This is a genomic window from Vibrio breoganii (assembly GCF_001677275.1).
Taxonomy (GTDB): Bacteria; Pseudomonadota; Gammaproteobacteria; order Enterobacterales; family Vibrionaceae; genus Vibrio; species Vibrio breoganii.
In genome coordinates, this window is sequence record NZ_CP016177.1 from 2593125 (window position 1) to 2650795 (window position 57671).

A 57671-nucleotide genomic window follows, 5' to 3' on the forward strand; every position below is an offset into this window, starting at 1 on the left:
TGATATGCGGGTCAGCGAAAAGTACCTGAGCAAGAAGCACACGCAGTTTCCAACCTGGAGCAACTTCGCTCATCAGGCCGAAGTGTTGCTCTTCAGGGATGCCTACCGCAAGCAACAATTCACCCGCTTTGGCTTCCGCCATGTAACCGTCCATTTCCGCGAACTCAACCTCTAGGTCGGCCACTTTCATGCCATCTTCTTCGCTCATTTCAGCCAATGAGTAGATGCGGTCACGCTCTTGCTTAACTGCCCACAGTTCTTTGTAGCCCATGATCACTGTATCGATTACAGTAAATTCTTCATAAGCAAACTGGTTCTGATTTAGCTTTGCTACACGCTCGTTCGGATCGTAACTAACGTTACCACCAGAAGGCTCAAGCTCACCGCTTAAGATCTTCATGAACGTGGACTTACCACAACCATTTGCTCCGATCAGACCATAGCGATTACCTTCGCCAAATTTAACCGAGATGTTTTCAAATAGTGGCTTAGCACCAAATTGTTGAGTGATATTAGCTGTGGAAATCAAAGCAGGCCCTTATGCATTAAATATTTAACCGCGCAAAGGTACTCGTTTGCGGGAAAAATAGCCAGTAAAGTTTGACCTAGAGCACACATTTATCAGCTTCAATGCCCTAACTAATGACCAATCGATGACCTTCTGCCTGAGGTTCAAAATCAATGAAGTGCTCAATGGCCTCTAATGCATCTTCAGCATAATGAGTCACATACAATAACTGACTCAGGTTTGTTTTCGCGATTCTGTTCAACACAAACAAAACTAGCTTTCGATTGATGTAGTCGAGGCCTTGATAGGGCTCATCGAGTACTAATAATGCCGGTTGTTTTATCAAGGCTCGACCGATCAAGAGTAAACGTTGTTGCCCATAATCTAGGCTCTTAAAACCGATTTTCTCAAACTCACTCATCTCTAATACTTTGAGCCACTGCTGGGCGACTTGTATCTGCTTTTTACTCGGCTGCTCATACAGGCCAATACTGTCAAAGAAACCAGAAAGCAGAACATCGAGAGCGCTACAATTAACTCGATACTGCAAATGCAGCGCCGACGAGACAATACCGATTTGTTTCTTTATATCCCAAATACTCTCACCTGAGCCTCGCTTCATCCCTAACACAGTGATGTCGTTGCTGTAGCATTGAGGGTGGTCTCCCATGATCAATCCCAGCAAGGTACTCTTTCCGCATCCATTAGGACCCCGTATTTGCCAATGCTGACCTACCTTAGCCTGCCAAGTGAAGTCTTTAAAAATAAGGCCATCAAGGTACTCTACCTTAACGTTTTTCATGTCCACTAATGGATCTGGTAATGACTGCTGCTGGTGATATGACTCCATCAACTCATACACCCCTCCGCTCTTCTGCAGTGAGAGCTTCTTTATGTGCTGTTTTATCGGATGGTTATGCCAATCGTCTAGGGTCATCGTTTGAGTTAGGGATTGGTGATCAAATAGCGCTACATGGGTAATACATTCGGGTAATTCATCTTCACGAGAAGTGATAACAATCAATTGCATCTGCTTCGCACACTCATTGAGTAATTGACTCAACGCGAGCCGATGCTCAATATCCAAACCTGAATAGGGTTCATCCAATATCAGAAGTTGCGGCTTAGTCACTAGCGCTCTTGCGAGCATCACACGTCTGGTTTCACCGGTCGACAACTGACGGAACTGACGTTGACGCAGTGAGCCAAGATCGGTCTTTTGTATAATCTCTTCCAGCTCAGTTTGAGAGCAGCCCATCTCAAGAATAAGCTGTTCTACTGCTGTTCCATAATCGATGCTGTCTTGAAAGTCGGTTTCATCTTTGGCTATCTCTTCTTCAAGCAGGCGTTGCTGATGTAACAAAGAGACGCAGGCAATGGGCTGTGGGACATTGGAAATACTGCCAGAAGTGGGCTGTAGTTCGCCGCTAAGCAGCTGAACAATCAAGGCCGAACACTGACTTTGTGAAGAGAATATCCCCCAGTGTTGCCCCTGCTCTATGTGCCAATCTGATACAGATAGCTCAGCCATGCCATGTTTGTGTTTCAGTTTATCTATGCGCATCATTCGTCCCTAACTGCCTGAATAAAAACAGTGTGCAAGAAAAATAAGCGGATGACTAGCCCACGCTTAGATATAAAAAAAGCGCCACTCAAAAGAGTGACGCTCTACAAGAAAAGCCGATACTTTGCGTTATAGCTGGCTAATCATTACCTTTTTCTGCAAGAAGTCGAACGCGACTTGATAAGAGCCTGTTGCCTCTGGAGTAAATGCAACATTGCCTCCCATCTCAAAGATTGGCAAAGAATCCGCATCAGCAGACACATCGGCAAATCCATGCTCACACTGCCCCCAGTCACCGCAAGTCAATTTGAACTGATAGGCCTCCCCTGCAGTAAGCTCTCCGGTAGTGAACAGCACTAGACCATCTTGCTCACCAAAGGTCATCTTACGTTCCTCTGAATGGTCCCAATCACCAGAGATTGAGCCAGGAATGTACCACTCTTTACCCGCATAAGACTCGACCAGTCTTGCATCGAGAACAACTGGATTCGCCGTATCGTTCGCATCTAGTGCAAACTCATACATACCAATCTCAGTAAAGTTAGATGGACAGTCTTGACCGTCACAGCCCATTGCACTGTTCCAATCTCCAAGAGTGAACTTGTAGCCAGTATCTGCACTCAACCCTAGTTTTACACTGTATACACCAGCTGTCGCATAAGGTGCTTCGATACCAGCAGGATCCCATACCGCTTCGCCAAAGGCACCCGCGATGTAAACGGTTGATGCGCCAAAGGGTGGTAGGTCTTGATCTTTCTCAGCGATGGGTAAGCCCGCACCTTGCGCGCCATACTGAGGCTGAACAAACACAGCGGTTGTCAGTGCAGGTACAGAGAAAGTCCCTTCCGAGAAAGAGGCATCTCGTACGATGTAGTCCGCAGAGTTAGCTTGAACCTCATGCAGCTGGAAGCCAGTGGCATTATCAATCTCGAAGCTTTGTTCTTCCGCTGTCGCATTGATCATCACAACCACTGCATCAAGGTTAGGATCAAGGTCTTTACCCGCATAGAAGCCATCATCAATAGACATAATGATGAGACCTTGTGTTTGTTCTTCACCCACATTGCGGAAATCGACGCGCTTCATGACTTCTTGTTTCGAGTTAAGACGGAACAAGTCACTTGAACTGCGAATCTTCAACAATTCAAGAAATTGCTGTTTGGCCAATTCAATGTCTTGAGTATCAGGTTCGTTAGTTGTGTCTGCAATGATGTCAGAGATTAATGCCCAGTTAGCACCATCTTTGTCTTCACGAGGTAGACCTACATTCCAGTTGTTATCAGAGCCATCAAACTTCACTCGGTTAAACCAATCGCCAGAGTCATAAGAGTCTCGCTGCATTGACTTAGAACGCAGCAGCTCAGAGCCCATATGGATAAATGGAATACCTTGCCCCATCATCACAGTAGAGATACCCACTGTTTGCATACGAGCACGTTCGTCTGAGTTGATTCCCGTCGCCGTTTTATAAGCATTGTTGTCCCAGAAGGTTTGGTTATCATGCTTAGAAACGTACGAGATGTTCTCTGAAGGGTACTCTGTATAGCCTGCAGGTGCGCCGTTGTAATCAATACCTTTGCCGTTCTTGGTAGCGCCAGTGTAATCAACCATAACGTAGTCTGCTAAGTTACCCGCCATCCCCAAGCGCACAAGGTCTTGATTGTGCAGTAGGTTGTTGGTTTCTTCTTCACTCATATCGCGACGCTCATTTGGATAAGCCGCATTGGCAAAGCCTTGGTTCTTACGCAGACCTGTACCATCGCCATCAAATGGGCTACCACCACGTACCGCATCACGCAGGCGATCAGAGAAGGTACCGATTTGTGTCCCCGCCATGTTCAATTGCGTTGCCTGAGTAAAGCGAGCGTTATTGGATACTTCACCAAAGTCCCAGCCCTCGCCGTAGAATAAGATATCAGGACGAACCTTACGTACCTCTTCTAGCGCTTCAACCATAAGCTCTTTTGGCTGATGTCCCATCAAATCAAAACGGAAGCCGTCAACGTTATAGTCTTCAGCCCACGTCACTAATGAGTCAATCATTAGCTTACCCATCATGCGGTTTTCAGTAGCCGTATTGTCACAACAGGTAGAGGTTTCTACGCCACCGGTGTTTACATTTAGACGGTGGTAATATCCAGGAACAATCTTATCCAGCACTGATTTTTCATTGGTTCCTGAAGCATTGGTGTGGTTGTAGACCACATCCATAATAAGCTTAAGGTCCATCTCATGAGTCGCTTTCACCATCTCACGGAACTCAACGATTCGTGCCGTGCCTTCAGCATTAGTTGCGTAGCTACCTTCTGGCACTGTGTAGTGGAATGGGTCATAACCCCAGTTAAAGCTGTCTAGATCACGCAAGTCATTCATTAATAACTGCGCCTGGCCCGTTGTAGGATCATAGCCTTGCAACACGCTTTCAAGGGTTTGAGATGAGTCTTCTGTACCACACACTACTGCGCTCGGTCTTACCGTACAAAGCTCTCCTACCGTATCGTTGATATCTACAGTTTCAGCTTCATTGACCGTAGCAATATCAAAGGCAGGTAAGATATGCAGCGTGGTTAAGCCAGCACCTTGCAGTTCTTTTAGGTGGCTGACTGACTCGCGTTCAGCTTCTGTAAGCGCTAGGTATTTGCCATTAAGTTGCTGACTGCCTTGTGTATCACTAAAGCTAAAGTCTCTTAGGTGTGATTCATACAAGACATGATACTCATCCAAATACTGACCATCCTCTCCAACAGGAGTTTCGGGTCTTTCGTAGTTGTCCCAACCTTTAGGTTTCAGTTTTTTATCTTTCTTAAGGTCAACGACTTGAGAATAAGTAGAATTAGTAGAAACACTCAACGAGTAAGGGTCGGTCACCATCACAGTTTCAATCTGCTTGGTGGTTGGATGGTAAACGGTAACCTCATAGCGGTAGTACTTACCGACAACACCATTCACTCGCTCAGATTCCCAAACACCTGTTTGTGGATTCTCAACCAACTGAACACGCTTAGTCTGCTTTTTGACCTTATTATAGATATGCAAGGTCACGTTTTGCGCCGTAGGAGCCCAAAGCTTGAATTCCGTTCTTGAGCCATTGACGATGGCACCCAGCTCTGCAGAAATGGCATTACCTGCATCTTCGTTTACGAATACGTCATCTAACACACCCGCTTTTTGTACTTCAGTCGCAGCCATGACTTTATCTTGACTATCGTAAGCGACTAATACGATCTGACTTTTAAGGATACGAGCCAACTCTTGATCATCAACATCAATGTCTGTTGCTGTCATGCCACTCAAATGAGGAAAGCGTTGCTGTAGTTCAGAGCTAAGGTCACCGGTAATGGTCAGATCATGAGGTTGCCCACCAGTGATCTCGTTGCTTTCTTCATCTAATTTAATGTCATTGGTAGGAGAAAACCTAAGTTCGACGCGAGAAGCACTTGCGGCATCCTCCCAAGCAATGGTCTCTTTATCTAACCAGTGGGCTTTTTGGCCATCAATGGCAATTGGACGTTCAGCGGTAGGCTCATAGTAAAGCTGGCTAGATCCGTGGAAGCCAAAAATACTGCGGCTATCATCAAGCTGAGTTAACTGTGCTTTGTGGTTTGCGCTGCCAAAGGCTTTCTCATCGCCCTTATGCAAAATGAAGTTCATGCACTCATGAGGATCGCTAGCATTCATGTCGACTTTAAAAATGTAGTAAGCGCCATAAGTTTGGTTAAAGCCGTCTGCTAGATAGGGTTCATCCCAACTGGTCCCCGTTGAGTTAATGCCCATTGCCTCTAAATCAGTGCTGGTACAGCCTTCGCCATTCCAAAGGTGCATACCCCAATCTTGGTACTCTCCCTCATCGGCAGTTCCTCGATTGTAATAGACCACAACCTCGTCTTCAGATGGTACGTACAAGTCTGAAGCAAAAGCGGCGTTAGTTTGCGCATGCCCCATCAAAAGAATTGACGTCACTAACATCGGCATCGTTGCCTTCGCCAGTGTATTTATTTTGAACTCCATAATCCCTTCCACTAGTTAATAAAAACATTAGACCGAAGACGACTCCTTACTACTCTTCGTCATTTGGTCGAACAACATAGTAGAAACAATCGATAACTACAGAGTGTGATCGATACTTTAAAAGTTCTTTATAAACAGATAGATAAGAATAACTGCAGTAAGTATCACGGATTGCATATCTACAAAACCGCGTCAGGATCATGATTTGTACGCTGAGCTTCTACTCCTAAAATTAAACAGTACTACGCCACTAAACTACGCCTTTTCATAAATATTTTGTATGAATCGAAAAGAAATCCTAAATGACCAAAATTAAAGCAAAAAAAAACGAGAGCCGAAGCTCTCGTTTTCTATTTATCGGTGTTTGATGTAATTACATCATGCCAGGCATGCCGCCCATTCCACCCATATCAGGCATTGCCGGAGCATCGCCTTGTGGCTTATCCGTTACCATAGCTTCAGTGGTGATCATCAGACCCGCTACAGAAGCTGCAAACTGAAGTGCGCTACGAGTTACTTTCGTTGGATCAAGAATACCCATCGCTAGCATGTCGCCGTATTCGCCAGTGGCTGCGTTGTAGCCGTAGCTACCTTCGCCTGCTTTAACGTTGTTCGCCACTACAGAGTCTTCGTCACCTGCGTTCTTAGTGATTTGACGAATTGGAGATTCCATCGCACGTAGAGCAACGCGGATACCTACGTTCTGCTCTTCGTTGTCACCAGTAAGCTCAGTTAGCTTAGAGGCTACGCGGATAAGTGCTACACCACCGCCTGCTACAACGCCTTCTTCAACCGCAGCGCGAGTTGCATGAAGTGCATCTTCAACGCGGTCTTTCTTCTCTTTCATTTCAACTTCAGTTGCAGCGCCAACTTTGATTACTGCAACACCGCCTGCTAGCTTAGCAACACGCTCTTGAAGTTTTTCTTTATCGTAGTCAGAAGTTGCATCTTCTACTTGTTGACGAATTTGACCAACGCGAGCGTTGATAGCCACTTCATCACCAGCACCGTCGATGATGGTTGAGTTTTCTTTAGTGATAGTCACGCGCTTAGCTTGACCAAGGTCTTCTAGCGTTACTTTCTCTAGATCTAGGCCGATTTCTTCAGAAATCACAGTACCGCCAGTTAGGATAGCGATGTCTTGAAGCATAGCTTTACGACGGTCACCAAAACCAGGTGCCTTAACTGCGGCTACTTTAACGATGCCACGCATGTTGTTTACAACAAGTGTTGCAAGCGCTTCACCTTCAACATCTTCAGCAATGATAAGTAGAGGACGAGATGCCTTAGCAACTGCTTCTAGTGTTGGAAGTAGCTCACGAATGTTTGATACTTTCTTATCGATAAGAAGAATGAATGGGCTTTCTAGGTCTACGCTACCCGCTTCTTGGTTGTTGATGAAGTAAGGAGATAGGTAACCGCGATCGAACTGCATACCTTCAACTACGTCTAGCTCGTCTTGAAGAGCCTGACCTTCTTCAACAGTGATAACACCATCACGGCCTACTTTTTCCATCGCTTCAGCAATGATGTTACCTACAGTCACATCAGAGTTTGCAGAGATAGTACCTACCTGAGCGATAGCTTTAGTATCAGCACAAGGTTGAGATAGGTTCTTAAGCTCTTCAACTGCAGCAATCACTGCTTTGTCGATACCACGCTTAAGATCCATTGGGTTCATACCAGCAGCGACAGCCTTAAGACCTTCAGTGATGATAGATTGAGCCAGTACTGTTGCAGTGGTTGTACCGTCACCCGCAGCATCGTTTGCTTGAGATGCTACTTCTTTAACCATTTGCGCGCCCATGTTTTGGAACTTGTCTTCAAGTTCAATTTCACGAGCAACAGATACACCATCTTTAGTGATAGTTGGTGCACCAAAAGATTTGTCTAGAACTACGTTACGGCCTTTAGGGCCTAGCGTAACTTTTACTGCGTCAGCTAGAACGTTGACACCTTCTAGCATTTTGATTCGTGCGTCGTTACCAAATTTAACGTCTTTAGCAGCCATTTTTATATTCCTTTCTAAATTCTATTTTTTACTTGTTGATTCAGATAATGGTTACTTATTCAACAATCGCCATGATGTCGTTTTCAGACATGATAAGCACTTCTTTGCCATCAATCTTTTCAGTCTTAGTGCCGTAACCTTCAGCGAAGATCACTGTGTCACCAACTTGAACGTCTAGAGGTTGAACGCTGCCATTCTCTAGGATGCGACCCTTACCGACAGCTAGGATTTTACCGCGAGTAGATTTCTCAGCAGCAGAACCAGTTAGTACGATGCCGCCAGCAGATTTTGATTCAACTTCTTGACGCTCAACGATAACTCGATCATGTAATGGACGAATATTCATCGATTGATTCTCCTAATGTGTTTTTCCAACGAATGATAAAATGCCGTTTCTTGGCTAGTGAAGAATATGTTGGGGGCAATCCCTATGATCCCAAGGGTGGGAGGCGAGTTTTTTACAAAAACTTCATATAAGTGTGCACTTAGTTTGCTTAGGTAGAATCTTGCTTCTCTGGTTGAATGTCTTGTAACAATGTATTCTTAACGCCCAACCAGAACGACAGAGTTTCCATGCAAGATAAACACGGCCTTTTAACTGCTCCTATCAACAAGGTTTTGCGTGAAATGACGCTACCTATGGTGCTGGGTATTGTAGCTATCTTGATGTTTAACCTGGTTGATACCTTCTTTATCTCCCTGCTGGGAACCGAGGCGCTCGCGGCCATCAGCTTCACCTTTCCCGTTACCTTTGCCATGAACTGCATCACTATGGGTATTGGCATGGGATTATCGACTCACGTAGGTCGCTTTTTAGGTCAAAACCAACCTGAGCAAGCTGCTCGCTTTTCCAGTCATGGCATATTGCTCGCTATCGTCCTTGTCAGTATTGCTTCATTTATTGGACTGCAGACTATAGACCCACTATTTACTCTATTAGGTGCAGAGCCTCAACTGCTGCCATTGATAGATCAATACATGTTTGTCTGGTACCTAACAGTGCCACTTTTGGTGATACCAATGAGTGGCAATGCAGCTATTAGGGCCTGTGGTGATACTAAGACTCCTGCCAAGATTATGATTGGCGCTGGCGTGGTCAACGGCATATTAGACCCCTTGCTGATATTTGGTATTGGTCCCTTCCCTGAGTTGGGTATCCAAGGTGCCGCCATTGCCAGTGGCATCAGCTGGCTCGCCGCATTGATAGGCGCTTTTTATTTTCTGGTTGTTCGCGTGAAGTTGCTCGCTAAGCCTAAGCCAACGCAACTACTTAGCGATTGGAAAAGTATTCTTCAAATCGGCACTCCTGCTGCTTTGTCTAACGCACTAAATCCATTAAGTGCCGCTATTTTGATGATGATACTTGCGAGCCATGGCACCGCTGCAGTGGCGGCGTATGGCGCGGCACAACGTATAGAGTCATTGCTGTTGATCGTATTAATGGCTCTTACCTCTGTGCTCATTCCGTTTATGGCGCAAAACCTAGGGGCAAATAATCATGAGCGCAGCTTCAAAGCGCTGTTCATGTGCATGCGCTTTTCAATCCTATTTCAATTGCTCATCTTCATTATGATGGTGCCACTTAGCGTTCCTTTCGCCAGTCTATTTAGCCAAGAAGAGAGTGTGCGTCATTTGTTGTGGCTGTACTTAGTCTGCGTGCCAATTAGCTACGGATTTCAAGGGATCATCATGTTGCTGGTGAGTAGCTTAAATGCGATGCACAAGCCTATGCTAGCGTTTGTTTGGAGTTGCTTACGCTTGTTCGTCTTCACCCTGCCATGTGCTTGGCTGGGCAGCCAATGGCTGGGTATTACAGGGTTATTTGTGGGAGTCGCACTGGGCAATGTGTTAGGGGGGATTTTCGGATATCTGTATGCACTGATGCTTCGTCGTGACACCCTAAACGAAATAAGCTCAACCGTAGGCTGAGCTTATTGTTAACGTATCGCTGTGGTGCTGAAAGCTAGATACCGTCACCACCAATAAAGCTCTGAGAGCGACCATTAAAATTTTGGTCCATATCTTCTGAAGGCTTATCGGATTTAGGCTTACCGGTCACTTTTGCTGGCACGCCCGCCACAGTAGTATGTGGGGCTACAGGTTGCAGTACCACCGAGCACGAGCCAATCTTAGCACCCTCACCCACCTCAATATTACCCAGTACCTTAGCACCCGCGCCAATCATTACCCCTTCACGAATTTTCGGGTGACGATCGCCGCTTTCTTTACCCGTACCGCCTAAGGTGACATCCTGCAAAATTGAGACATCATCATCGACAACTGCCGTCTCGCCTATAACGATGCCCGTTGCGTGATCGAGCATGATGGCTTTACCAATTTTGGCCGCAGGGTGAATATCCACTTGGCAAGCCACCGAGATCTGATTCTGCAAATACGTGGCTAGAGCCTTTCTGCCTTGCTTCCACAGCCAGTTGGCAATGCGATAGCCTTGCAGTGCATGATAACCCTTCAAGTACAGCAGTGGTGCGGAATACATGGCGACAGCAGGGTCGCGGTTTACCGTTGCGCAGATATCGCAAGCCGCTGAATCCGTAATGCTAGGATCGGCGGCAAGCGCCTCCTCAATTACATCTCGAACACCCATGGCAGGCATGGATGCTGTCTTCAGTTTATTGGCGAGAATATAGCTGAGCGCTGCCGCAAAGCTATCGTGATTTATGATGGTAGCGTGATAAAAACTGGCCAACATTGGCTCTTGTTCAGCTTGTTCTCTAGCCTCTTTAACGATGCATTCCCACACCGAATTAGATTCACACTTGTCCATCAAAAAATCCTTTGTAATTAATGTTATCGTTCTGCTTTCTTGTCACGAGCCAGTAGGTCTTGAGCCGCTTCTCTGGCATCTTTATCTTGATAAAGCACCTGATAGATTTGGTCGACAATTGGCATTTCAACCCCTTCACGACCCGCAAGCATCCACACTTCTTTAGTGTTTCGGTAGCCCTCTACAACCTGACCAATCTCTTGTTGAGCGGTATCTACGTCTTGGCCTTTACCTAACGCTAGTCCAAAACGACGATTTCGCGACTGATTATCGGTACATGTCAGAACCAAATCACCCAGTCCCGCCATCCCCATAAAGGTCTCAGGCTTAGCACCAAGAGCGGCACCTAGGCGCGTCATCTCAGCAAGACCACGAGTGATCAATGCAGTGCGAGCATTAGCACCAAAACCAATACCATCAGACATACCCGCGCCGATAGCAATAACGTTTTTCACCGCTCCGCCCAGTTGCATACCAATGAAGTCATCATTGGCGTATACACGGAATGATTTGCTACAGTGGATCTTCTCTTGAAGTTCAGTGGCAAAGCTTGGGTCAGATGAAGCTACCGCAATAGCGGTTGGCATACCCATAGCAAGCTCTTTAGCAAACGTAGGGCCAGACAACACAGCTAATGGATAATCATTGCCTAGCTTATCTTGAGCGACATCTTTTAATAGACGACCCGTTTCTGGCTCTAGGCCTTTGGTTGCCCAGCAAATTCGGCTGTCGGCTTTTAGATACGGTTTTAGGCTATCAAGCACAATACCAAACACATGGCTTGGCACGACCACCAACATATCGCGGCTCGCTGCGACCGCTTTCTCAAGGTCACACTCAACAATCAACGAATCAGGAAAAGGAATGTCTGGCAGGAACTCTTTGTTCATTCTGTCAGATTGAAGCTGCTGCATGTGCTCTTTTTCATGACCCCAGATGACAACCTTAGCGCCATTACGGGCTAGAGAGATCGCAAGTGAGGTGCCATAAGAACCTGCACCAATTACCGTCATTGATACATCTTTTAGGTCACAATTTGATGCTGCCATATTTCAATCCATTCATGCGTTATAGAAGGTCTAGTAGCTTTATCTTGGAAAGGCTACTGATCTTGAAAGATAGTATAAATAAAAAATGCACAGCGCATCAGATAATGAGATGCAGTGTGCACTTTTATTTGCCGATAAATTCAATCAATGAAGATTGAGTTTGTCGCTTGATTAAGCGTCAGCTTGTGGCTGTTGCTCTGCCTGCTGTTGGCTCTGTAGGTAGTTCATGAACAATGCGTCAAAGTTAACTGGCGCAAGGTTCAGTTGAGGGAACGTACCCTTAACTACTAGGCTTGAGATAGTTTCACGAGCGTATGGGAATAGGATGTTAGGGCAGAATGCACCTAGGCAATGCGCTAGTTGGCCTTGCTCCATTTTCTCAGCAGAGAAGATACCCGCTTGTTGAATTTCACATAGGAAAGCTGTTTCGTCAGCATTCTTAACTGTCACAGTAAGACGAAGAACAACTTCGTATACGCCTTCACCTAGTTGAGCACTTTTAGTGTCTAGGTCAAGGTTAACATCCGGTTGCCACTCTTTCTGGAACATAGAAGGAGAGCTTGGTGCTTCGAAAGAAAGGTCTTTCAAGAAGATGCGTTGGATAGTGAAGTTCTGTTGTGGAGCCTGAGTTGCTGCTGCATCAGTCATTATTTTTATTCCTTAAAATTTGTCTATTTCTGTGATGGACACGAATTATCGCATCCAATCATTACATTATTCAGTCAGCGCTTTCTGCTTTTTCTTGCGTGGCTCTTTTTTAGCGCGCACTAGAGGCAGATTTGCATCGCTCCAAGAAGTTAAGCCGTGTTTCAGCACGAAAACTTTTTCAAAGCCAGCTTTCGCTAGCAGGTTTGCATTGTCGACAGCAGTTTGACCTGTCTTACATACAACAATGATTGGGTCGCTTTTCTTGTTTTCAAGCGATCCAAAAGAACCGTCTTTGATCTCTGAAGGCAAAATGTGAACTGAGTCAGTAATATGCCCTTTTTTGAACTCATCCTTGGTACGAACATCCACAACCACGCCGTTTTCACGGTTGATTAGTAGCGTCATAGCCTGAGTATCAACTTCTTTATACCCTGCAGTAGAAGACTTGATGATATTCATCACTAAGGCCACGATAAGACCAGCCCAAACTACAGACAGAATCATGTTCTGCTGAACGAAATCGAAAATTTCTTGCATCGTCGGATACTCTTTTTTAATTCATAAAGCCAAAATTTTAACGCGCAGTATACCATCACAGACGCAGGATGCGAGAAAGAGCCTAAGGTGATCGCTTTTTAAAAAGGAAACCTAGATCACGAATACGGCACTATTCACTCAAAGGTTCTAATATTGAAACCTGAATGCAACCTAAATGATCGTAAATCCAAACCTTTTTTGAAATTTAGTTACTCATATTGTATAAATTTCAATCTTACTGCCCAATTCAAAGCCGAGATCGATAAATTAATTTGATCTTAAACGCCTTCAATTAGGGTATTCTGTAGTAAAATTACGCTAATTAAAGCTACTGAAAATTAAAACGAGGCCAAACTATGTCAGCTAAGAAGCCTATGGCTCTAGTGATCCTTGACGGTTACGGATACCGCGAAGATAAACAAGACAACGCAATCGCAAACGCAAAGACTCCAATCCTTGACGGTCTAATTGCAAACCAACCAAACACTCTAATCTCTGCTTCAGGCATGGATGTTGGTCTACCAGACGGCCAAATGGGTAACTCTGAAGTGGGTCACACCAACATCGGTGCTGGTCGCGTTGTATACCAAGACCTGACTCGTATCACTAAGTCTATTGCAGACAAAGAGTTCCAACAAAACGAAACGCTTGCGAACGCAATGGACAAGGCTATCAAGTCTGGTAACGCTGTTCACATCATGGGTCTTATGTCTCCAGGTGGCGTACACAGCCACGAAGACCATATCTACGCAGCAGTAGAAATGGCAGCTGAGCGCGGCGCAGAAAAAATCTATCTACACTGCTTCCTAGACGGACGCGATACTCCACCTCGCTCTGCTGAAGGTTCTCTACAACGTTTCCAAGAGCTGTTCGCTAAACTTGGTAAAGGCCGCGTAGCCTCTCTAGTAGGTCGCTACTACGCAATGGATCGTGATAACAACTGGGATCGCGTTCAACAAGCTTACGAATTGCTAACTGAAGCTAAGTCAGAATTCACTTTTGACAGCGCTGTAGCAGGTCTAGAAGCGGCTTACGCTCGTGACGAAAACGATGAGTTCGTTAAACCAACTCAACTTAAAACTGACTCTGAAGAATCAGCAGCGATCGTTGATGGCGATGCAGTTATCTTCATGAACTACCGTGCTGACCGTGCGCGCGAAATCACTCGTAGCTTCGTGTCTGACTTTGATGGCTTTGCACGCAACGTATTCCCATCTGTAGACTTTGTTATGCTGACTCAATACGCAGCTGACATCCCTCTACTTTGCGCATTCCCACCAGCGTCTCTAGAGAACACGTACGGAGAGTGGCTATCTAAAGAAGGTAAAACTCAGTTACGTATCTCTGAAACTGAGAAATACGCACACGTTACTTTCTTCTTCAATGGCGGTATTGAAAGCGAGTTTGATGGTGAAGAACGTCAACTAGTGGCTTCTCCTAAAGTAGCCACTTACGACCTACAACCTGAAATGAGCGCACCTGAGCTAACTGACAAGCTAGTTGCTGCTATCAAGTCTGGTAAATACGACGCTATCGTTTGTAACTACCCTAACTGTGACATGGTTGGTCACACTGGCGTATACGATGCAGCAGTTAAAGCAAGTGAAGCACTAGACGAATGCCTAGGTCGCGTTGTTGATGCAATCAACGAAGTTGACGGTCAAATGCTAATCACAGCTGACCACGGTAACGCAGAAATGATGGTGAACCCTGAAACAGGTGGCATCCACACTGCACACACCAACTTACCTGTTCCTCTTATCTACGTTGGCGGTAAAGACCTAGAGTTCAAAGAAAACGGTAAGCTATCTGACTTAGCGCCAACTATGCTTAAGCTATCAGATATGGAAATCCCAGCCGAGATGTCTGGTCAGGTTATCGTAAATCTGAAATAATCTTTGCTATCAAATCTTTGCCACGGTGTATGCTGTGGCAAAGAAAGCCAAGATTAAAGATTTAGGATGAATCTAATTCCTCAAAAGCCAAAGCTATTGAATAGAAAAAACGTCAGTGCCGTGTGTGCTGGCGTTTTGTTATGTCTATCATCTTCGATATTTGTCTCGACTCCTGCCTCAGCTAGCACTGAAGAGCTAAAGGGAGTAAAGGGAGAAATCACTCGCCAGCAGAAAAGCCTTTCTCAGCAACAGAAAGAACTCGATAAGCTACAAAAGCAGCTGAAAAGCGACGAGCTTTCCATTGCCAACGCGAGTAAAAACCTAGCGCAAACTCGTACTTCATTAAAACGCTCCGAAGCCAATCTCAAGGCATATGATCAGCAGCATCAAGAACTGTTAGAAAAGACTCAAGCTCAAGCTGCTGCGTTGCAGAAGCTGGTTAAGTCGTACTATATGATGCACACCAATGCCAAGATCGAGAGCTTCTTGAGTCATGAAAGCACTCAGGATAAAGATCGTATTAGTCAGTATTATCAGCACTTGGCAAAGCAACGTGCCGAAGTCATCACTGAGCTGCAACAAACGAACGCCAAGCTAGAGCAAAAGAATCTTCAGCTGATTGCCGAACAGCAACAAATAGAGACGCTGCTTGCTCAGCAGTCAGATCAGTTAAATAAACAACGCTCTTCACAAACTAGCCGAAAATCAACCGTCGCTAAAATCAAGCGTGGCATTGCTGGAGATAGCGCTTACCTTAATGAACTAAAACGCAATGAAGCGAGGCTGAAAGCTGAGATAGCAAAAGCCGCTAAGCGTAACTCAGTCCCAATGGATGGATTAGCCAAACAGAAAGGTCGTCTTCCTTGGCCAGTTAAGGGCTCGGTATTACACAGCTATGGCAGCAAACAAAGTGGCCAAGTCAATTGGAAGGGCATGGTAATCAATGCTCAGTATGAGCAACCGGTTAAAGCCGTTTATCCTGGCACCGTCGTATTTGCCGACTACTTACGTGGTTATGGCTTAGTGCTATTGTTGGATCATGGTAAGGGCGATATGACCCTATACGGATACAACCAAGTACTGACCAAGAAAGAAGGCGATAAAGTCACCTCCGGTGAAACCATCGCTCTTGCCGGTGATACCGGTGGACAATCTCGCTCTTCCGTCTATTTCGAGTTGAGGCGTAACAGTCAAACTCAGAACCCTCGTTCTTGGTTGACTCGCTAGAAACAAAAAACGCCAGCTAGTTAGCTGGCGTTTTTTGTTAGCAATGGCTTGGTAGGGTTTATTCTACTTCTTCCATTTTGCCTAGCATGCTGCGAATGCGCTCTTGCCACGCATCATGCTCAGCTTGAACTTGATGAGCGCGTTGTTCAGTTTCAACTTTTTCGTTGCGTAACTGCTCGGCTTCATTGGCAAGCTGTTGCTTTTGTTCTTTAAGTTCTTCAACTTCCATTTGTAGCAGAGTGATTGTGTCTACTGCTGTTTGCACTTTGGCTTCTAGTTTTTCTAATACTTCTAAAGACATCTTGGCCTACCTAATTCGTTATCCATATGTAAAGACTGGCTTCCCAACCATTCTACCCACACACATGTATATAAACACACCTAATAATTTAATTCTGGTTCAAGTGAGCAAAAAAAGAGCGATCCTAATCAAATTTTGACACTCTCAAAGCAATCTTTCGCTTTTGCAGCGAGTAAATGCGGGACGAAATCAATAAACCTCTGGGTTGCGGCTTAAAGTTGAGCAAATTAAGCAAACGTTACCGTGAAGGTATGATAGAATCTCGGCGATTTTTTGAACCCTCTTGATTGGAGTCGATATGAAGCGCGATTTGGCGATGGCATTTTCTCGTGTAACAGAAGGCGCAGCCCTAGCTGGTTACAAATGGCTTGGACGCGGAGACAAAAACGCAGCAGATAATGCAGCCGTTGAAGTTATGCGTAGCCTACTGAACAAAACAGAAATTAGCGGTGAGATCGTTATTGGTGAAGGTGAGATCGATGACGCACCTATGCTATACATCGGTGAAAACGTTGGTGTTGGTGGTGACGCAGTAGATATCGCTGTTGACCCTATCGAGGGAACGCGCATGACCGCAATGGGCCAATCAAATGCATTGGCTGTATTAGCGGCGGGCGAAAAAGGTAGCTTCCTAAAAGCACCTGATATGTACATGGAAAAATTGGTTGTTGGCCCTGGCGCCAAAGGTCAAATCGACCTAGCAGTATCGCTAGAAGAGAACCTAAACAAGGTAGCAAAAGCACTGGGTAAATCATTACAGGAATTGACTGTTATTACTCTAGCTAAACCTCGTCACGACCAAGTTATTGCTGATATGCAAGCTATGGGCGTACGTGTATTCGCTGTGCCAGATGGTGATGTTGCGGCATCTATCCTAACCTGTATGCCTGATAGCGAAGTAGACATGATGTACTGCATCGGTGGTGCTCCAGAAGGTGTTGTTTCTGCTGCGGTAATTCGTGCTCTAGATGGTGACATGCATGGTCGCCTACTTCCTCGTCATGAAGTTAAAGGCGATAGCGAAGAGAACCGTATTCACGGTGAAGAAGAGCTTAAACGCTGTGCTGAAATGGGCGTAGAAGCGAACGTTATCCTTAAGATGTCTGATATGGCGCGTAGCGACAACGTTGTGTTCTCGGCCACTGGCATCACTAAAGGCGACCTTCTAGAAGGTATTACTCGCCAAGGTGATATTGCGACAACTGAAACTCTGCTGATCAGAGGCCGTTGCCGTACTATCCGTCGCATCAAGTCGATTCATTACCTTGAGCGCAAAGATGAAGAGATTAAAGGGCACATCCTTTAAGTCTTCCATTGATAAAAAAACGCAGCTTAACGCTGCGTTTTTTTATGCCTTACCGTTTTCAAATGGCGCGCCATAGTCGTTGTCTTTGTCACTGCCTTTCAGCAAGCCACATTCTACAAATATCCAAAGTCCACATACCAAAGCAATCAGCGATAGAACTCGTGAGAAACCTTCCCCTGTTTCCATTTGAGCCGACATAGGAATCAATGAACGACCAATAATCAGTGGCACGTTCAGCAACAGAAACCGATTGGACTTATTGCGATCATGCCAACGCTTTGCCGTTACTGCTAAATCGGGATACAGCAAGATAATCGCCATTACAGGAACGGCATATAAAGCAGTGCCCGGAGACACTTGAGCTATTGCAGTGGCTACCATAGAAAGGAACACGTAATAGCAGATGTTCCAAATCCAAAATTGCTTACGCCCGATACGGCCTTCAAAAGAGAGTAATAAATACTTAAAGTCCATGGGTATTCCTTGGGTCTGTTGACCTAAATAGTGGTGTGCTTAGCAAAGCAATCTCTATCCATATCTCTGATATTTACCGTGACGCTTCCCACCCAATTCGCTTGCTCTGTCAGTATTGCAAATACACTTTGCGATAAGGCTTTTTTCTGCTCAGGCGTTCTTCCTGAAAGCAACTCAACCGTCACATGGATAAAGTCGTGTTGATCCTCGCTGTCACCGATGAGCCATGAATGGCAACGCAGGGTTCTTGATTTAACTGAGTTTAGATCAAATAGGCCACTATCAATCAATGCTTGATGCATATCCTGAAGCAAGCCTTGGGTGTTGAGTCTGTCTTCTAAGGAATCGGTATATTCCATTACTAAATTGGGCATGACACATCCTCCTGGAACATTAAACCATACACTAGACACAAGCTTTTTGAGTGGTCGACCTGCTTTTTTGCCCACCAGATCACTAGTCCCCTAATTAAGCGGCTATCCTTGTTCAAGAAATGATTAGTATCATGATATAAACATTTTTATCTGTTATATTCTTTCACCTACAACGTATATTTTTTACTAATTTAGAAGGGAGTATTTTTATGCGTCATCCTGTAGTTATGGGTAACTGGAAACTAAACGGCACCAAAGAGATGGTTGTTGACTTGCTAACTGGTCTGAATGCAGAGCTAGAAGGCGTAACGGGTGTTGACGTGGCAGTAGCTCCACCAGCACTATTCATCGACCTAGCAGAGCGTACTCTTACTGATGCTGGTAGCGCTATCATCCTAGGTGCTCAAAACACTGACGTGAACAACCAAGGTGCTTTCACTGGCGACATGTCCCCAGCAATGCTTAAAGAATTTGGTGCAACTCACATCATCATTGGTCACTCTGAGCGTCGTGAGTATCACAACGAATCAGACGAGTTTGTTGCTAAGAAATTCGCATTCCTAAAAGAAAACGGCCTAACTCCGGTTCTTTGTATCGGTGAGTCTGATGCTCAAAACGAAGCTGGCGAAACTGAAGCTGTTTGTGCTCGTCAAATCGACGCAGTAATCAACCTACTAGGTGCAGAAGCTCTAAACGGTGCAATCATCGCTTACGAACCAATCTGGGCTATCGGTACTGGTAAAGCAGCAACAGCTGACGATGCACAGCGCATCCACGCTTCTATCCGTGCTCACATTGCACAGAAGAACGAAGAAGTGGCTAAGAACGTTGTTATCCAATACGGCGGTTCTGTTAAGCCAGAAAATGCAGCAGCATACTTCGCACAACCAGACATCGATGGTGCTCTAGTTGGCGGTGCAGCTCTTGACGCGAAAAGCTTTGCAGCTATCGCTAAAGCAGCAGCAGAAGCGAAAGCTTAATTTGTCTTGTTAGACATCTTGATTGAAAGGTCAGCCTAGGCTGGCCTTTTTTATATCTATAGGATTCTAAGCGGCATAAAAAAACCGCTACCTAGGCAGCGGTTCTATCAATTACGACTATAGCCGAGTGAGCTTAGAACAACTCGTCAGCAACAGTGTATAGGTCACTACGAACTGGGCGACGCATGTTTTCAATAGCATCAATAATATCGTGATGGACCAACTCTTCTTTTTGAATACCCACACAGCGACCACCATGACCTTCTAGAAGAAGGTGAACAGCGTAGTTACCCATGCGAGAAGCCAATACACGGTCAAATGCCGTTGGACGACCGCCACGTTGAATGTGACCAAGAACCGTAGCGCGAGTCTCGCGACCTGTCGCAGCTTCAATATCTTTTGCTAGGTCGTTTGCATCAAACATCAATTCAGTCAGAGCAATGATTGCGTGCTTCTTACCTTTTGCGATGCCTTCTTCGATGCTAGTAATTAGCTCTTCCTTGCTCCATTGGCGCTCTGGAGTGATGATGTATTCACAACCACCCGCTATAGCGGACATTAGAGTCAAGTCACCACAGTGGCGACCCATGATCTCAACAATAGAGATACGCTGGTGAGAAGATGAAGTATCACGTAGGCGGTCAATCGCATCGATAACCGTGTTTAGTGCTGTTAGGTAGCCGATTGTGTAATCAGTGCCCGCAATATCGTTATCGATAGTGCCAGGAAGGCCGATACATGGGTAACCCATTTCAGTTAGCTTCTTTGCACCCATGTAAGAACCATCACCACCAACAACTACTAGAGCTTCAATGCCGTGTTTCTTCAGGTTCTCAATCGCTTTCGCACGTACTGCTTCGTCTTTGAATTCAGGGAAACGCGCAGAACCTAGGAAAGTACCGCCTTTGTTGATCACATCAGATACGCTTGAACGATCTAGCTTATGGATGCGATCTTCGTAAAGACCTTGGTAGCCATCATAAATGCCGAATACCTCAACACCTTTTGACAATGCTGTACGTACTACCCCGCGTACTGCAGCATTCATACCAGGTGCGTCTCCACCACTTGTTAGTACACCAATTTTTTTAATCATGTTGACCCTCAATATTTGGGATTGATCTTATTTTTAATTTAAATTGCCTTGTCATCGGCAAGAATTCTTATCACCCCGCTCGAATCACCCTTCTTGATTCTGGTGAGCGAAGCTAACAAAATTTCAACTTGGTAAGAGTATTACAGTTTCCTGTATAGTTAAGATTGATTCAAATCAGAATCATAAAGTTTAACCACTCACCTAACCAAGATAGCTAATTCTACCTAAATTTCCTAAAAAATTCAGTGTTTACACCTTACCACCCTTGTTGCTTCTGGTGCTGCTCTACATTGTTAACAACTGAAACAGGATCTTGATGGATTAAAACATCACACCCTTCAAAATGCTTCATTAACCGTTCTTCTACTTCATCAGCTATCTGATGGGCTTCAATCAAAGGTAATTGATCATCCAACTCTAAGTGCAGTTGAATGAACCGAGTCGGACCCGACAAGCGAGTTCTCAATTGATGAATGCCGTGCACTCTATCCACCGATGTTGCTATTGTCTTTATTTCTACAAGCTCAGATTCTGGAAGCTGTCTATCTAGCAGAGATTGCACCGCCTCTGCGATCATTTTAAACGCGCTATACAAAATGAAGATGCCTATGCCAATTGCAAATACGGCGTCCGCTTGCCCCAAACCATACATACTCAGCACTAACGCCAATAATATGGCGGCATTCATATACAGGTCAGACTGATAATGAAGCGAGTCCGCAGCAATCGCCTGACTGCCCGTTTGTCTTACTACGTGCTTTTGGAAGGTCACTAAGCCAAAGGTTACTACCATAGCGAACAAGCTGACATAGATACCAAGTTCGGGCTGGTTAATCTCATGAGGACGGAAGAAGCGGTCGATGCCATTTAGGACTAAGAAGAGAGCCGAGCCGGAGATAAACATAGATTGTGCCAGCGCCGCAAGAGACTCTGCCTTACCGTGACCAAAGGTGTGTTCTTTATCTGCCGGTTGCAGGGCGTACTTAAGCACCACAAGGTTTATGGAGGAGGCGGCAATATCCAATAATGAGTCCACGACCGACGCCAACAAGCTAACCGAGCCTGTGACCCACCACACCGCTATTTTCACGATAAGTAAAACCGTTGCCACTATTGTGGCTGACCACGCAGCGATGGTGACTAATTTCTTATACTCTTGCTTCATAATCTTTAATGAAAAAGGTTTGCGCGAATTATACACTGAAATAGTAGTGATGGGAGCATTCACAACAAAAGAGGAATCTAGACTAGTAAATGATGAAATGGTTACGAAAAATGCTAAAACGCTACGATGATTGGTGTTTAAATCTAGGTCTTACGCCTGAGAATAAGCGCAGTTGTGTGCCGTATCGCACTGATCCTTCCCAAAGTAAGGCTTCCGATAAAAACAAAAAGCGCGACCAATAACGGCCACGCTTTCTATGCTTAAGTGTTTTGCTGCAGTCAGCCTTGTTTACAGATTATTCACTGTCTTTTTTAGACATTTTCTTCTGCATTTTTTGCTCGCACTTTTCTGCTCGCTCGGCTCTTTTTTCTACCAGCTGTTGCTTCTGGTCGTCAGTCAATACGCTCATCATGCGATGCATAGTGCGCATTTTCTCAACTTGCATAGCCGTACGCTCTTCTACCATAGATGATGCGAGTTTCTGTGCTTCTGCTTCGTTAAAGTCAGCAGCTAGAACCAACTCTTGCTCTTGAGCTTTCATCTCTTTCATCATCTGACGCTTAGAGTCGCCTTTGGCTTTCATTGAAGAGCGAACATCTTCACGAATAGTTTTCAGCTCTGCTTTCTGCTCATCAGTGAGGTCTAAACCGCGGAATGCACTTTTACCATCCATAGGCATCATGCAAGAGTGACCACCTTTCTGGCCTTTCTCACTGCCTTTATGACCATTTGCTAATACTGATGCACTGCCTAGTGTCAGTGGAACCATCATTGCTACTGCTAACCATTTTTTATTCATTGCCATGAGATATACCTCGATAATTTAGACATAGGCTGCTGTTTTCAGCAGATGCATTTAGAATAATAGTAGGCGTGTAAAGTGCGGTATGCGAAACGTAAAGATAAGTAAATCAAATCCAAGCCCTTTACAATCCGCCTTACAATCTAAGTATCAAACACAGCCGCAGAGTGAGAACCCGATGCCACATATTTTATTAGTAGATGACGATACTGAGCTAACGGCTCTACTAGAAGACATTCTCACCTACGAAGGCTTTACTGTTTCTCAAGCTCATAATGGTATTGAGGGGCTCGAAGCCGTCAATGAAGATATTGATCTGATTCTTCTTGATATCATGATGCCCAAAATGAGTGGCATGGAAATGCTAAAACAGCTTAGGGAAAACTGGCAGACGCCGGTTTTGTTCCTTACCGCGAAAGGAGAAGAAGTCGATCGGGTTATAGGGCTTGAACTGGGTGCCGATGATTTTCTGCCAAAACCATTTAGCGATAGAGAGTTGTTGGCGCGAATCCGCGCTATTTTGCGTCGAACACAAAACACGCCGGCGACCCCAGCATCAAACAATACCTTTGATGACATCTCTTTAAACCCTGGCGCTCAAGAAGCCTATTGTGAAGACGTACTTCTCGACCTAACGAGCACAGAGTACGCCCTACTGGAGTACTTTCTGCGCAACCCGGGACAGGCACTCACCAAAGAAAATATCAGCCTTGAAGTGCTAGGTAAGCGCTTGGCGGCATTCGATAGGGCTGTAGATATGCATGTATCAAATCTGCGAAAAAAACTTCCTGAACGTAAAGATGGCAAACCTCGCATTAAAACTCTGCGAGGCAAAGGCTACCTCTTTGTCGAGACAGCATAATGAAACTGCCTAAATTTAATAGCCTCTACGGGCGTATCTTTGCCATATTTTGGCTCACCATTTTGTTGGTGCTACTTGCTGTTATCGGCTTGCAAATGCTCGATCCAAGGAAGTCGCACTCCATCAATAAAGACTCACTAGATAAGATAACTCGCCTAGTCAGCGCAGTAGAGAGTGATCTTAGTAAAAGCACCAATCCGGTACGCACCTTAAGAAAGCTTGAAGAGCGCCGATTTGGTAGTAAAGATTTTCGTCTTTACTTAGTGGATAACGAAGGCACCCTAGTAAGCAGAGAGCATGGCCCTAGACGCCACGCACTTCAGAGCATGGCAGCCCAATACATCAATGCAGCAGAACCGAGCCAACAACTGTTCGGCCGTTTTATGGTAGCGGGTCCCTTCCCAATTCAAATCAGCGGTAATGATTTCGTTATCTATGCGGGCTTTAGCACCAACATGCCACCACCGCTTCTTTATCAATTCTTGGATGCTCCCTTCAAGTTGTTGCTGTTTATCATGATCGTGAGCACCCCATTGCTGTTGTTGTGCGCTTGGAACTTGAGCCTGCCTGCTCGAAGGCTAGAGCTTGCAGCAAAGCGAGTCACCCATGGGCAATTTGAAGTAGACCCTAGCCTTGAGCAAGGCACTAGCGAGTTCAAACAGACCGGTGCAAGCTTTAACCAGATGGTGCTATCCATTAATCAAATGGTTTCGGGTCAGCAAAAGCTCTTATCTGATATTTCGCACGAGCTTCGCTCACCGCTGACTCGCTTGAGAATGGCTAATGCACTTGCCACACGAAAGCAAGGCTCCTCCAAAGAACTTGAGCGTATAGAAACGGAAGCAGAGAGACTGGAGCAGATGATAAAAGAGCTGCTCGGACTGTCACGCATGCAGATAGACAGCCATCACAATCGAACGCAATTGCAAGCTCAGTCGTTATGGGAAGAGATGCTATTAGATGCTCAATTTGAAGCAGAGCAAAGCCAGATAAACTTAAACTTCCAATCTATTCCCGAAGTGACTTTGGTGGGTAACGAAAAACTGCTTTCTAGCGCATTTGAAAACATCGTGCGTAATGCCATTCGCTATGGCCAATCTAAGATAGAGGTACAGTTTTCACTATCTGACCATCAATTAACATTTACCGTTGAAGACGATGGCCCGGGCGTACCAGAAGAGGAGCTTGAAAGCATATTCCGTCCCTTCTATCGAGTTTCAACCGCTCGAGATAGAGAGAGCGGTGGCACAGGGCTAGGTCTCGCCATTACTGAAAGTGCCATTTTACAACACAACGGCACGATCAAAGCTGAGCGTGGCTCCTCATTAGGCGGACTGAAGATGACAGTAAGCTTGCCTATTCAAGCCTAGAGGAATGGCAGGCAGTGCACCTAAAACACGTTTAGGGTTATACTGCCTGCATTATTTATCAATACATGACAGCTTATGTTTGACATCGCTTTATACGAACCAGAAATCGCGCCGAACACCGGCAACATCATCCGACTTTGCGCAAACTGCGGTGCCAACTTGCACCTTATTGAACCACTGGGTTTTGACTTAGAAGAAAAGAAAGTAAGACGTGCTGGCCTTGATTACCACGACCTTGCGCGCGTTAAGCGCCATAAGAACTATCAAGCGTTTATTGATTTCTTAAATGAGCGAGATGGCGATTATCGAATTTTTGCCTGCACCACCAAAACCACAGGTCATCATGTGGATGCCAATTATCAGCAAGGGGATGTATTGTTGTTTGGCCCTGAAACTCGTGGCCTACCCGCAGAACTCATCGAATCAATGCCTATGGAGCAAAGAATTCGCATTCCAATGGTGGCAGACAGTCGTTCTTTGAATTTGTCGAATGCAGTGGCCATTATTGCGTTTGAAGCATGGCGCCAGATGGGATTTGATGGCGCTGTATAATACAGCGCCTGATTAGTTAACTTAGTTGAGACGGTCTTTATCTTGATCGTCTTTTTTCTCAAACTCGCCCTCGAACACATTACCATCATCCTTCTGATGGCTATCAAACGGTCCGCGTTGCTCAAAGTGCGTATGGCTTTGGAAGCCAGAATGCATACTATTTACCTGCACCCTTTTCATTAATTGCTGAGCGATAATAGCTCTTGGTTTAGGCAATAATACCAACATACCCAAAGCATCAGTCATAAAGCCGGGAGTCAACAGAAGCATACCAGCGACTGCCAGCATGACGCCCTCAATAATTTGTTGAGCAGGCATTTCGCCTTGTTGCAGACGGGACTGCACAGAAAGTAGTGTCGCAATACCTTGACTGCGTACCAGTGATGCACCAATCAGCGCCGTCAAGATGACAAGGAATATCGTAGTCCAAACACCGAGAAAACCACCTACTTGAATAAATAGGCCAATCTCAACTATTGGCACCAAGATGAATAACAACAATAAAATAGGAAACACGTATCCTCCTCAAATTCAGATGCTCAGTTTACGCGCAAAAAGGGGGTAAGCTCAATTGATATATAATTTTAGGTGCATAAGCCCGCACAGAGTTTCATTGATAAATAAAATTAGTTAAATGACCTCCGGCAAAGCCGGAGGCTTATTGGGTGACGCCCTCTAAGGGCTTAAGTAAGCGCCCAAGGCGCTAAATTCCGAACTTCAACTGATCTCGGTGCTCATCTTCTTGTTCTTGATTCCGTATATATTCAAGAACTGTCTCCTCGTCTAGACCGACAGTTGAAACAAAATATCCCCTCGCCCAAAAATGCTCACCATTGAAGTTTCTTTGCCTACCTCGAAACTTTTTAGCTATTGATATCGCACTTTTTCCTTTGAGGTAACCAACGACATTAGATACTGAATATTTTGGAGGGACACTGATACACATATGAACATGATCTTTCATCAAATGGCCTTCTTCAATCTTGACGCCTTTACGTTTGGCCAACTCATGAAATGTGGAGCCTAGATGCTTCCTGATTGCACCGTAGATCAATTTTTGCCTTTTCTTCGGGATAAATACCACGTGGTATTTACAATCCCATCTCGTATGAGACAGACTCTTATAGTCTCGCATAGGTTGTTTCCTCTTTACTTTTGGTCGAGCAAAGAAGTTACATATACCGTTGTCACGGTCAAACCTATGCGAGTCACCCCAGCATAGCTGGGGGTTTATCAATGTTTAATTATGCAGATGATAGAAAACTTCTCTATTTTTCCGCTACAAAAGTGATCAAATTATGATTTTTTTTTGTGGATTGCAGTATCATTGAACAACATAAAATCTAGTCTGATTTTAGAACCATAAAAATCTGCTGAATGGACTCATTAAACAGAATTGGTCATTGAACTAATAGGCTCTCACATTCGCCTTTTAGATAAAAACCAAGATGAATAAAGGTCCATGCTATGACAACAACTACTACACTGTCAGCAACTCGTATAGAAGAAGATCTCCTTGGCCAACGCCATGTCCCTGCCGACGCTTATTACGGCATTCATACCCTACGCGCAATCGAAAACTTTAATATCTCAAATGCGACCATCTCTGATGTGCCCGAATTCGTTCGCGGTATGGTCATGACAAAAAAAGCGGCTGCGATTGCCAACAAAGAACTCAGCGTTATTCAACCCGATGTTGCCAAACACATTATCGATGCCTGTGATGTCATTCTAGAAACAGGCCGCTGTATGGACCAATTTCCTTCTGATGTTTTCCAAGGCGGAGCCGGTACTTCAGTCAACATGAACACCAATGAAGTCATTGCCAACCTAGCCCTTGAACTAATGGGCAAGGAAAAGGGCCAATACGACATCATCAACCCAAACGATGATGTGAATAAGAGCCAATCAACCAACTGTGCCTACCCAACCGGTTTCCGTATCGCGGTATACAACAGCGTAAGCAAACTGATCGACGCTATTGAGTACCTTAAAGGCGCCTTCGATCTTAAGAGCGAAGAGTTCAACACCATTCTGAAAATGGGCCGCACACAGCTACAAGATGCAGTGCCTATGACGGTTGGCCAAGAATTCCGCGCATGGTCAGTGACTCTTGCCGAAGAAATCCGCAACCTGCAATACACTGCCAAGTTACTACTGGAAGTAAACCTAGGTGCTACCGCTATCGGTACTGGCCTTAATGCGGCAGAAGGTTACCAAGAGCTTGCGGTTAAAGCACTGGCTGATGTGACAGGTCTAGAGTGCGTTCCTGCAGAAGACCTTATCGAAGCCACCTCAGACTGTGGCGCTTACGTAATGATGCATGGTGCACTAAAGCGTCTTGCGGTTAAGCTGTCTAAGATCTGTAACGATTTGCGTTTATTGTCTTCAGGCCCTCGCGCAGGTCTCAATGAAATCAACCTGCCAGAGCTTCAAGCCGGCTCTTCAATCATGCCAGCTAAAGTAAACCCGGTAGTGCCTGAGGTGGTTAACCAAGTGTGCTTTAAGGTGCTAGGCAACGACAACACTATCTCGTTTGCTGCAGAAGGCGGCCAATTACAGCTCAACGTAATGGAACCGGTTATTGCTCAAAGCATGTTTGAGTCTCTGGACATCTTGACCAACGCTTGTGTAAACCTGCGTGATAAATGCATCGATGGTATCACGGTGAACAAAGAGGTGTGTGAAAGCCACGTATTCAACTCTATCGGTATTGTGACTTACCTAAACCCTTATATTGGCCACCATGAAGGTGACATCGTCGGTAAGATCTGTGCAGAAACAGGCAAAAATGTGCGTGAGGTAGTGCTCGAAAGAGGGCTACTCACCGAGGCGGAATTAGAAGATATATTCTCTGTTGAGAATCTAATGAAACCACAATATAGAGCGAAGCGCTTCAGCTAGGTTTTGCTCTATTAGGAAGGGGAAACTCAGCTAGGTCTGGTCTACCCTTCCTAAACACTCAATCTCAAGGCCCCCACTTTGAGATTGTTTACAATTACCCCCAAACAAAATCCAATTAAAGGAAAACAACAAATGATAATGGTAGAACTGTTAGTTGTTCTAGTGTTCATATATTTAGGCGCCAGAATTGGCGGCATTGGCATAGGTTTAGCAGGCGGCTTAGGTGTCATCGCCCTCTCACTTGGCCTTGGTATTCCAACTAGCCAAGACTTCATCCCAATCGATGTAATTCTGATTATTATGTCGGTTATTACCGCTATCGCTGCCATGCAGGTCGCCGGTGGTATGGATTGGTTGGTACAGATTGCGGAAGATTTCTTGCGTAAGCACCCAGAGCGAATCACCTTTTACGCGCCTATCGTTACCTTTGTCATGACGCTGATGGCAGGTACAGGACACACTGCATTCTCCACACTTCCGGTTATTGCCGAAGTAGCAAAAGGCCAAGGCATTCGACCTTCTCGACCACTTTCTATTGCCGTAGTTGCCTCTCAGATTGCTATCACAGCTTCTCCAATTTCAGCTGCTGTTGTTGCCTTTGCTGCTATGTTGGAGCCTCAAGGTGTGGATTACTTAACACTACTGGCTATCTGTATTCCGACTACATTCATCGCTTGTATGGTCGGTGCCTTCGTTGCTAACTTTATTGGTTGCCCGCTAAAAGATGACCCTGTTTATCAGGAGCGTCTAGAGCAAGGTCTGATCAAGCTTAATACTGGTGAAAGACGTGAGATCTTGCCTACCGCAAAACGTGCAACCTACATCTTCCTAGGTGCTATCGTATTTGTGGTCTTGTATGCCGCTGCTATTTCAGGCTCTGTGGGTCTAATTGAAAACCCAACCCTAGGTCGTAACGAAGCCATCATGACCGTCATGTTGGGCGCTGCAGCAGTGATCGTGCTAACCACTAAGATTGATGCAGCAATGATCCCGGCGGCAGCAACCTTCCGTTCAGGTATGACTGCGTGTGTATGTGTACTTGGTGTTGCTTGGTTAGGCTCAACCTTTGTTAACGCGCACGTTAATGACATTAAAGAGTTTGCAGGTTCACTTCTTGCTGACTACCCGTGGATGCTAGCACTAGTGCTATTCTTTGCCTCAATGCTTCTTTACTCGCAAGGCGCAACCACAGTTGCACTTATGCCTGCAGCCTTGGCGATTGGTGTAGCACCACTAACAGCTGTAGCATCTTTTGCTGCGGTTAGTGCTCTGTTTGTACTGCCAACCTACCCAACACTATTGGCGGCAGTTGAGATGGATGACACTGGCTCAACTCGAATTGGTAAGTATGTGTTTAACCACCCATTCTTCTTGCCAGGTGTTGCCACTATTACTACTGCGGTAACTCTAGGCTTTGTATTTGGTAGCTTCTTTATCTAAGTACTAGTCATTAATTATCTAGGGGCGCTATTTGCGCCCCTTTTTTATGAACGCCGTAATCCCTCAGATCCACCAACACCGTATAGGCGAACGAAACTTAATCCGCTACTATCAGGTCTACTAGTTATCTGTTCATAAATTGCCGGACACTATGCGCACCGTTTTACTCTCATTTTTATTGCTTTGTTTCTCTCAGGTCTCCGTTGCCTCGTTTAACAGTGAATCAAGCTCGCCTGTTCAAAGTGGCTTTGAGCAACCAAGCTTCGGTCAGCCTAGCTTTTTGCGAGTTGAACAAGCCTTCCCGTTTGATTTTGTTCAGCAAGGAAAACAAGTACGCCTCACATGGCAAGTCACCGATGGCTACTACCTCTATCAATCTCGATTTGATGTCAGTGCAGAAAATGCCACTTTAGGTGAGATCTCTTTAAAAGAAGGGACGCCTTATGAAGATGAGTTTTTCGGCCTAGTCAACATTTACACAGAGCCTGTGACCATTAGCGTGCCCATCTTGGAGCAAGGGAATAATGCCCAGCTGATTGTTCAGTATCAGGGGTGTGCCAAGGCAGGGTTCTGTTATCCACCGGAAACAAAGGTTATTGACCTTGAGCCTGTTGCAGGCTCTGAGAACGCGCAAATAGACGACACCACCAGCACACCGTCAGGATCATCACTACCCAAAAGCGAGAGCGACATGGCAGCGTTGCTCGGTGATTCAATGTGGACCCCTTTGATCTTCTTACTGCTCGGCATAGGGCTGGCTTTCACCCCCTGCGTGTTACCCATGTACCCTATTTTGACCAGCATCGTTTTGGGTAATGGCAAGCAATCCACAGCCCGCGCACTGGCACTTTCTTTTGTTTACGTTCAGGGAATGGCACTCACCTACACCTTACTTGGGTTGATCGTTGCCTCTGCTGGTTTGCAATTTCAGGCAGCCCTGCAACATCCAGTTGTGCTAATCACCATCAGTGTACTATTCGTATTGCTGTCTCTGTCTATGTTTGGTTTATACAACCTGCAACTGCCAAGTAGCCTTCAAACTAAGCTCAATGAAATCAGTAACCAACAAAAAGGTGGTCGCTGGTTCGGTGCTTTTGCGATGGGAGCAATATCTGGATTGGTATGCTCGCCTTGCACCACCGCCCCGCTATCCGGTGCACTGTTATATGTGGCGCAAACGGGCGACTTGTTCACCGGTGCGATCACCTTGTATGCGTTGGCTCTCGGGATGGGAATCCCCCTCATCCTGCTGGCAGTATTTGGCAATCGCTTCTTACCAAAAGCTGGATTGTGGATGGATAAAGTTAAAACCTTATTTGGCTTTGTCTTGCTGGCCGCTCCGCTGTTCTTCCTTGAGCGAATCCTTAGTGCTGAATGGATTTCTGCATTGTGGTCGATACTGGGTGTGTCTTTCTTTGCTTGGCTGTATCACGCCAAGAATCAAGTGCCGTTTGGATCTTGGAAGCAAAGCCTCATAGGTATCATCGCGATACTAGGCTTAATTGGCTCGGCACAACCGGTATGGAACAAGCTACTTGGTTTAGAGAGCAGCGTTGAGGCGCCACAATCTGAGATAGAGTTTATCCGTGTGGCGACCGTTCAAGACCTGCAGCAAGAGCTAGAAAAAGCCAAGCAGGCGGGTAAGCCGGTGATGCTAGATTTCTATGCCGACTGGTGCGTGGCATGTAAAGAGTTTGAGAAGTACACCTTCCATGAAGCTAGCGTGGAGCAAAAGCTCAAAGGCTTCGTGCTACTGCAAGCAGACGTCACTAAAAATCAACCTAGAGATATTCAAATGTTAGAGCACATGCGAGTACTTGGATTACCCACCATTGAGTTTTGGAACGAGCAGGGGGAACACCTTCCATCGGCTAGGCTCACCGGTTTTGTGAAGGCTGAGCCATTCTTAAACCACCTACAACGCTTCAACCTATAAACAAAAGTAGACGCCCATCAAGGCAATTGATGGGCGTTTTATCCATCTAAGCGCATAAATATCGATACAACTCAGAGTTTTAGTGGCCAAATCTTGTTCATTAAAATAAAACCATCAATAATCACTTAAACCACTAATGAATACTCAGGTAAAAGTGATATGGACGCCACTTACACTATTGTTATCGCGGATGACCATCCTCTATTTAGAAACGCTCTGTTTCAGTCCGTACACATGGCGATCAGTGGAGCCAATCTTTTAGAAGCCGAATCACTCGATACCTTACTGGAATTGCTTCGCAAACAGGAAGACGTAGACCTAGTTCTGTTAGATTTAAAGATGCCTGGCGCAAATGGCATGTCTGGACTGATGCAGCTACGCAGTGAATTTCCCGACATTGCTGTAGTGGTGATTTCTGCAAGTGAAGAACCCTCGGTTGTCAGCCAAGTGAAGAGTCACGGCGCGTTTGGGTTTATTCCTAAATCCAGTGATATGCGAAGCCTTATCAATGCGCTCAACCAAGTACTCAGTGGCGATCAATTCTTCCCTGCAGATCTGGCTAAACAAGCCGAGCAATACAGTGACATTTCGGACAAACTCGCCTCCCTTACTCCACAGCAATATAAGGTGCTGGCCATGCTAGCAGATGGCCTCCTGAACAAGCAGATTGCCTATGAGCTTGATGTCTCTGTGGCCACCATCAAGGCGCACATGACCGCTATCTTCCGCAAGCTTGGGGTTACCAACCGCACTCAAGCGGTTATCTTACTGCAGCAATCAGAGGTTGAGTCTTGATGCCAAGACAACCTCTTGATTGGTAAATAAAAGCAATATTTCCTACTTCCGTATTAGACCTTTGGCTAATACCGCGCAAAATCAACTTCACACTTTTCCCTGCAATATCATTAACACCCTGATTTTAAAGATTTTAATTAAAATTATCGTCAAGACCAAAGTTCAAATGAGTTATTACAACCCCACTGCTATCGTATGCTTGAAACATTTTATTAACAAACAAGTGTAAGGAGACGGCAATGGCGTTTGAAAATGAAGAACGAGCCAAAGCCTACTGGAGCAAGAATGTTCGACTCATGATTAGCCTTTTGGTTATTTGGTTTGTTGTGTCATTCGGCTGCGGTATTTTATTTGTGGATCAACTCAACCAAATTCAAATCGGCGGCTATAAGTTAGGCTTCTGGTTTGCACAGCAGGGTGCCATCTACTGTTTCTTGGGCATTATTTTCTACTATGCGTGGAAGATGCGTCAGATTGACCGCGAATTTAACGTAGAAGAATAGGGAGCTACAAAGATGGATCTTAAGACAATTACATACCTTGTTGTAGGTGCGACCTTCGCACTCTATATCGGTATCGCGATATGGGCTCGAGCTGGCACGACCAAAGAGTTCTACGTTGCCGGTGGTGGGGTAAACCCAATCGCGAACGGTATGGCAACAGCAGCTGATTGGATGTCTGCAGCATCATTTATCTCAATGGCAGGTCTAATCGCCTTCATGGGATACGGTGGCTCAGTATTCCTAATGGGTTGGACTGGTGGTTATGTGCTTCTCGCATTACTACTCGCTCCATACCTACGTAAATTTGGTAAATTTACGGTTCCAGAGTTCGTCGGTGAACGCTTTTACTCCAAGACAGCCCGTGTAGTAGCGGTAGCTTGTTTGATCATCGCATCGGTAACCTACGTTATCGGTCAGATGAAAGGGGTGGGTGTTGCATTTGGTCGCTTCCTTGAGGTGGACTACGCAACCGGACTTGGCGTGGGTATGTGTATCGTATTCATCTATGCCGTTATGGGTGGTATGAAAGGTATTACTTACACCCAGATTGCTCAATACTGCGTACTCATTCTTGCTTACACTATTCCAGCAGTATTTATCTCTCTACAACTAACAGGTCACGCTCTTCCTCAAATAGGGTTGGGTAGTACCATGACGGGGACGGATGTCTATCTACTCGACCGGCTTGACCAGGTGGTGACCGAACTCGGCTTTACTGAATACACGACACATGTGCGGGGCGATACCCTCAATATGTTTGTGTACACCATGTCATTGATGATCGGTACTGCAGGTCTACCACACGTAATTATCCGTTTCTTCACTGTACCTAAGGTACGTGATGCTCGAACCTCAGCAGGTTGGGCACTCGTGTTCATCGCGATTCTATACACTACAGCACCAGCTGTTGCAGCTATGGCTCGCCTGAACCTAATGGAAACCGTAAACCTTCCATCTGGACAAAACCTTGTCTATGACGAGCGTCCTGATTGGTTTAGAAACTGGGAGAAAACAGGGCTTCTTGGCTTTGAAGATAAAAATGCAGATGGTGCTATCCAATACACTTCTAGCGCAGCAACTAATGAGCTAAAAGTAGATAGAGATATCATGGTATTGGCAAACCCTGAGATTGCTAAGCTACCAAATTGGGTCATAGCCCTAGTCGCTGCAGGTGGTCTTGCAGCAGCACTATCAACTGCAGCAGGCTTGCTATTGGCTATCTCCTCCTCCATCTCGCACGATCTGATAAAAGGGGTAATAAACCCCAACATTTCAGAGAAGAAAGAACTGCTCGCCAGCCGGATATCCATGGCGGTGGCGATTGGGGTCGCGGGGTATTTGGGACTCAACCCACCGGGCTTTGCCGCCGGTACGGTTGCCCTCGCCTTTGGATTGGCTGCCTCCTCCATCTTCCCGGCCTTGATGATGGGTATATTCAGCAAGAATATTAACAAAGAAGGTGCGATTGCAGGTATGGTCGCAGGTATCGGTATTACTCTGTTCTATGTATTCCAACACAAAGGCGTTTTGTTTGTTGCGGATTGGAAATACCTAGAAAGCTGGGGTAGCAACTGGTTCCTAGGCATTGAACCTAACGCATTTGGTGCGATTGGTGCAGCCTTCAACTTCATCGTGGCATTCGCTGTGTCGAAAGTAACAGCAGAAACACCACAAGAAGTGAAAGACCTTGTTGAGCACGTTCGAGTTCCAGCAGGAGCAGGCTCAGCTCAAGACCACTAATACAATCTATCCAATCTAGTCCACAAAAGCCCCTTCGGGGGCTTTTTTAATAAAGTAAGTCGAGTATTGTAAAGAGAAGAGTATCAAACATAAAAACACCGACACTCTCTCTGGAATTTTACATTGTCGCTAGGATGCAAAAATGTTCAAAAACAAACACTTTATCGTTGCTTTACTGGTCGCCCCTATTTTGGCGGTAATCACTTATTTTGGTATCGATATGGCCGTGAGTGAAAAACCTCATGCGGCCAAACAAGGCGAAAGCTACAAACTCATCAGTAAATCTAATTGTCGCTATACCAGTGGTTTGTGTGATTTTGAAAATGGTGAATTCAAGGTGCAGTTTCGCTCAGAGAAACTCACTGCAGACACTCTAGAACTCACTCTAAGATCTAAATTCCCACTACAGGGTATAAAGGTCGCATTAGCCGAAAATGGTGAGAGTCAGCCTATAGAGATGACACCCACCAATCAAGATATGCGTAACTGGGCTATCTCATTGCCTGCCAGCAATATTGAAACAAAGAATCTTCGTGTTGCCATTCAGGCCGAAGATACTCTCTACTACGGAGAGACTGAGACCACCTTTGTGGTTTACGAGACTCTATTCACCGAAGATAAGTGACGCTCAAAGTTATTGAGAAGGGTTCGAAGCTTTAATGGCTTAACCGGTTTAGGCAAAAATTCAAACCCTTCGCTCTTAACTTGATCGACAATATCTGGCGTTCTATCGGCACTGATAATCACACCATTAAACTCTGTCCCCATGACTTGCTTGAAGTGCTGTAATACCTGTAGCCCTGTTCTGCCATTTTCTAAACGATAGTCAGAAAGGATCACGTCTGGTTGCCAGTGATTATCCAACTGCAACAGACTCTGCTCTAAATCCGTTGCCAATCTCACCTGACACCCCCAGCGCTGTAGCAAGTGCTCCATCCCTTCCAGGATTGAAACTTCGTCATCAACACACAGCACTCGCAAATTGCTCAGTGGAGTAGCCGTTACCACTGGAGCTATAGAAGGGACCTCTTCAACAACGACCTTCTGTGCCAATGGCACAGTGATAGAAAATACGCTTCCTCTACTGGGCCACGAGCGCAATGAGATTGTATGCCCCAACAATTGAGCTATCCCCTTTGAAATAGCGAGCCCCAAGCCAAGGCCTTTGTCAGAACGGATTTGATTGGTGCGGGTAAATTCTTCAAATATTAATTGCTGCTTATCCTCTTCGACGCCAACTCCGTTATCCCAGACCTGAATGGAAAGAGTGTTACCCTCTCTTCGCGCTCCCAATATCACCTTCCCTTGAGGGCTGTATCGAAAGGCATTGGTTAAGAAGTTCTGGATTACCCTGCGCAATAACTTAGGATCGGACTCAACAAATAATGAAGTGGGTATCGTTCTAAAATTGATGCCCTGCTCCTCAGCAATAACACCAAACTCAGCATCCAGGTTGAACAATACCTCACTTAAAGCAAAGGGCTGCACCTTGGCCTCTAGCTTGCCAGACTCCAAACGAGAGATGTCCAGTAGGTCACTGATCAGCACCTCAGCCGCTTCCATTGCACTTTCTATATGGCGTGCCACTTGTTGTGTTTCAGCATCTTTCGCCACCTCTGACAGTGATGAAGTAAACAGACGAGCCGCATTTAAAGGCTGCATTAGGTCATGACTAACAGCAGCAAGGAAGCGAGATTTAGATTGTGATTCTTGCTCTGAGCGCTGGGTTGCGATGGTGAGCTGTCGATTCAATTGCTCTAGCTCATGGGTTCGCTCTTGTACCCTTTCTTCGAGGGTGACATTCGCGTCCTTTAGCGCCTGCTCTGCCTGACGATAAACGGTAATATCACTGAAACTCATCGCAAACCCGCCACTGGGCATGGGATTGCCTTGTACTTCGATGACTCGTCCATCTGCGCGCTGTCGGGAGGATGTATGGTTCGTGCCTCTTCGGAGATGCTCTAGTCGACGCTGTACATGAACTTCCGGATCTCCAGGCCCACACAGTCCTTTCTCTGCGTTATGACGAATAACATCTGCAATAGGCCTGCCCACCTGTATTAATCCTGGTGGGAACTCAAACAGCTCCAAGTAACGCTGATTCCATGCCACCAGCCTCAATTGCTTATCAACTACTGCAATCCCTTGCTCGATGTGCTCAATGGCGCCTTGCAAAAGACTACGACTAAAGTCATACAGCTCTGACGCCTCATCGACTATGGTGGCCACCTCTTCAAGCTGCATGTTTTTACCTTGCAGGGCAGAAGTAAGCACTAACTTAGCTGACGAAGCTCCAAATACCCCAGCCAGTACACGCTCTGTATGCCGTATCAGGGTTGAAGGGGCATACTGATTGGGCATCAGCACTTCTTCTTGTTGGCTCCAAAACTGATTAAAAGCACTGCGAACCCTGTGTCTCCCCACAAACTTAGAAGCCACCAGTTCTAATTCTGCGACGGTAACCCGACTTTGATACAGGCTAATATTGTCTGACTCAGGCAGTGGTGAGCCAACAAAAGCCGCAGATTGTAAGCGCTCACTAATATTGGGACGCGTTAGTATCGACACCACTACATAACACACACTGTTGGCACTGATACTGAGCAACATGCCCCAGTCAGAGTTTTTAATATCGAGGCTTGCCAATAACTCTGGTGGTGAAATCATCCAGATAAGAACGTTGTTTCCCGCATCTCCCGCTAGAATGCCAGTTTGGCTCATCAGGGTAACAAGCCAGAGAACAAAGCCTACTACCAAGCCAACGTAAACCCCATTGCGATTTCCGTGTCGCCAATACATTCCGCCCAGCAATGCTGGGGCAAACTGAGTGACAGCTGCAAAAGAAAGGAACCCAATCGCAGACAAACTACCTATGCTATCCAGCACTTGATAAAAGAACCACGCACCGACAATCAGCATCACAATCAGGATTCGGCGAATCACCAATAGACGCCCAGAGAAATGCCTAAAGTTGTGTTGGGAGAGCTTCATTCTGCGCAGAAGCAACGGCATTACGAGGTCATTAGACACCATGATAGCCAAAGCAATCGTGGATACGATCACCATGCCACTTGCCGCAGAAACACCGCCAATAAAGGCAAACAAAGCAACGCTATCTGCACCTAATGCCAGTGGTAAGCTAATGACGTAGCTATCAGCAGGGCTGCCGGGCAATAAACTAGAACCCACCCAAGCGATAGGAAGTACAAATAACCCCATCAACATCAAATAGGCAGGAAAGACTCGCCTTGCGGTATGCAAATCATGGGCACGCTCATTCTCAACCACAGTGGTGTGAAACTGCCTAGGAAGACAGAAGATTGCCATCATGGTCAAAAGGGTGTGGATCAATAAGGTGGGTATGTTGGGAGATTCATAGGTTTGCTTTGCTGCTTGCCAAAGCTCTATATCCGTTCGCTGCAGCACCACAAACATGACAAATATGCCGACAAACAAAAAAGCCACCAGCTTCACTATGGATTCGAAAGCGATAGCCATCATCATTCCGCGGTGATGCTCTGTGTTATCAATATGGCGAGTACCAAATAGCACGGTAAAAGTAGCAAGGGCTGCCACCATCAACCAAGAGACGAGATATTTTTGATTCCCTCCCTCGCCTAATACCTCTGGAGCGGCAAGCTCAATCCCCATCATAATGCCGCGCATCTGCAATGCGATATAAGGCAAGATACCAACGACAGAGATCAGGGTGACGAATACTGCTAAGCCTTGAGATTTACCGTAGCGAGCAGCTATAAAATCTGCAATCGAGTTAATGTGTTCGCGCTTTGCCACCAAAATCATGCGCGCTAAAACGCGCCAAAAAAAGACAAATACGATAATAGGGGCAAGATAAACAGGCAGGAATGCCCAAGGGTTATTGGCGGCTTGGCCTACGGTGCCAAAGAACGTCCAAGAGGTGCAATAAACTGCAATAGAAAGACTGTAAATCCAAGGACGCCAAGAGGCCAGCCATTGAGGACGTTTATCCCCGTACCACGCTACTAAAAAAAGCAGTACTAAATAGAGTAGCGATGCGGGAACGACAACCCATCCTTGCATAAACAATCCTTAACCAGTCTTAATTCTGAATGCATCTAACCCACTATCTACTTTCAGGAGCACATAGGTTTAGATGCTATAAGACTAGTCAAAGATCGCTTTGTAGCTCAATTAGTTAGCTTGTTTTTGTGGTTCAATCCCCACTTCTTCAACATTCCCTTTCTGAGGGTCCAATTTAACAAACATAGCCAACACACCCATAGCGGCCATAACCCAGAAGACATTTGCCCCCCAAAGCTCATAGCCCCAGCCACTCAGTGCCGTCATGGTCGCCATAACAATACCCAGAGGGATGGCATTATAGAGTGCTTGCAGTGCTACCATCTTATGTTGCTCTGCATCTTGGATGTATCGAATGGCAGCAATATGTGCCAATGCAAAGGTAACGCCGTGCAACAGCTGAATAAGCACTAAGGCAAATAGCATGGTGGTTGATGCCGTTAGCCCCCAGCGCACGATGACACCCACAGAAGCGACCAAGAATAGAGAGCGCAGTGTCCACTTACCGAACCAACGGTTACTGAAAGCAAAGATACATACCTCAGCCACCACACCGAGACTCCACAGGTAACCAATGATATCGGCACTGTAACCCGCATCTTTCCAATAGATGGTACTAAAACCGTAATAGGCTGCATGGCTTCCCTGAATAAGGGCGATCAAGCCGATGAACTTAATCACCGACCATTCGCGGAGCAGACTGCTTAGCTTAGGTCTGACCGATTTCACGTTGCCCTGGGTTACAGGCATTGGATTTGGATTGCGCATTGAGGCCACGATAGAGAAGGCAATGCCCGCTAACGCGGTATAGACAATGAAATCAATACCAAAGTTTGCAACAAGGAAACCCACTACCGTTGAGCCTGCAATAAAGGCAATCGATCCCCATAGACGCGTTCGACCATAGTCGAGCATCTTCAAGCGAGCATAGTGATTGGCCATTGCATCAGAAATAGGAACAATCGGTCCACAACAAGCGTTAAACAGGATGGTAGCCACCGCCATCAACCAGAAACTTCCACCCGTAAAAAAGTGAAACGCAATGAAAGCGAGCGAAGCTAGGCTGAGCACCCGAAGTGCGGGCATCAAGTGCTCTATTTTATGAATTCGGGGAGTAATAATAAGGTTTGCGGCGCATCGGGTAGCAAAGGCTATACCCAACAATAGGCCGATATCTGAGGCAGAAACCCCTTGGTCTTTAAACCAAAGCGCCCAGAAAGGGAGATAAACGCCATAGGCAAAAAAGAACCCCAGAAAATACTGAGATAGCCACGCGTATGGAGAGGGTTTCAACATCAAACTGTCCTAGATTAAGCAATATTCGGCGGCAATTATGAAGTGAACCCAGTGGAATAAAAAGGGATAACTTCAATTTCACCTTTTCCCTATTAGACCAAAGTCGTCTGGAGCTTATTTGAGGATTTGTCACACTAGTAGGGTTAGGGTTTGTCGCCAAAGGATTAAGTCTTCATGCCTGAAAAATTTAATACACAACACCCTCCCTTTGACCGCCTCACACCTCGAGAGGTCGAGCAGTTAAAGTCGTCTTTAGATATTGCCTACTTTCGAGCTGGAGATGTTCTTCTCGATGCTGGGCAATCGACAACACACTTGTTCGTGTTGATAAAAGGTTCGGTGGAAGAGAAGTATCAACAAGAAGTCTTTGCTCATTACGGTCACGACGACTTATTTGATGTGCGATCATTGTTTGAAGGAAAGGTTCGTCATCAGTACGTCGCGCTAGAAGACGTGTTGTGTTATCTGTTGCCAAGTGAGGTATTCCTCTCTTTATTCAATAGTAATCAATCATTTGCCGAGTACTTCGATAGCAGCTTGTCCAAGCGCCAACAACTCATCAAGGACGCCAAGAAGCAGCAAAATCTCGCTGAATTCATTCTTACCAAGGTCGACGACTCTATCTATCACCCTCCGCTAGTGCTGACTCCAGAGACCTCAATTAAAGAAGCTACCGCTCTTTTGAATAATGATGATATTGACGCGGCCTTGGTGAAACTTTCTGAGACTGATCCCCGCTTGCAAGAACACCCTTACCAATCACCGTATGCCATTGTTACTCGCACCAACCTTTTACATTCTTTAGTGCTGGAAGAAAAAAGCATGCAAACGCCAGTGTCCGACATATCAACATTTCCGGTATTTGAAGTGCATGAGGGCGACTTTGTATTTAATGCCATGCTCACCATGACCAGAAACAAGATGAAACGAGTGATGGTGGTCAATGAGAAACAAGCGGTGGGCATGCTAGACCTGACCCAGATCCTAAGTGCTTTCTCCTCTCATTCTCACGTCCTCAGTTTGAGCATTGCTCGCGCCAAAAATATCGATGAACTGGCACAAGCCTCTCAAAGGCAACATGATTTTGTTAAAAGCCTGCTGATTAATGGCATCCGTACTCGATTTATCATGGAGCTTATTTCTGTACTCAACGAGCAAATCATTGAGAAAGCCTTCCAATTAATCGTTCCCGAGAACGCACAGCAGCACTGTTGCCTGCTCGTTCTTGGCTCAGAAGGCCGTGGAGAGCAGGTTCTAAAAACAGACCAGGACAATGCCCTGATCCTTGAGGATGGGTTTGATTGGCCTGAATGTGGCCAGACAATGGATACGTTCACAGAGACCCTGCTAGAGCTTGGTTACCCTCTTTGCCCAGGTAAGGTGATGGTTAATAACCCTCTCTGGGTGTCTAGCCAAAGCGAGTGGAAAAAGAAAGTAGCGAAATGGATCGAGGTCAGTAACGCCGATTCAGTGATGCAACTGGCCATCTTTTCGGACGCACTGCCGGTTGCGGGTAATAAACTCTTAGTCGAGCCTGTTCTGAATTCTCTGCACGACGCGCTCACTGGTCGCATGCTGACCCTTTCAGACTTTGTTAGACCTGCCCTGCAGTTCTCTGTGCCTCTGACTCTGTTTGGTAATGTCAAAGCGCGTAAGGAAGGACTGGATATCAAGCAAGGGGGGATATTCTCCATTGTTCATGGCATTCGCGCGCTCGCACTGGAGCACGACCTTCGTCAGCGCAATACCTTTGAAAGAATCGAAGCCCTGCATGAATTAGGCTGCCTCGAAGATGACACAGCGGATAATCTCAGCGAGTCCTTAAAGCTATTCTTCAAGCTACGTCTCGCACAACAATTGGCTCATCAAGACTCATCCAATAACCTAGATCTCAATGCACTGGATAGAACCGAGCGTGACTTACTCAGACACAGTCTGCACGTGGTGAAGAAGTTTAAGCAGTTCCTTAGCTACCATTATCAGATCAGAGACTGACTATGAACTGGCTGACGAGACACTACTGGCACTGGAAGCTAAAGGGCTCCCCTTTTCAATCGCTATTTTCAGAATCTGATAGCAGTGAGTATGTGTCTATCGACTGCGAGACCACCAGCTTAGAGCCAACACGAGCAGAACTGGTGACTATTGCCGCCACCAAGATCATCAATAATCGCGTCATTACTAGTACCCCCTTTCATGTCAAACTCAAGGCGCCTCAATCATTGGATGAGAATTCCATCAAGGTGCATCAAATCCGCCATCAAGACCTTGGTGACGGATTGGAAGAGAAAGAGGCCTTACTGCAGCTGCTCGACTTTATTGGTAGCCGCCCTATCGTGGGGTACCACATTCGCTACGATAAGCGAATTCTCGATATCGCATTCAAGAAGCATTTTGGGTTTCCTCTGCCGAATACCATCATAGAAGTCAGCCATATCTATCAGGAGAAGCTGGAAAAGCATCTACAAAATGCCTATTTCGACCTTAGCCTAGAGGCTATTTGTCGACATCTAGACCTGCCCATTCGAGACCAACACAACGCACTTCAAGATGCCATCACTGCAGCGCTGGTATTCGTTCGTCTCACTAAAGGTGACCTGCCAAGTCTCAATATGCCACATATTAAGTAGCGATTGAGTTCTCAGTTATCGAAATAACCCTTTAATTTCACAGCGATAGTTACCTTCTCATCCTAAAGTCTAATTGTGGAAATTCCGCAGGTAATAGAGAGTTATAACAGTTACCTCGAAATGCCTAACAGACCGTCAGATATTGAGCGACTGTCACAACTAATAGCGGCAGAGTTCACAAGGAGATCAGCAATGAGTGAAGCCCACATTTATCCGGTTAAACAGAACATCAAATCCGTTACCCATGCAGACAACGATACCTACCTAAGCATGTATCAACAGTCCGTTCAAAATCCAGAAGGATTCTGGGCAGAGCATGGCAAGATCGTCGACTGGATTAAACCCTTCACTAAGGTCAAGGAAACCTCTTTTGATACTGGCCATGTGGGTATCAAGTGGTTTGAAGACGGCACACTGAACGTGTCAGCGAACTGTATCGATCGCCATCTTGCCGAGCGCGGTGATGAAGTAGCAATCATTTGGGAGGGCGATGACCCTGCCGATGACAAAACCCTTACCTTCAACGAACTGCATAAAGAAGTCTGTCTATTCTCGAATGCTCTAAAGGCCCAAGGGGTTAAAAAGGGTGATGTGGTGTGTCTATACATGCCAATGGTGCCTGAAGCAGCCGTTGCAATGCTAGCCTGTACGCGCATAGGCGCCGTACACACTGTTGTGTTTGGTGGCTTCTCTCCAGAGGCGCTTGCTGGCCGTATTGACGACTCTGATGCCAAGCTTGTTGTTACTGCCGATGAAGGTGTTCGTGGTGGTCGCGCTGTCCCTCTGAAGAAGAATGTGGACGAAGCACTTCGTAACCCTAACGTCACCACCATTAGCAAGGTGATTGTATTCCAGCGCACGGGCGCTGATGTTGATTGGAACGCTGATGTGGATGTTTGGTGGCATGATGCCGTGGCCAATGTCGACGTCGACTGCCCACCTGAAGAAATGAACGCTGAAGACCCGCTATTTATCTTATACACCTCTGGTTCTACTGGTAAGCCAAAGGGCGTACTGCATACCACTGGAGGTTATCTAGTGTATGCCACTATGACCTTCAAGTACGTGTTTGATTACCAGCCAGATGACGTGTTCTGGTGTACGGCTGACGTAGGCTGGATCACTGGGCACTCTTACTTGATATACGGACCTTTAGCCAACGGTGCGAAAACCATACTGTTTGAGGGCGTGCCAAACTACCCAAATACTAGCCGTATGAGTGAGGTCGTCGACAAGCATCAAGTCACCATCCTCTACACTGCTCCAACAGCCATTCGAGCATTAATGGCAAAAGGTGACGAAGCCATTCAAGGAACCAATCGTAATAGCCTTCGTATCATGGGCTCGGTGGGTGAGCCTATCAACCCTGAGGCATGGGAGTGGTATTACAACACCATAGGTGATGCAAAATCGCCAATCGTAGATACATGGTGGCAGACAGAAACGGGTGGAATACTGATCACTCCATTGCCGGGCGCAACTGAACTAAAACCAGGCTCAGCAACTCGTCCATTCTTTGGTGTACAGCCCGCACTAGTGGACAACATGGGTAATCTCATTGAAGGTGAAGCCTCAGGAAACCTAGTTATCCTAGATTCTTGGCCGGGACAAATGCGCACTGTTTATGGTGATCATGACCGCTTTGAACAAACCTACTTCTCAACCTTCCAAGGCATGTACTTTACCGGTGATGGCGCAAGACGAGATGAAGACGGCTATTACTGGATTACCGGCCGTGTGGACGATGTACTTAATGTTTCAGGTCACCGTATGGGGACTGCAGAGCTGGAATCAGCGCTGGTCGCACACGATAAGATTGCCGAAGCGGCGATTGTCGGCGTTCCTCATGACATCAAAGGTCAGGCCATTTACGCTTATATCACTCTAAATGCAGGAGAATACCCAAGCGCAGAGCTTCACAAAGAGGTGAAAGATTGGGTTCGCAAAGAAATTGGTCCTATCGCGGTACCTGATACTTTGCACTGGACTGACTCTCTTCCTAAGACTCGCTCAGGTAAAATTATGCGAAGAATACTCAGGAAGATCGCAACCGGTGATACCAGTAATCTGGGTGATACCTCCACTTTGGCAGACCCAAGTGTGGTTGAAAAACTCATTTCAGAGAAAGGGGAACTCGTTTAGAGCTGTTCCAGAACTATCCTAGAACTGTCCCAGAACTGGTTTAACCACTTGCTTCAAAACCATTAGCCGTCACATCGTGACGGCTTTTTTGTTTAAACACGGTTACAAATTAAACATAATGAAAATAGACAGTTAGCCTATATTAATTACGTGAAGATTTTTTAGTCGATTTAACAATGACCCAACATTAGGTCACGGCTAACCCTTCTCTCATTACCGGTGATTAGACCAGTAAATTGCTGTTAATTTCGTTGAATTAGCTATAATCATGCGCTAATTTGCTTTTTTACAGAAATCTGACTGGAATTTTTTCAGGATTCGTAAAATAATTAAAGGCAACAGTGAATAACTCACAATTACGGAAGATAGCGACAAGATGGCGACAAAATCACGTGTTCTACTCCTGAATGGCCCAAATCTAAATCTACTCGGTAAACGAGAGCCTGAGGTTTACGGTCACGCTACATTAAATGACATAGTCAATAACCTGCATACGCAAGCAGAGCAATTGGATGTAGAACTCACTCATGTTCAATCGAATCGAGAATATGAGTTAATTGAAGCTATTCACGCAGCCATGGGAGAGATTGATTTTATTATCATCAATCCAGCTGCCTTTACCCACACCAGTGTCGCTCTAAGAGACGCACTACTTGGGGTAAATATTCCGTTTATAGAGGTTCATTTATCTAACGTACATGCACGAGAGGCATTTCGTCACCACTCCTATCTTTCAGATAAAGCAGTTGGCGTGATATGTGGGCTAGGTGCACAAGGTTACAAATTCGCATTGTCTGCAGCGATAGAACAGCTTCAGGCAAAATAAATCTGAGCCATCTCGACGAATGCGAGAGGCCACACACAAGACAAGAGAAGAATCATGGATATTCGCAAAATAAAAAAACTAATCGAACTTGTAGAAGAATCAGGAATTGCTGAGCTAGAAATTTCTGAAGGTGAAGAATCTGTACGCATCAGCCGCCACGGCAATGCACCTGTAGCTCCGATTCAATATGCAGCAGCGCCTGCTCCAGTTGCAGCTCCGGCTCCAGCGGCAGCTCCAGCAGCAGTTGAAGCACCTGCGGCACCTGCAGAAGCACCTGGTCACAAGGTTCTTTCTCCAATGGTAGGTACTTTTTACCGTGCACCGGGTCCTGATACGAAACCATTCGTTGAAGTAGGCCAATCGGTAACTGCTGGTGACACTATCTGTATCGTAGAAGCGATGAAGATGATGAACCAAATCGAAGCTGACAAGTCTGGTGTTGTAACAGCAATCCTAACAGAAGACGGTAGCCCAGTAGAGTTCGACCAACCGCTTATCGTTATCGAATAATAGAGGTCGATATTATGCTAGACAAATTAGTCATCGCGAACCGAGGCGAAATTGCGCTTCGTATCCTTCGCGCATGTAAAGAGCTAGGTATTAAAACCGTAGCCGTGCACTCAACCGCTGACCGTGACCTTAAACACGTACTACTAGCGGATGAGTCTATCTGTATCGGTCCTGCTCGTGGTATCGACAGCTACCTAAACATTCCACGCATCATCTCAGCGGCAGAAGTGTCTGGCGCTGTGGCGATTCACCCAGGTTATGGCTTCCTATCTGAAAACGCTGACTTTGCAGAGCAAGTTGAGAAATCAGGTTTCATCTTTGTTGGCCCTAAAGCGGAAACGATTCGCATCATGGGTGACAAGGTTGCCGCTATCAACGCAATGAAAAAAGCAGGCGTACCTTGTGTTCCTGGTTCTGACGGTCCTCTAGACGACAACGAAACAGCTAACAAAGCTCACGCTAAGCGCATTGGTTACCCAGTAATCATCAAGGCGTCTGGCGGCGGCGGCGGTCGTGGTATGCGTGTGGTTCGCTCTGAGCAAGAGCTAATCGAAGCCATTGCTATGACTCGCGCAGAAGCAAAAGCAGCCTTTAACAACGATATGGTTTACATGGAGAAATTCCTAGAAAACCCTCGTCACGTTGAGGTTCAGATTATTGCTGATGGTCAGGGCGGTGCTATCCACCTTGGCGAGCGTGACTGTTCTATGCAGCGTCGTCACCAGAAGGTTGTTGAGGAAGCTCCGGCTCCAGGCATCACTGACGATATGCGTAAATACATTGGTGAGCGCTGTACTCGTGCTTGTCTTGAAATCAACTACCGTGGTGCAGGTACTTTTGAGTTCCTATACGAAAATGGCGAGTTCTACTTCATTGAGATGAACACCCGTATTCAGGTAGAGCACCCAGTAACTGAAATGGTTACCGGCGTTGACCTAATCAAAGAGCAGCTTCGTGTTGCTGCAGGTCAGCCTCTGTCTTTCACTCAGGATGATATCAAGCTACGTGGCCACTCTATTGAGTGTCGTATCAATGCTGAAGACCCAGTGCGCTTCCTACCTTGCCCAGGCAAGATCGAACGCTTCCACGCTCCTGGCGGTATGGGTGTTCGTTGGGAATCTCACATCTACACGGGCTACACAGTACCACCTCATTACGATTCAATGATTGGTAAGCTGATCACCTTTGGTGAGAACCGTGACGTTGCAATTGCACGCATGAAAAACGCATTGAGTGAAATGATTGTTGAGGGCATCAAAACAAACATCCCTCTTCAACTCGAAATCATGAATGACGAGAACTTCCAACACGGTGGAGCAAACATCCACTACCTAGAGAAGAAGCTCGGCCTACAATAAGTTTTAATACTTATTCAAAGGGTCAGAAACAGTCATGCTGGTTCTGACCCTTTTTGTTTGCGTAGATGAAGTTGGTTAAAATTACTGCTAAAATCCACGCCAATTATCAATACTCAGAGTGAACTCCATGCCTTGGATTCAAATCAAGCTTAACGCCACTGACAAAAATGCCGAGCAAATCGGTGATATGTTAATGGAACAAACCGGTGCCCTATCCGTTACCTTTCTTGACGCTAAAGATACCCCTGTATTTGAACCTCTACCGGGTGAAACTCGTCTTTGGGGCGAAACCGATATCCTAGCTCTGTACGACGCAGAAGCAGACACACAGTGGATTTTAGGGCAAATAGCGTCTAGTAACCTTCTAGAGCAAGGGTTCGCACATAAAGTTGAGCAGCTTGAAGATAAAGACTGGGAACGTGAGTGGATGGACAACTTCCACCCAATGAAGTTTGGCGAGCGTCTGTGGGTTTGCCCTAGCTGGCGTGAAATCCCAGAGCCTGACGCTGTCAATGTTATGCTCGACCCTGGTTTAGCTTTTGGCACAGGCACACACCCAACTACCTCTCTATGTTTAGAGTGGCTAGAGGGACTAGACCTTGAAGGCAAAACCGTAATCGACTTTGGTTGTGGCTCAGGCATCCTTGCGATCGCAGCGATCAAACTCGGTGCAAAAAAGGTGGTCGGGATCGACATTGATCCACAAGCGATCATTGCCTCTAAAGACAATGCAGAGCGTAACGGCGTGAAAGACCAACTAGAGGTGTTCCTACCGCAAGATCAGCCAGAAAATCTTATTGCTGACGTTGTAGTTGCTAACATTCTAGCAGGTCCATTACGTGACCTTTCTGGTGTAATTAAGTCTCTAGTTAAAGACGAAGGCGAGCTAGCCATGTCTGGTGTACTAGATACTCAAGCTGAAGATGTTGCTAACTATTACCGCGATCAGTTCGATATTGCTCCTATTGCAGAGATGCAAGAGTGGTGTCGCATCTCCGGAAAAAAGCACACTAGTTGAGACACATCATATTTTGAGCAAAAAACACTCAAATTATAGAATATTTTTTAAAATGCTCAAATATTAGGCTTTTCACAGGCCGAAAAAATGCGTAAAATGCGCGCCCTTGCTGTTAATAATGTGACCATGATTTGAAAATCGGAAATTACCAACTTAAGAACAATTTGATTGTAGCACCTATGGCTGGCGTTACAGACAGACCGTTCAGAGAGTTGTGTCTACGATATGGTGCTGGTATGGCTGTCAGTGAAATGATGCTAGCCAACCCTAAAACATGGAATACATCGAAATCACTGCAACGAAGAGTACATGAAGGCGAATCGGGCGTTCGCTCAGTACAGATTGCAGGATCGGATCCAAAGTTAATGGCAGAGGCAGCGCAATTTAATGTTAATAACGGTGCTCAAATCATCGATATTAATATGGGTTGCCCAGCTAAAAAAGTGAACAAAAAACTAGCAGGTTCAGCACTACTTAAGCATCCAGAGATTGTTCAGCAAATTCTGAAGGCGGTAGTAGATGCAGTAGATGTCCCAGTGACACTAAAAACTCGAACCGGTTGGGATACAGAACATAAGAACTGTGTCGAAATCGCTAAAATGGCCGAAGACTGCGGCATACAAGCCCTCGCCTTACATGGTAGGACGCGTACTTGTATGTACAAGGGAGAGGCAGAATACGAAAGTATCAAAGCGGTTAAGCAAGCTATTTCGATACCTGTCATTGCCAATGGTGATATAGATAGTCCCGAGAAAGCGAAGCATGTACTGGAATTTACCGGTGCAGACGCCTTGATGATTGGTCGCCCCGCCCAGGGTCGTCCATGGATTTTTCAAGAAATCCAACATTATTTAGAAAACGGCACCACGATGCCCGAGCCTCCTATGCAGGAAGTGAAAGACATCATGCTTGGTCACGTTCATGAGCTTCACCTATTTTATGGTGAGTTCTTAGGTCCGCGCATTGCAAGAAAGCATGTGGGTTGGTACCTAAAAGAGCATGAACAAGCGCGTGAGTTTCGCCGTATCTTCAATGCTATCGAAGTTGCTGAAGAGCAATTAGATGCATTAGAAGAGTATTTCAATTCCTATCCTTGATAGGGATATGGTTGCATCATAATTACGAGAAGAGCTAGACTGAATATGTTCGAACAAAACCTGACTTCTGAAGCACTAACGGTTACTACTGTAACTGCTCAAGACCAAATCGCGCAAAAACCACTTCGCGACTCAGTAAAAGTTTCAGTAAAAAACTATCTTGCACAATTAAACGGTCAGGATGTAGACGACCTTTATGAACTAGTGCTAGCTGAGGTTGAACAACCACTACTAGACATGATCATGCAATACACTCGCGGCAACCAAACTCGCGCTGCATCTATGATGGGTATCAACCGTGGTACACTTCGTAAGAAACTTAAAAAATACGGCATGAACTAATATAAATTAGTTTAAGTATCTGAATTGAAAGGGCTTACCATTTATTGGTAAGCCCTTTTTTTACATCTAACCTTTACGTAAATGATCATCAAGAGCACCACTTTTATAGTTATTGGGTTTAAATAGCCCTAAAGGGTATAGACCTGTTCTTTGGCAATATTCACTTTGAAAGATAAACATCACTCTCTTTTCAAGGCTGTATAAATCTACGCGTCACTAGCACCTTAACTATCATTAATGATCTACTAAACTTCCATATATATAGTTATTGAGTTTAGTATTAACAAAAGCTAGTACACCTGCTCAGAGATAACCTCTTGAAGAGGTGTTGGTTTTTCTTTAAACAAACCAATCATTAATGATCACACTGCCTTTCATTTATATAGTTATTGAGTTTAATAGTTCAAAAAGGTTACGCACCTGACAACAAGCAAAAATCACACTTTAACCTGAACGCTATTTGGTGACTCGCCAACATACCAATGAGCCAATCACCACCATAGCAACCCCCTGCCAAAAGCTTCCGGATAACGCGACACCTAAGATGATAGAAGAGAATAAGGTAGAGAAGATGGGAGTAAAGTAAGACAAGGTAGCAAGGAGTAGCATATTACCTTTCATAATCCCGCTGTTCCAAAGCCCATAACCACTTGCCATGATCACAGCTGCGAGCAGCAAATAGAAGCTAGATTCTAGATTGAGAGAGATAGCCGGTTCACTGCTTAAACCATAGTGAATCCACAAAACAACCGCAGTCATCGCAAAGAACAAGGTAATCGCATTCTTACCATTTGAAAGACGTTTAGTAATATTGCAGTAGATTGCCCATAGGAAGGCACCAATAAACGCCATCGCATAGGTTGCAGGGTTGCTTTGTACATTCTCAGTCAGTTGAGAGAAAGAGAGCGATTGATCGCCAGTAATCGCCCACGCTACGCCGATAAAGGCGAGCACTACACTGGGATACACCCAAAGACTGGTTTTCTTGCTACTGCTAATAACCGCAATTAACACCGTCAATGCAGGCCAAAGGTAATTTATCACTGCCATATCAAGCGCTTGCTGCCTATCATTAGCCATACCAATAGCTAGGGATAAGCACACCTCATAAGCTGCAAATAGACCACCCGCAACGATGACATAACGCTTTGATAGCGTTTTTAGCTTTGGACTGCCCACAACAAACATCAGAAATATTGTCGCGACCGTATAGATACTCGCAGCCCCGCCAATAGGCCCTAACTGCTCTGCTACCTTACGAGCAACACCAATAACACTGCTCCATAAAAGAATGGCTGCGATGCCGTAAAGGGTATATTTGTGCTTATTCAAGTGCTTTACATCCAATGTCTAAGGTTTCAACACCTTATCTCAAAACAAGCTTGTAGATAAAGTAACAGGAAATAAAAAGCCTCCTTAAAAGGAGGCTTATCTATTCAGTGATCATTCAGCTAGCGAGCGAAACTTTGACTGTTTTATTTCGCCATTGCTTCCAATAACTTACCAACATCAAAACAGCAAGTAAGATACCGGTAGAAACCGTCAACCAGTGCGGGAGTAGCTCGTGTTCCATTGCTGAAAGCGGAGCGACATTAAACCCAAATTGAGCCACCAAGAAATCAGTGAGCAAGCCAAACACTATGGCCATACCTACTACACCCGTCAGATAAGCAATCAGCGATCGTCTGCCCAGTTCTTTACTGACAACACCTAAGGTAGCAATGTTGGTTGCTGGGCCTGCCAGCATGAAAACGAGCACAGCACCAGGGCTGATACCTGACATTAATAGACCGGCAGCAATGGGTGTTGAAGCCGTTGCGCAGATGTACATAGGTACACTGATGGCCACCATGACAAGCATGCTCCAAATACTGCCGCCCCACTGTGCAAGGAAGTCTGTTTCTACATAGGTCTGCACTAGAGAGGCAAAGAACAAGCCAATCATTAACCAAGTGCTAATGTCTTTCACAAGATCCGTTGCCGCGAAGTGTATACCCGACTTCAGCTTCTCCATTGCACTCTTATCGGCCTTAGTTTCTTTCTTTGAAGAACAGCAACTCGACTGCGTGTTCGCTTGAGGGGTTGCCTTTTTACCCGAGCAACAACTCACAGGAGCAAAGCTCTTCATTTCAATCTTTTGCTCTTTCTCTGCTTCTTTGCCAACCAACAAGCCCGCAACTATCGCGCTCGATATAGCGGCTATAGGACGAATGATGGCCATGAATGGTCCTAGCAGTGCGTATGAGATCGATACCGAGTCGATTCCGGTTTCTGGTGTTGCCACTAAGAAAGAGGTAGTTGCACTCTTTGATGCACCGCTACGTCTTAGCCCTAAAGCAGCAGGAATCACGCCACACGAGCACAAAGGCAACGGAGCGCCTATAAAGGCAGCTTTTATGGTCGTCTTTGCGCCCTTTCCACCCAGATGTTTTGTTAAGAGGTTTGTAGGTATCCACTCTTTGAGCAATCCTGCGATCACTAATCCCAGTAGCATCCACGGAGCCGACTCGAGAAAAAGGTCAATAAAGTTATAAATCAGGCTCATTATGCTTCTCCTACTGCGTGACTATCCGCACTCTCTAACGCTTCTAAAATGGAGCAATGCGTTGCAGGTTCACTGCCTCCACAGCAAGATTGACTCAGTTTCTGCAGAGAATCGTGAAAAATTTGCAGCTCTTTAATGCGCTCTTCAACCTGATGACATTTCATATCAACAATATCGCGAGCCTCTTTACAGCTATGACTCTCTTTATCTAGCTGGATAGAGAGCAAGTCCATTATCTCCTGTAATGAAAAGCCGACTCGTTTAGCGCGTATGATAAAGCCAAGCTTATCGGCATCCTCATGGGTGTAGACGCGATAGCCTGCCTCACTGCGTGAGCTAGGCTTTAACAGTCCATGTTTTTCGTAGAAGCGTAATGTGTCTGGCTTGATATCAAATCGCTTAGCCAGTTCTCCAATTTTGTACATTCCAATGCTCATCAAATAATCTGTAACTCTATAAGTATAAACCTTAGACATAACTCCAAGGTCAAGCTTTCTGTTCAGCAAAATTGGCCATTATTTATTGGTTTGTTTTATCGGCTCCGAATCCTAAAGCCTCCAAATGACACTTTTTTTACAATAAAATGCAAAAGCCAAACGATTGCGCGAGCTTTTTCGAAGATTATTCGCTAGAATACGCGCCATTCGAATTGATGTTTTTTTGCACGCTGAAGATTTTTGTCAAAGTTGTTTCATAGTCATGATGCAGGCTCAACTTTGACAAACATCTTTTCATCCAACTTGATTCCAAAATCAGCAGATGTTGTGAGGATGCACCAGACGATCAAGCTAATGATTCGGGGGCTTCTCATTTATTCTGCCGGTAGCGGATAATCTTAAGTACTTGAGGAATATGGAAGCATGAGTAACGCTCGCCCAATTCGCCGCGCTCTTATCAGCGTATCTGATAAAACTGGCATCGTAGAATTTGCTAAAGCCCTAGCTGAACGCAATGTTGAACTTCTTTCTACCGGCGGTACAGCTCGCCTACTTGCAGAACAAGGCCTAGCAGTCACAGAAGTGTCTGACTACACAGGCTTCCCAGAAATGATGGACGGTCGTGTTAAGACCCTTCACCCTAAAGTGCACGGTGGTGTACTTGGTCGTCGCGGACAAGACGATGAGGTGATGGAAAAACACGGCATCAATCCTATCGATATGGTTGTTGTTAACCTATACCCATTCGCTGAAACCGTAGCAAAAGAAGGTTGTACCCTTGCTGATGCTGTTGAGAACATCGATATCGGTGGTCCAACAATGGTTCGTTCTGCAGCGAAAAACCACAAAGACGTGACCATCGTTGTAAACGCTCACGATTACGATCGCGTAATTGTTGAAATGGATGCAAACGACGCTTCTCTAACTCTTGAGACTCGTTTTGACCTTGCGATTGCAGCGTTTGAGCACACTGCTTCTTACGATGGCATGATTGCTAACTACTTTGGCACTATGGTTCCTTCTTACGGTGAGAACAAAGAAGGCGACGAAGAGTCTAAGTTCCCTCGCACGTTCAACCAACAGTTCGAGAAGAAACAAGACATGCGCTACGGTGAAAACAGCCACCAAGCAGCGGCATTCTATGTTGAAGCAAACCCAGAAGAAGCGTCTGTATCAACAGCTCGCCAAATCCAAGGTAAAGCACTGTCTTACAACAACATCGCTGACACTGACGCCGCTCTTGAGTGTGTGAAAGAATTTGACGAGCCAGCATGCGTTATCGTTAAGCACGCTAACCCATGTGGTGTAGCACTAGGCGAAAATATCCTAGAAGCTTACGACCGCGCGTTCAAAACAGACCCAACATCTGCATTTGGTGGCATCATCGCGTTTAACCGCGAACTAGACGCAGCAACTGCAACCGCTATCACTGAGCGCCAATTCGTTGAGGTTATCATTGCACCGTCTGTTTCTGCTGAAGCAGTAGAAATCGTTGCGGCTAAGAAGAACCTTCGCCTTCTAGAGTGTGGCGAGTGGACAAGCAAGACTACTGGCTTTGACGTTAAGCGTGTAAACGGTGGCCTGCTAGTTCAAGACCGCGACCAAGGTATGGTTTCTCAAGATGACCTTAAAGTAGTGTCTAAGCGCCAACCAACAGAAGAAGAGCTAAAAGATGCGCTATTCTGCTGGAAAGTAGCGAAGTACGTGAAATCGAATGCGATTGTTTACTCGAAAGGTGACATGACTATCGGTGTAGGCGCAGGCCAAATGAGCCGTGTTTACTCTGCGAAAATCGCTGGCATTAAAGCGGCTGACGAAGGTCTACAAGTTGAAGGTTGCGTAATGGCATCGGATGCTTTCTTCCCATTCCGCGATGGTATCGACGCAGCAGCTGACGCTGGCATCAAGTGTGTGATTCAGCCAGGTGGTTCAATGCGCGATCAAGAAGTTATCGATGCTGCTGACGAACATGGCATGGCGATGATCTTTACTGGTATGCGTCACTTCCGCCACTAATTTTTCTTCATATCTGGGGTGGTAACTTCGTTGACGGCCTTCACTTACCCGAATCACATAGTTCACTATGCTCATCGGGATAAGCTCTACCGTCGCCTTGTTAGCACTCCCAGCTATTTTGAAAAACGGATTATTAAAAGACTTAAAGTTTCATTTTAGTGCAAAGGCATACCATTAGATTCAACTAGGTAAGTGTCATTGCCATCAAAGGAAAAAATTATGAACGTTTTAATTATCGGTGCGGGCGGTCGTGAGCACGCTCTAGGCTGGAAAGCAGCACAAAACCCAAACGTTGAGACTGTATTCGTTGCTCCAGGTAACGCTGGTACAGCACTTGAGCCTAAGCTAGAAAACGTCGACATCGGCGTTGAAGACATCGCAGGTCTTGTTGCTTTTGCTAAAGAAAACAGCATCGAGCTAACCATTGTTGGCCCTGAAGCACCGCTTGTTATCGGTGTTGTTGATGCCTTCCGCGAAGCAGGACTGCCTATCTTTGGTCCAACTCAAGCTGCAGCTCAGCTTGAAGGCTCTAAAGCATTTACTAAAGACTTCTTAGCTCGCCACGACATTCCAACAGGTTCTTACGCAAACTTCACTGAAATTGAGCCAGCAATAGCTTACGTTCGTGAACAAGGCGCACCTATCGTTGTTAAGGCAGACGGCCTAGCAGCAGGTAAAGGCGTTATTGTTGCGATGACTCTAGAAGAAGCAGAAGACGCAATCAAAGACATGCTGGCTGGCAATGCATTTGGTGAAGCCGGTAGCCGCGTCGTTATCGAAGAATTCCTAGAAGGCGAAGAAGCAAGCTTCATCGTTATGGTTGATGGCGCTAGCGTATTGCCTATGGCAACCAGCCAAGACCATAAGCGTGTTGGCGATAAAGATACTGGCCCTAACACTGGTGGTATGGGTGCTTATTCTCCTGCGCCGGTAGTAACGCCAGAGATCCACAATCGTATCCTAGAAGAAGTTATTTACCCTACTGTACGCGGTATGGACGCTGAAGGCGCACCATACACGGGCTTCCTATACGCTGGCCTAATGATCGATGCTGACGGTACACCTAAAGTAATCGAGTATAACTGCCGCTTCGGTGACCCAGAAACTCAGCCTATCATGATGCGCATGGAATCTGACCTTGTTGAGCTTTGCCTAATGGCAATTGATGAGAAGCTAGACGAAGCAGAATCTAAATGGGATCCACGCGCTTCAATTGGTGTTGTATTAGCGGCCGGTGGTTACCCTGCTGATTACGCTAAAGGCGATGTGATTTCTCTGCCATCCGCAGATGCTGAAGACCAAAAGATCTTCCATGCAGGTACCGCTAACAATGAAGCAGGCGACGTTGTGACAAACGGCGGCCGTGTTCTTTGTGCTACGGCACTGGGTAACACAGTTTCAGAAGCGCAGCAGCACGCTTATGCACTAGCGAAACAAGTAAGCTGGAACGGTATGTTCCACCGCAATGATATTGGTTATCGTGCGATTGCTCGCGAGCAGCAAAAGTAATTAAGCTTTAACTCTAAGCAATACCAAAGCCACCTCAATTACTGAGGTGGCTTTTTTAATATTCATACACTGAATTTATACATTCCCTAAAGGTTTCTCTCTGTTTACCCCAAGCCAGCGCAGGTATAATGGTCTTACCAGAAAACCATAACTACCGTGAATACCCCTAAGCATTATCAATGACCATGAATAAGCAAAACTTCCATGAGCGACTCAAAGCACTAAGAATTGAAACTGGTTTATCCCAAGGGGATCTCGCCAATCAACTTAGTGAAGAGCATCGTGTATTTGCGAATGTCACTCAATCGATGATCAGCCTATGGGAGCGAGGAAAGGTCACCCCTTCAATCTTGCGTCGCGTGGGGCTTGCACATTTTTTCTCTGCTGATTACCAATATGATCAAGCCGAGCAACAACTCATGAAGCGGGCAAAGGCCTTTGAGATGTTGTTTGAAAAAGAGAACACGTTTTATAATTATCCGGTCACTAGCGAAGAGGTGATTCGATATTCACGCCTTAGCGAGTATCAGCGTGAATGGGTAAAGAATGCGCATTTATACGTGCTTGATGGCGAACTGGCTCTAGAAGAGTCAATGGCAATGCAAGATATCACCGACCCATGGGTTCGTATTTACTATCATCAAGGTGCTATAGTGGCAGCCTTAGTGTATGAAAAAACAGAAGATAAAATCACGATAGTCAGTCTATCTGCGATTAATATTTTCATCTGGAAGCATGTGCATAAGGACATCGCAACCCTTCCGCCAAAAACACTGATTCGAACAAGAATACGAGAGCCTAGCTTATCTCTATTGCTAAGAGACTTGTATGTCGAACCTGAAGAGTACTCTTGTGGTACTGAGATCTATGAAACTTCGATAGGCCATCTTTATCACAATACCTTTGTGAAGAATATGCTGGACAATGATGCCTACGACTTTCGCCTTCTAAGGTATGAGCTCTATAAGAGTGAAGAAGCACGGATTCTGCACGACGTCGCCTGATATCTTCTCATTTTCTGCACAAAATAATGCTATATATTTCATATATC

At 45.7% G+C, this 57671-nt stretch carries 50 protein-coding genes (1 of these 50 only partly in view); 28 read left to right on the forward strand and 22 right to left on the reverse strand.

The annotated features are described in order from the left end of the window. The 5 genes from A6E01_RS12040 to A6E01_RS12060 all read right to left on the reverse strand — a co-directional run. A protein-coding gene (locus tag A6E01_RS12040) for an ABC-F family ATPase (RefSeq protein WP_017027340.1) crosses the window boundary here: on the reverse strand, nucleotides 1-529 show its 5' end (the start). 1058 nt of this gene lie to the left of the window's left edge; the window shows 529 of its 1587 coding nt (coding positions 1-529); it begins with the start codon at nucleotides 527-529; its stop codon lies off the left edge, out of view. Between the two features lie 106 nt (nucleotides 530-635). Beyond that, a complete protein-coding gene (locus A6E01_RS12045) occupies nucleotides 636-2072 on the reverse strand; it encodes an ATP-binding cassette domain-containing protein (protein ID WP_065210283.1) in 1437 nt (478 codons plus the stop codon). Nucleotides 2073-2201: 129 nt separating this feature from the next. Next, nucleotides 2202-6080, reverse strand: a complete 3879-nt coding sequence (gene pulA / locus A6E01_RS12050; RefSeq protein WP_017027338.1) for a pullulanase-type alpha-1,6-glucosidase — start codon at nucleotides 6078-6080, stop codon at nucleotides 2202-2204. Nucleotides 6081-6453: 373 nt separating this feature from the next. After that, nucleotides 6454-8091 (reverse strand): chaperonin GroEL, encoded by a 1638-nt coding sequence (gene groL / locus A6E01_RS12055; protein ID WP_065210284.1) that lies wholly within the window; start codon nucleotides 8089-8091, stop codon nucleotides 6454-6456. Nucleotides 8092-8146: 55 nt separating this feature from the next. Beyond that, nucleotides 8147-8437, reverse strand: coding sequence for a co-chaperone GroES (locus A6E01_RS12060; protein ID WP_017027336.1), 291 nt, complete (start codon nucleotides 8435-8437; stop codon nucleotides 8147-8149). 227 nt (nucleotides 8438-8664) lie between these two features. Here A6E01_RS12060 and A6E01_RS12065 point away from each other — a divergent pair, with 227 nt between their 5' ends. Next, nucleotides 8665-10020, forward strand: coding sequence for an MATE family efflux transporter (locus A6E01_RS12065; protein WP_065210285.1), 1356 nt, complete (start codon nucleotides 8665-8667; stop codon nucleotides 10018-10020). A gap of 34 nt (nucleotides 10021-10054) precedes the next feature. Here A6E01_RS12065 and cysE read toward each other — a convergent pair whose 3' ends face one another. The 4 genes from cysE to A6E01_RS12085 form a co-directional block, all read right to left on the reverse strand. Then, nucleotides 10055-10876 carry a serine O-acetyltransferase gene (cysE, locus tag A6E01_RS12070; RefSeq protein WP_017027334.1) on the reverse strand — a complete coding sequence of 274 codons (822 nt, stop codon included), beginning with the start codon at nucleotides 10874-10876 and terminating at the stop codon, nucleotides 10055-10057. A gap of 23 nt (nucleotides 10877-10899) precedes the next feature. Next, entirely contained in the window at nucleotides 10900-11925 is a 1026-nt protein-coding gene (gene gpsA, locus A6E01_RS12075; protein WP_017027333.1) for an NAD(P)H-dependent glycerol-3-phosphate dehydrogenase, read from the reverse strand. A gap of 171 nt (nucleotides 11926-12096) precedes the next feature. Further along, entirely contained in the window at nucleotides 12097-12573 is a 477-nt protein-coding gene (gene secB / locus A6E01_RS12080) for a protein-export chaperone SecB (protein ID WP_017027332.1), read from the reverse strand. Between the two features lie 66 nt (nucleotides 12574-12639). After that, a complete protein-coding gene (locus tag A6E01_RS12085; RefSeq protein ID WP_017027331.1) occupies nucleotides 12640-13110 on the reverse strand; it encodes a rhodanese-like domain-containing protein in 471 nt (156 codons plus the stop codon). A 356-nt stretch (nucleotides 13111-13466) separates the two neighbouring features. On the opposite strand from A6E01_RS12085, the gene gpmM reads away from it, so the two are divergent. Both gpmM and A6E01_RS12095 read left to right on the forward strand, forming a co-directional pair. Next, nucleotides 13467-15005, forward strand: coding sequence for a 2,3-bisphosphoglycerate-independent phosphoglycerate mutase (gpmM, locus tag A6E01_RS12090; RefSeq protein WP_017027330.1), 1539 nt, complete (start codon nucleotides 13467-13469; stop codon nucleotides 15003-15005). Nucleotides 15006-15071: 66 nt separating this feature from the next. After that, nucleotides 15072-16232 (forward strand): murein hydrolase activator EnvC family protein, encoded by a 1161-nt coding sequence (locus A6E01_RS12095; protein ID WP_017027329.1) that lies wholly within the window; start codon nucleotides 15072-15074, stop codon nucleotides 16230-16232. 58 nt (nucleotides 16233-16290) lie between these two features. Here the strand turns inward: A6E01_RS12095 and zapB are convergent, their stop codons facing one another. Continuing rightward, a complete protein-coding gene (gene zapB / locus A6E01_RS12100) occupies nucleotides 16291-16533 on the reverse strand; it encodes a cell division protein ZapB (RefSeq protein WP_017027328.1) in 243 nt (80 codons plus the stop codon). A gap of 298 nt (nucleotides 16534-16831) precedes the next feature. On the opposite strand from zapB, the gene glpX reads away from it, so the two are divergent. Beyond that, nucleotides 16832-17839, forward strand: coding sequence for a class II fructose-bisphosphatase (gene glpX, locus A6E01_RS12105; RefSeq protein ID WP_065210286.1), 1008 nt, complete (start codon nucleotides 16832-16834; stop codon nucleotides 17837-17839). 42 nt (nucleotides 17840-17881) lie between these two features. Here the strand turns inward: glpX and A6E01_RS12110 are convergent, their stop codons facing one another. Next, on the reverse strand, nucleotides 17882-18313 hold the full coding sequence (locus tag A6E01_RS12110; protein WP_065210287.1) for a DUF805 domain-containing protein: 432 nt from the start codon (nucleotides 18311-18313) through the stop codon (nucleotides 17882-17884). 23 nt (nucleotides 18314-18336) lie between these two features. Further along, nucleotides 18337-18687, reverse strand: coding sequence for a 5-carboxymethyl-2-hydroxymuconate Delta-isomerase (locus tag A6E01_RS12115; RefSeq protein ID WP_026026071.1), 351 nt, complete (start codon nucleotides 18685-18687; stop codon nucleotides 18337-18339). Between the two features lie 209 nt (nucleotides 18688-18896). Here A6E01_RS12115 and tpiA point away from each other — a divergent pair, with 209 nt between their 5' ends. After that, nucleotides 18897-19667: a triose-phosphate isomerase gene (gene tpiA, locus A6E01_RS12120; protein ID WP_017027324.1), complete on the forward strand. Its 771-nt coding sequence runs from the start codon at nucleotides 18897-18899 to the stop codon at nucleotides 19665-19667. A 133-nt stretch (nucleotides 19668-19800) separates the two neighbouring features. On the opposite strand, the gene pfkA is transcribed toward tpiA, so the two are convergent. Then, nucleotides 19801-20763 (reverse strand): 6-phosphofructokinase, encoded by a 963-nt coding sequence (gene pfkA, locus A6E01_RS12125; RefSeq protein ID WP_017032953.1) that lies wholly within the window; start codon nucleotides 20761-20763, stop codon nucleotides 19801-19803. 256 nt (nucleotides 20764-21019) lie between these two features. Continuing rightward, nucleotides 21020-21928: a CDF family cation-efflux transporter FieF gene (gene fieF, locus A6E01_RS12130; RefSeq protein ID WP_017027322.1), complete on the reverse strand. Its 909-nt coding sequence runs from the start codon at nucleotides 21926-21928 to the stop codon at nucleotides 21020-21022. 89 nt (nucleotides 21929-22017) lie between these two features. Between fieF and A6E01_RS21440 the strand changes: the two genes are divergently transcribed. Continuing rightward, nucleotides 22018-22170: a DUF5363 family protein gene (locus A6E01_RS21440; RefSeq protein ID WP_157933309.1), complete on the forward strand. Its 153-nt coding sequence runs from the start codon at nucleotides 22018-22020 to the stop codon at nucleotides 22168-22170. A gap of 53 nt (nucleotides 22171-22223) precedes the next feature. Here the strand turns inward: A6E01_RS21440 and A6E01_RS12135 are convergent, their stop codons facing one another. Continuing rightward, nucleotides 22224-22733 (reverse strand): Spy/CpxP family protein refolding chaperone, encoded by a 510-nt coding sequence (locus tag A6E01_RS12135; protein WP_017027321.1) that lies wholly within the window; start codon nucleotides 22731-22733, stop codon nucleotides 22224-22226. Between the two features lie 175 nt (nucleotides 22734-22908). On the opposite strand from A6E01_RS12135, the gene A6E01_RS12140 reads away from it, so the two are divergent. The 3 genes from A6E01_RS12140 to trmL all read left to right on the forward strand — a co-directional run bounded on the left by A6E01_RS12140 (nucleotide 22909) and on the right by trmL (nucleotide 25514). Next, nucleotides 22909-23592: a response regulator gene (locus A6E01_RS12140; RefSeq protein WP_065210288.1), complete on the forward strand. Its 684-nt coding sequence runs from the start codon at nucleotides 22909-22911 to the stop codon at nucleotides 23590-23592. Next, nucleotides 23592-24962: an envelope stress sensor histidine kinase CpxA gene (gene cpxA, locus A6E01_RS12145; RefSeq protein ID WP_065210289.1), complete on the forward strand. Its 1371-nt coding sequence runs from the start codon at nucleotides 23592-23594 to the stop codon at nucleotides 24960-24962. The genes A6E01_RS12140 and cpxA overlap by 1 nt, the downstream gene beginning before the upstream one ends. Before the next feature lie 75 nt (nucleotides 24963-25037). Beyond that, a complete protein-coding gene (trmL, locus tag A6E01_RS12150; RefSeq protein ID WP_017027318.1) occupies nucleotides 25038-25514 on the forward strand; it encodes a tRNA (uridine(34)/cytosine(34)/5-carboxymethylaminomethyluridine(34)-2'-O)-methyltransferase TrmL in 477 nt (158 codons plus the stop codon). A 21-nt stretch (nucleotides 25515-25535) separates the two neighbouring features. On the opposite strand, the gene A6E01_RS12155 is transcribed toward trmL, so the two are convergent. Together A6E01_RS12155 and tnpA are read right to left on the reverse strand one after the other, a co-directional pair. Continuing rightward, nucleotides 25536-26030 carry an FxsA family protein gene (locus A6E01_RS12155; RefSeq protein ID WP_017032948.1) on the reverse strand — a complete coding sequence of 165 codons (495 nt, stop codon included), beginning with the start codon at nucleotides 26028-26030 and terminating at the stop codon, nucleotides 25536-25538. Nucleotides 26031-26217: 187 nt separating this feature from the next. Further along, nucleotides 26218-26649 carry an IS200/IS605 family transposase gene (gene tnpA / locus A6E01_RS12160; protein ID WP_017030086.1) on the reverse strand — a complete coding sequence of 144 codons (432 nt, stop codon included), beginning with the start codon at nucleotides 26647-26649 and terminating at the stop codon, nucleotides 26218-26220. 332 nt (nucleotides 26650-26981) lie between these two features. On the opposite strand from tnpA, the gene aspA reads away from it, so the two are divergent. The 7 genes from aspA (at nucleotide 26982) to A6E01_RS12195 (ending at nucleotide 35457) form a co-directional block, all read left to right on the forward strand. Continuing rightward, nucleotides 26982-28418 carry an aspartate ammonia-lyase gene (gene aspA, locus A6E01_RS12165; protein WP_017027316.1) on the forward strand — a complete coding sequence of 479 codons (1437 nt, stop codon included), beginning with the start codon at nucleotides 26982-26984 and terminating at the stop codon, nucleotides 28416-28418. A gap of 132 nt (nucleotides 28419-28550) precedes the next feature. Beyond that, the gene (locus A6E01_RS12170) at nucleotides 28551-29858 is read left to right on the forward strand and encodes an anaerobic C4-dicarboxylate transporter (RefSeq protein WP_017027315.1); all 1308 of its coding nucleotides are present in this window, start codon (nucleotides 28551-28553) and stop codon (nucleotides 29856-29858) included. 151 nt (nucleotides 29859-30009) lie between these two features. Next, nucleotides 30010-31794, forward strand: a complete 1785-nt coding sequence (locus A6E01_RS12175; protein ID WP_017032947.1) for a protein-disulfide reductase DsbD — start codon at nucleotides 30010-30012, stop codon at nucleotides 31792-31794. Nucleotides 31795-31953: 159 nt separating this feature from the next. Beyond that, on the forward strand, nucleotides 31954-32589 hold the full coding sequence (locus A6E01_RS12180; protein ID WP_017027313.1) for a response regulator transcription factor: 636 nt from the start codon (nucleotides 31954-31956) through the stop codon (nucleotides 32587-32589). A 239-nt stretch (nucleotides 32590-32828) separates the two neighbouring features. Next, nucleotides 32829-33092, forward strand: a complete 264-nt coding sequence (locus A6E01_RS12185; protein WP_017027312.1) for a DUF4212 domain-containing protein — start codon at nucleotides 32829-32831, stop codon at nucleotides 33090-33092. A 12-nt stretch (nucleotides 33093-33104) separates the two neighbouring features. Further along, on the forward strand, nucleotides 33105-34832 hold the full coding sequence (locus tag A6E01_RS12190) for a sodium:solute symporter family protein (protein WP_017027311.1): 1728 nt from the start codon (nucleotides 33105-33107) through the stop codon (nucleotides 34830-34832). A gap of 142 nt (nucleotides 34833-34974) precedes the next feature. After that, nucleotides 34975-35457, forward strand: coding sequence for a hypothetical protein (locus tag A6E01_RS12195; protein ID WP_017027310.1), 483 nt, complete (start codon nucleotides 34975-34977; stop codon nucleotides 35455-35457). Here A6E01_RS12195 and A6E01_RS12200 read toward each other — a convergent pair. Beyond that, a complete protein-coding gene (locus tag A6E01_RS12200; RefSeq protein ID WP_017027309.1) occupies nucleotides 35427-38894 on the reverse strand; it encodes a hybrid sensor histidine kinase/response regulator in 3468 nt (1155 codons plus the stop codon). The genes A6E01_RS12195 and A6E01_RS12200 overlap by 31 nt on opposite strands. A 111-nt stretch (nucleotides 38895-39005) precedes the next feature. Next, a complete protein-coding gene (locus A6E01_RS12205; protein WP_017032943.1) occupies nucleotides 39006-40190 on the reverse strand; it encodes a 3-phenylpropionate MFS transporter in 1185 nt (394 codons plus the stop codon). Between the two features lie 174 nt (nucleotides 40191-40364). Here A6E01_RS12205 and A6E01_RS12210 point away from each other — a divergent pair, with 174 nt between their 5' ends. From A6E01_RS12210 to fis, 9 genes are all read left to right on the forward strand, one after another. Further along, entirely contained in the window at nucleotides 40365-42185 is a 1821-nt protein-coding gene (locus A6E01_RS12210; protein WP_065210290.1) for a DUF294 nucleotidyltransferase-like domain-containing protein, read from the forward strand. A 2-nt stretch (nucleotides 42186-42187) separates the two neighbouring features. After that, entirely contained in the window at nucleotides 42188-42820 is a 633-nt protein-coding gene (locus tag A6E01_RS12215) for a 3'-5' exonuclease (RefSeq protein ID WP_017027306.1), read from the forward strand. Nucleotides 42821-43012: 192 nt separating this feature from the next. Beyond that, the gene (gene acs, locus A6E01_RS12220) at nucleotides 43013-44962 is read left to right on the forward strand and encodes an acetate--CoA ligase (protein WP_017027305.1); all 1950 of its coding nucleotides are present in this window, start codon (nucleotides 43013-43015) and stop codon (nucleotides 44960-44962) included. Between the two features lie 376 nt (nucleotides 44963-45338). Then, the gene (gene aroQ, locus A6E01_RS12225) at nucleotides 45339-45788 is read left to right on the forward strand and encodes a type II 3-dehydroquinate dehydratase (RefSeq protein ID WP_017027304.1); all 450 of its coding nucleotides are present in this window, start codon (nucleotides 45339-45341) and stop codon (nucleotides 45786-45788) included. A 54-nt stretch (nucleotides 45789-45842) separates the two neighbouring features. Continuing rightward, entirely contained in the window at nucleotides 45843-46298 is a 456-nt protein-coding gene (gene accB, locus A6E01_RS12230; protein WP_017027303.1) for an acetyl-CoA carboxylase biotin carboxyl carrier protein, read from the forward strand. A 14-nt stretch (nucleotides 46299-46312) separates the two neighbouring features. Then, nucleotides 46313-47656 carry an acetyl-CoA carboxylase biotin carboxylase subunit gene (gene accC, locus A6E01_RS12235; RefSeq protein WP_065210291.1) on the forward strand — a complete coding sequence of 448 codons (1344 nt, stop codon included), beginning with the start codon at nucleotides 46313-46315 and terminating at the stop codon, nucleotides 47654-47656. Between the two features lie 127 nt (nucleotides 47657-47783). After that, a complete protein-coding gene (gene prmA, locus A6E01_RS12240; protein WP_065210292.1) occupies nucleotides 47784-48674 on the forward strand; it encodes a 50S ribosomal protein L11 methyltransferase in 891 nt (296 codons plus the stop codon). A 131-nt stretch (nucleotides 48675-48805) separates the two neighbouring features. After that, nucleotides 48806-49771 carry a tRNA dihydrouridine synthase DusB gene (gene dusB / locus A6E01_RS12245; RefSeq protein WP_026012638.1) on the forward strand — a complete coding sequence of 322 codons (966 nt, stop codon included), beginning with the start codon at nucleotides 48806-48808 and terminating at the stop codon, nucleotides 49769-49771. A 45-nt stretch (nucleotides 49772-49816) separates the two neighbouring features. Continuing rightward, nucleotides 49817-50113, forward strand: a complete 297-nt coding sequence (fis, locus tag A6E01_RS12250) for a DNA-binding transcriptional regulator Fis (RefSeq protein WP_017027299.1) — start codon at nucleotides 49817-49819, stop codon at nucleotides 50111-50113. A gap of 456 nt (nucleotides 50114-50569) precedes the next feature. Here fis and yddG read toward each other — a convergent pair whose 3' ends face one another. The 3 genes from yddG to zntR all read right to left on the reverse strand — a co-directional run bounded on the left by yddG (nucleotide 50570) and on the right by zntR (nucleotide 53083). After that, nucleotides 50570-51460, reverse strand: a complete 891-nt coding sequence (gene yddG / locus A6E01_RS12255; protein ID WP_065210293.1) for an aromatic amino acid DMT transporter YddG — start codon at nucleotides 51458-51460, stop codon at nucleotides 50570-50572. A 100-nt stretch (nucleotides 51461-51560) separates the two neighbouring features. Continuing rightward, complete coding sequence (locus A6E01_RS12260) at nucleotides 51561-52658, reverse strand: SO_0444 family Cu/Zn efflux transporter (RefSeq protein ID WP_017027297.1); 1098 nt, start codon at nucleotides 52656-52658, stop codon at nucleotides 51561-51563. Then, the gene (gene zntR / locus A6E01_RS12265) at nucleotides 52658-53083 is read right to left on the reverse strand and encodes a Zn(2+)-responsive transcriptional regulator (protein WP_237334475.1); all 426 of its coding nucleotides are present in this window, start codon (nucleotides 53081-53083) and stop codon (nucleotides 52658-52660) included. Before zntR ends, A6E01_RS12260 begins: the two co-directional genes overlap by 1 nt. A gap of 435 nt (nucleotides 53084-53518) precedes the next feature. Between zntR and purH the strand changes: the two genes are divergently transcribed. The 3 genes from purH (at nucleotide 53519) to A6E01_RS12280 (ending at nucleotide 57624) form a co-directional block, all read left to right on the forward strand. Continuing rightward, nucleotides 53519-55111: a bifunctional phosphoribosylaminoimidazolecarboxamide formyltransferase/IMP cyclohydrolase gene (gene purH / locus A6E01_RS12270; RefSeq protein WP_017027294.1), complete on the forward strand. Its 1593-nt coding sequence runs from the start codon at nucleotides 53519-53521 to the stop codon at nucleotides 55109-55111. Nucleotides 55112-55330: 219 nt separating this feature from the next. After that, the gene (gene purD / locus A6E01_RS12275; RefSeq protein WP_017027293.1) at nucleotides 55331-56620 is read left to right on the forward strand and encodes a phosphoribosylamine--glycine ligase; all 1290 of its coding nucleotides are present in this window, start codon (nucleotides 55331-55333) and stop codon (nucleotides 56618-56620) included. A 179-nt stretch (nucleotides 56621-56799) separates the two neighbouring features. Continuing rightward, a complete protein-coding gene (locus A6E01_RS12280) occupies nucleotides 56800-57624 on the forward strand; it encodes a helix-turn-helix domain-containing protein (RefSeq protein ID WP_065210294.1) in 825 nt (274 codons plus the stop codon). Nucleotides 57625-57671 lie beyond the last annotated feature (47 nt).

What these genes read in the sequence shown, in the direction of transcription:
- A6E01_RS12095 (WP_017027329.1), top strand. Translation starts at nt 15,072, where the DNA reads ATGAATCTAATTCCTCAAAAGCCAAAGCTATTGAATAGAAAAAACGTC.
- A6E01_RS12170 (WP_017027315.1), top strand. Translation starts at nt 28,551, where the DNA reads ATGATAATGGTAGAACTGTTAGTTGTTCTAGTGTTCATATATTTAGGC.
- pulA (WP_017027338.1), bottom strand. Translation starts at nt 6,080, where the DNA reads ATGGAGTTCAAAATAAATACACTGGCGAAGGCAACGATGCCGATGTTA.
- A6E01_RS12135 (WP_017027321.1), bottom strand. Translation starts at nt 22,733, where the DNA reads ATGGCAATGAATAAAAAATGGTTAGCAGTAGCAATGATGGTTCCACTG.
- A6E01_RS12140 (WP_065210288.1), top strand. Translation starts at nt 22,909, where the DNA reads ATGCCACATATTTTATTAGTAGATGACGATACTGAGCTAACGGCTCTA.
- A6E01_RS12205 (WP_017032943.1), bottom strand. Translation starts at nt 40,190, where the DNA reads ATGTTGAAACCCTCTCCATACGCGTGGCTATCTCAGTATTTTCTGGGG.
- accC (WP_065210291.1), top strand. Translation starts at nt 46,313, where the DNA reads ATGCTAGACAAATTAGTCATCGCGAACCGAGGCGAAATTGCGCTTCGT.
- purH (WP_017027294.1), top strand. Translation starts at nt 53,519, where the DNA reads ATGAGTAACGCTCGCCCAATTCGCCGCGCTCTTATCAGCGTATCTGAT.
- A6E01_RS12175 (WP_017032947.1), top strand. Translation starts at nt 30,010, where the DNA reads ATGCGCACCGTTTTACTCTCATTTTTATTGCTTTGTTTCTCTCAGGTC.
- pfkA (WP_017032953.1), bottom strand. Translation starts at nt 20,763, where the DNA reads ATGATTAAAAAAATTGGTGTACTAACAAGTGGTGGAGACGCACCTGGT.
- A6E01_RS12260 (WP_017027297.1), bottom strand. Translation starts at nt 52,658, where the DNA reads ATGAGCCTGATTTATAACTTTATTGACCTTTTTCTCGAGTCGGCTCCG.
- cpxA (WP_065210289.1), top strand. Translation starts at nt 23,592, where the DNA reads ATGAAACTGCCTAAATTTAATAGCCTCTACGGGCGTATCTTTGCCATA.
- cysE (WP_017027334.1), bottom strand. Translation starts at nt 10,876, where the DNA reads ATGGACAAGTGTGAATCTAATTCGGTGTGGGAATGCATCGTTAAAGAG.
- aroQ (WP_017027304.1), top strand. Translation starts at nt 45,339, where the DNA reads ATGGCGACAAAATCACGTGTTCTACTCCTGAATGGCCCAAATCTAAAT.
- gpmM (WP_017027330.1), top strand. Translation starts at nt 13,467, where the DNA reads ATGTCAGCTAAGAAGCCTATGGCTCTAGTGATCCTTGACGGTTACGGA.
- A6E01_RS12210 (WP_065210290.1), top strand. Translation starts at nt 40,365, where the DNA reads ATGCCTGAAAAATTTAATACACAACACCCTCCCTTTGACCGCCTCACA.
- glpX (WP_065210286.1), top strand. Translation starts at nt 16,832, where the DNA reads ATGAAGCGCGATTTGGCGATGGCATTTTCTCGTGTAACAGAAGGCGCA.
- A6E01_RS12200 (WP_017027309.1), bottom strand. Translation starts at nt 38,894, where the DNA reads ATGCAAGGATGGGTTGTCGTTCCCGCATCGCTACTCTATTTAGTACTG.
- trmL (WP_017027318.1), top strand. Translation starts at nt 25,038, where the DNA reads ATGTTTGACATCGCTTTATACGAACCAGAAATCGCGCCGAACACCGGC.
- groL (WP_065210284.1), bottom strand. Translation starts at nt 8,091, where the DNA reads ATGGCTGCTAAAGACGTTAAATTTGGTAACGACGCACGAATCAAAATG.
- A6E01_RS12195 (WP_017027310.1), top strand. Translation starts at nt 34,975, where the DNA reads ATGTTCAAAAACAAACACTTTATCGTTGCTTTACTGGTCGCCCCTATT.
- A6E01_RS12060 (WP_017027336.1), bottom strand. Translation starts at nt 8,437, where the DNA reads ATGAATATTCGTCCATTACATGATCGAGTTATCGTTGAGCGTCAAGAA.
- zntR (WP_237334475.1), bottom strand. Translation starts at nt 53,083, where the DNA reads ATGTACAAAATTGGAGAACTGGCTAAGCGATTTGATATCAAGCCAGAC.
- zapB (WP_017027328.1), bottom strand. Translation starts at nt 16,533, where the DNA reads ATGTCTTTAGAAGTATTAGAAAAACTAGAAGCCAAAGTGCAAACAGCA.
- secB (WP_017027332.1), bottom strand. Translation starts at nt 12,573, where the DNA reads ATGACTGATGCAGCAGCAACTCAGGCTCCACAACAGAACTTCACTATC.
- A6E01_RS21440 (WP_157933309.1), top strand. Translation starts at nt 22,018, where the DNA reads ATGATGAAATGGTTACGAAAAATGCTAAAACGCTACGATGATTGGTGT.
- A6E01_RS12045 (WP_065210283.1), bottom strand. Translation starts at nt 2,072, where the DNA reads ATGCGCATAGATAAACTGAAACACAAACATGGCATGGCTGAGCTATCT.
- gpsA (WP_017027333.1), bottom strand. Translation starts at nt 11,925, where the DNA reads ATGGCAGCATCAAATTGTGACCTAAAAGATGTATCAATGACGGTAATT.
- purD (WP_017027293.1), top strand. Translation starts at nt 55,331, where the DNA reads ATGAACGTTTTAATTATCGGTGCGGGCGGTCGTGAGCACGCTCTAGGC.
- A6E01_RS12085 (WP_017027331.1), bottom strand. Translation starts at nt 13,110, where the DNA reads ATGCAAGAAATTTTCGATTTCGTTCAGCAGAACATGATTCTGTCTGTA.
- A6E01_RS12180 (WP_017027313.1), top strand. Translation starts at nt 31,954, where the DNA reads ATGGACGCCACTTACACTATTGTTATCGCGGATGACCATCCTCTATTT.
- aspA (WP_017027316.1), top strand. Translation starts at nt 26,982, where the DNA reads ATGACAACAACTACTACACTGTCAGCAACTCGTATAGAAGAAGATCTC.
- A6E01_RS12115 (WP_026026071.1), bottom strand. Translation starts at nt 18,687, where the DNA reads ATGCCCAATTTAGTAATGGAATATACCGATTCCTTAGAAGACAGACTC.
- tpiA (WP_017027324.1), top strand. Translation starts at nt 18,897, where the DNA reads ATGCGTCATCCTGTAGTTATGGGTAACTGGAAACTAAACGGCACCAAA.
- fis (WP_017027299.1), top strand. Translation starts at nt 49,817, where the DNA reads ATGTTCGAACAAAACCTGACTTCTGAAGCACTAACGGTTACTACTGTA.
- A6E01_RS12190 (WP_017027311.1), top strand. Translation starts at nt 33,105, where the DNA reads ATGGATCTTAAGACAATTACATACCTTGTTGTAGGTGCGACCTTCGCA.
- A6E01_RS12280 (WP_065210294.1), top strand. Translation starts at nt 56,800, where the DNA reads ATGACCATGAATAAGCAAAACTTCCATGAGCGACTCAAAGCACTAAGA.
- A6E01_RS12185 (WP_017027312.1), top strand. Translation starts at nt 32,829, where the DNA reads ATGGCGTTTGAAAATGAAGAACGAGCCAAAGCCTACTGGAGCAAGAAT.
- A6E01_RS12110 (WP_065210287.1), bottom strand. Translation starts at nt 18,313, where the DNA reads ATGGACTTTAAGTATTTATTACTCTCTTTTGAAGGCCGTATCGGGCGT.
- acs (WP_017027305.1), top strand. Translation starts at nt 43,013, where the DNA reads ATGAGTGAAGCCCACATTTATCCGGTTAAACAGAACATCAAATCCGTT.
- accB (WP_017027303.1), top strand. Translation starts at nt 45,843, where the DNA reads ATGGATATTCGCAAAATAAAAAAACTAATCGAACTTGTAGAAGAATCA.
- prmA (WP_065210292.1), top strand. Translation starts at nt 47,784, where the DNA reads ATGCCTTGGATTCAAATCAAGCTTAACGCCACTGACAAAAATGCCGAG.
- A6E01_RS12065 (WP_065210285.1), top strand. Translation starts at nt 8,665, where the DNA reads ATGCAAGATAAACACGGCCTTTTAACTGCTCCTATCAACAAGGTTTTG.
- tnpA (WP_017030086.1), bottom strand. Translation starts at nt 26,649, where the DNA reads ATGCGAGACTATAAGAGTCTGTCTCATACGAGATGGGATTGTAAATAC.
- fieF (WP_017027322.1), bottom strand. Translation starts at nt 21,928, where the DNA reads ATGAAGCAAGAGTATAAGAAATTAGTCACCATCGCTGCGTGGTCAGCC.
- A6E01_RS12215 (WP_017027306.1), top strand. Translation starts at nt 42,188, where the DNA reads ATGAACTGGCTGACGAGACACTACTGGCACTGGAAGCTAAAGGGCTCC.